Source organism: Dactylosporangium sp. NPDC051087 (assembly GCF_055586325.1).
The window spans coordinates 171,961-229,117 of sequence record NZ_JBVJIJ010000008.1; the positions used below are offsets into that span (position 1 = coordinate 171,961).

General features: G+C 72.7%; 49 protein-coding genes (2 of these 49 running past the window's edge). 15 read left to right on the forward strand and 34 right to left on the reverse strand.

Annotation, left to right across the window (positions count from 1 at the left end; genetic code table 11):
* Positions 1-124, reverse strand: the 5' portion of a protein-coding gene (locus tag ACZ6TV_RS17260; RefSeq protein ID WP_465298164.1) for a peptide deformylase. 371 nt of this gene lie to the left of the window's left edge; only the first 124 of its 495 coding nucleotides appear in the window; it begins with the start codon at positions 122-124; its stop codon lies off the left edge, out of view.
* A gap of 85 nt (positions 125-209) precedes the next feature.
* Here ACZ6TV_RS17260 and ACZ6TV_RS17265 point away from each other — a divergent pair, with 85 nt between their 5' ends.
* Positions 210-2,003, forward strand: coding sequence for a substrate-binding and VWA domain-containing protein (locus tag ACZ6TV_RS17265; protein WP_465298165.1), 1,794 nt, complete (start codon positions 210-212; stop codon positions 2,001-2,003).
* Between the two features lie 27 nt (positions 2,004-2,030).
* On the opposite strand, the gene ACZ6TV_RS17270 is transcribed toward ACZ6TV_RS17265, so the two are convergent.
* The 6 genes from ACZ6TV_RS17270 to ACZ6TV_RS17295 all read right to left on the reverse strand — a co-directional run bounded on the left by ACZ6TV_RS17270 (position 2,031) and on the right by ACZ6TV_RS17295 (position 8,088).
* On the reverse strand, positions 2,031-2,756 hold the full coding sequence (locus ACZ6TV_RS17270; RefSeq protein WP_465298166.1) for a VOC family protein: 726 nt from the start codon (positions 2,754-2,756) through the stop codon (positions 2,031-2,033).
* Between the two features lie 57 nt (positions 2,757-2,813).
* Complete coding sequence (locus ACZ6TV_RS17275) at positions 2,814-3,053, reverse strand: hypothetical protein (protein WP_465298167.1); 240 nt, start codon at positions 3,051-3,053, stop codon at positions 2,814-2,816.
* Between the two features lie 85 nt (positions 3,054-3,138).
* Positions 3,139-3,858, reverse strand: a complete 720-nt coding sequence (locus tag ACZ6TV_RS17280; RefSeq protein WP_465298168.1) for a peptidylprolyl isomerase — start codon at positions 3,856-3,858, stop codon at positions 3,139-3,141.
* A gap of 131 nt (positions 3,859-3,989) precedes the next feature.
* On the reverse strand, positions 3,990-4,382 hold the full coding sequence (locus ACZ6TV_RS17285) for a MerR family transcriptional regulator (RefSeq protein WP_465298169.1): 393 nt from the start codon (positions 4,380-4,382) through the stop codon (positions 3,990-3,992).
* A 38-nt stretch (positions 4,383-4,420) separates the two neighbouring features.
* Entirely contained in the window at positions 4,421-5,911 is a 1,491-nt protein-coding gene (locus tag ACZ6TV_RS17290; protein ID WP_465298170.1) for a SulP family inorganic anion transporter, read from the reverse strand.
* Between the two features lie 704 nt (positions 5,912-6,615).
* Entirely contained in the window at positions 6,616-8,088 is a 1,473-nt protein-coding gene (locus ACZ6TV_RS17295; protein ID WP_465298171.1) for an IucA/IucC family protein, read from the reverse strand.
* A 225-nt stretch (positions 8,089-8,313) separates the two neighbouring features.
* Between ACZ6TV_RS17295 and ACZ6TV_RS17300 the strand changes: the two genes are divergently transcribed.
* The 3 genes from ACZ6TV_RS17300 (at position 8,314) to ACZ6TV_RS17310 (ending at position 10,133) form a co-directional block, all read left to right on the forward strand.
* Positions 8,314-8,649 (forward strand): hypothetical protein, encoded by a 336-nt coding sequence (locus ACZ6TV_RS17300; RefSeq protein WP_465298172.1) that lies wholly within the window; start codon positions 8,314-8,316, stop codon positions 8,647-8,649.
* 257 nt (positions 8,650-8,906) lie between these two features.
* A complete protein-coding gene (locus ACZ6TV_RS17305) occupies positions 8,907-9,680 on the forward strand; it encodes a dihydrodipicolinate synthase family protein (RefSeq protein WP_465298173.1) in 774 nt (257 codons plus the stop codon).
* 96 nt (positions 9,681-9,776) lie between these two features.
* Positions 9,777-10,133, forward strand: coding sequence for a nuclear transport factor 2 family protein (locus ACZ6TV_RS17310; RefSeq protein ID WP_465298174.1), 357 nt, complete (start codon positions 9,777-9,779; stop codon positions 10,131-10,133).
* Between the two features lie 12 nt (positions 10,134-10,145).
* Here ACZ6TV_RS17310 and ACZ6TV_RS17315 read toward each other — a convergent pair whose 3' ends face one another.
* The 5 genes from ACZ6TV_RS17315 to ACZ6TV_RS17335 are packed head-to-tail and all read right to left on the reverse strand — an operon-like array spanning position 10,146 to position 14,743.
* Entirely contained in the window at positions 10,146-10,448 is a 303-nt protein-coding gene (locus ACZ6TV_RS17315; protein ID WP_465298175.1) for a hypothetical protein, read from the reverse strand.
* 4 nt (positions 10,449-10,452) lie between these two features.
* Positions 10,453-12,441 carry an ATP-binding cassette domain-containing protein gene (locus ACZ6TV_RS17320; protein ID WP_465298176.1) on the reverse strand — a complete coding sequence of 663 codons (1,989 nt, stop codon included), beginning with the start codon at positions 12,439-12,441 and terminating at the stop codon, positions 10,453-10,455.
* A 31-nt stretch (positions 12,442-12,472) separates the two neighbouring features.
* Positions 12,473-13,420, reverse strand: a complete 948-nt coding sequence (locus ACZ6TV_RS17325) for an endonuclease/exonuclease/phosphatase family protein (protein ID WP_465298177.1) — start codon at positions 13,418-13,420, stop codon at positions 12,473-12,475.
* 10 nt (positions 13,421-13,430) lie between these two features.
* Positions 13,431-14,600, reverse strand: coding sequence for a winged helix DNA-binding domain-containing protein (locus ACZ6TV_RS17330; RefSeq protein ID WP_465298178.1), 1,170 nt, complete (start codon positions 14,598-14,600; stop codon positions 13,431-13,433).
* A 14-nt stretch (positions 14,601-14,614) separates the two neighbouring features.
* Positions 14,615-14,743 (reverse strand): hypothetical protein, encoded by a 129-nt coding sequence (locus ACZ6TV_RS17335; RefSeq protein WP_465298179.1) that lies wholly within the window; start codon positions 14,741-14,743, stop codon positions 14,615-14,617.
* Between the two features lie 26 nt (positions 14,744-14,769).
* Between ACZ6TV_RS17335 and ACZ6TV_RS17340 the strand changes: the two genes are divergently transcribed.
* The 3 genes from ACZ6TV_RS17340 to ACZ6TV_RS17350 are packed head-to-tail and all read left to right on the forward strand — an operon-like array spanning position 14,770 to position 16,900.
* Positions 14,770-15,411 (forward strand): class I SAM-dependent methyltransferase, encoded by a 642-nt coding sequence (locus ACZ6TV_RS17340; protein ID WP_465298180.1) that lies wholly within the window; start codon positions 14,770-14,772, stop codon positions 15,409-15,411.
* Entirely contained in the window at positions 15,393-16,358 is a 966-nt protein-coding gene (locus ACZ6TV_RS17345; RefSeq protein ID WP_465298181.1) for a tyrosine-type recombinase/integrase, read from the forward strand. The genes ACZ6TV_RS17340 and ACZ6TV_RS17345 overlap by 19 nt, the downstream gene beginning before the upstream one ends.
* Complete coding sequence (locus ACZ6TV_RS17350) at positions 16,355-16,900, forward strand: GNAT family N-acetyltransferase (RefSeq protein ID WP_465298182.1); 546 nt, start codon at positions 16,355-16,357, stop codon at positions 16,898-16,900. The genes ACZ6TV_RS17345 and ACZ6TV_RS17350 overlap by 4 nt, the downstream gene beginning before the upstream one ends.
* On the opposite strand, the gene ACZ6TV_RS17355 is transcribed toward ACZ6TV_RS17350, so the two are convergent.
* Genes ACZ6TV_RS17355 through ACZ6TV_RS17375 form a run of 5 tightly spaced genes read right to left on the reverse strand, consistent with a single transcriptional unit; the run spans position 16,888 to position 24,526 of the window.
* Positions 16,888-18,546 (reverse strand): acyl-CoA dehydrogenase family protein, encoded by a 1,659-nt coding sequence (locus ACZ6TV_RS17355; RefSeq protein WP_465298183.1) that lies wholly within the window; start codon positions 18,544-18,546, stop codon positions 16,888-16,890. The genes ACZ6TV_RS17350 and ACZ6TV_RS17355 overlap by 13 nt on opposite strands.
* Positions 18,547-18,574: 28 nt before the next feature.
* A complete protein-coding gene (locus ACZ6TV_RS17360) occupies positions 18,575-19,309 on the reverse strand; it encodes a thymidine kinase (protein ID WP_465298184.1) in 735 nt (244 codons plus the stop codon).
* 22 nt (positions 19,310-19,331) lie between these two features.
* Positions 19,332-22,337: an AfsR/SARP family transcriptional regulator gene (locus tag ACZ6TV_RS17365; RefSeq protein WP_465298185.1), complete on the reverse strand. Its 3,006-nt coding sequence runs from the start codon at positions 22,335-22,337 to the stop codon at positions 19,332-19,334.
* Between the two features lie 15 nt (positions 22,338-22,352).
* The gene (locus ACZ6TV_RS17370; protein WP_465298186.1) at positions 22,353-23,753 is read right to left on the reverse strand and encodes an MFS transporter; all 1,401 of its coding nucleotides are present in this window, start codon (positions 23,751-23,753) and stop codon (positions 22,353-22,355) included.
* Between the two features lie 11 nt (positions 23,754-23,764).
* A complete protein-coding gene (locus tag ACZ6TV_RS17375; RefSeq protein WP_465298187.1) occupies positions 23,765-24,526 on the reverse strand; it encodes a glycerophosphodiester phosphodiesterase family protein in 762 nt (253 codons plus the stop codon).
* A 137-nt stretch (positions 24,527-24,663) separates the two neighbouring features.
* Between ACZ6TV_RS17375 and ACZ6TV_RS17380 the strand changes: the two genes are divergently transcribed.
* The gene (locus ACZ6TV_RS17380) at positions 24,664-26,238 is read left to right on the forward strand and encodes an Hsp70 family protein (RefSeq protein ID WP_465298188.1); all 1,575 of its coding nucleotides are present in this window, start codon (positions 24,664-24,666) and stop codon (positions 26,236-26,238) included.
* 84 nt (positions 26,239-26,322) lie between these two features.
* Here the strand turns inward: ACZ6TV_RS17380 and ACZ6TV_RS17385 are convergent, their stop codons facing one another.
* From ACZ6TV_RS17385 to ACZ6TV_RS17400, 4 genes are read right to left on the reverse strand one after another with little or no spacing between them, the layout of a single operon-like run.
* Complete coding sequence (locus tag ACZ6TV_RS17385; protein WP_465298189.1) at positions 26,323-27,111, reverse strand: hypothetical protein; 789 nt, start codon at positions 27,109-27,111, stop codon at positions 26,323-26,325.
* A gap of 12 nt (positions 27,112-27,123) precedes the next feature.
* Positions 27,124-29,043 (reverse strand): dynamin family protein, encoded by a 1,920-nt coding sequence (locus ACZ6TV_RS17390; RefSeq protein ID WP_465298190.1) that lies wholly within the window; start codon positions 29,041-29,043, stop codon positions 27,124-27,126.
* Positions 29,040-29,873 (reverse strand): nucleotide exchange factor GrpE, encoded by an 834-nt coding sequence (locus ACZ6TV_RS17395; RefSeq protein ID WP_465298191.1) that lies wholly within the window; start codon positions 29,871-29,873, stop codon positions 29,040-29,042. Before ACZ6TV_RS17395 ends, ACZ6TV_RS17390 begins: the two co-directional genes overlap by 4 nt.
* 25 nt (positions 29,874-29,898) lie before the next feature.
* Positions 29,899-31,410, reverse strand: coding sequence for a dynamin family protein (locus ACZ6TV_RS17400; RefSeq protein WP_465298192.1), 1,512 nt, complete (start codon positions 31,408-31,410; stop codon positions 29,899-29,901).
* Between the two features lie 337 nt (positions 31,411-31,747).
* On the opposite strand from ACZ6TV_RS17400, the gene ACZ6TV_RS17405 reads away from it, so the two are divergent.
* Both ACZ6TV_RS17405 and ACZ6TV_RS17410 read left to right on the forward strand, forming a co-directional pair.
* Positions 31,748-34,204, forward strand: coding sequence for a helix-turn-helix transcriptional regulator (locus ACZ6TV_RS17405; RefSeq protein ID WP_465298193.1), 2,457 nt, complete (start codon positions 31,748-31,750; stop codon positions 34,202-34,204).
* A gap of 106 nt (positions 34,205-34,310) precedes the next feature.
* Positions 34,311-34,862: a helix-turn-helix transcriptional regulator gene (locus ACZ6TV_RS17410; RefSeq protein WP_465298194.1), complete on the forward strand. Its 552-nt coding sequence runs from the start codon at positions 34,311-34,313 to the stop codon at positions 34,860-34,862.
* Between the two features lies 1 nt (position 34,863).
* Here ACZ6TV_RS17410 and ACZ6TV_RS17415 read toward each other — a convergent pair whose 3' ends face one another.
* From ACZ6TV_RS17415 to ACZ6TV_RS17440, 6 genes are all read right to left on the reverse strand, one after another.
* Positions 34,864-36,807, reverse strand: a complete 1,944-nt coding sequence (locus ACZ6TV_RS17415; protein WP_465298195.1) for a putative bifunctional diguanylate cyclase/phosphodiesterase — start codon at positions 36,805-36,807, stop codon at positions 34,864-34,866.
* A 96-nt stretch (positions 36,808-36,903) separates the two neighbouring features.
* Positions 36,904-37,722: a lysophospholipid acyltransferase family protein gene (locus ACZ6TV_RS17420; RefSeq protein WP_465298196.1), complete on the reverse strand. Its 819-nt coding sequence runs from the start codon at positions 37,720-37,722 to the stop codon at positions 36,904-36,906.
* Positions 37,723-37,792: 70 nt separating this feature from the next.
* Complete coding sequence (locus tag ACZ6TV_RS17425) at positions 37,793-39,217, reverse strand: MFS transporter (protein ID WP_465298197.1); 1,425 nt, start codon at positions 39,215-39,217, stop codon at positions 37,793-37,795.
* A gap of 894 nt (positions 39,218-40,111) precedes the next feature.
* Positions 40,112-40,927 (reverse strand): hypothetical protein, encoded by an 816-nt coding sequence (locus ACZ6TV_RS17430; RefSeq protein WP_465298198.1) that lies wholly within the window; start codon positions 40,925-40,927, stop codon positions 40,112-40,114.
* A gap of 95 nt (positions 40,928-41,022) precedes the next feature.
* Entirely contained in the window at positions 41,023-41,424 is a 402-nt protein-coding gene (locus ACZ6TV_RS17435; RefSeq protein WP_465298199.1) for a hypothetical protein, read from the reverse strand.
* Positions 41,421-41,681, reverse strand: coding sequence for a ribbon-helix-helix domain-containing protein (locus tag ACZ6TV_RS17440; RefSeq protein WP_363531208.1), 261 nt, complete (start codon positions 41,679-41,681; stop codon positions 41,421-41,423). The genes ACZ6TV_RS17435 and ACZ6TV_RS17440 overlap by 4 nt, the downstream gene beginning before the upstream one ends.
* A gap of 243 nt (positions 41,682-41,924) precedes the next feature.
* Between ACZ6TV_RS17440 and ACZ6TV_RS17445 the strand changes: the two genes are divergently transcribed.
* Positions 41,925-42,740 carry a transglutaminase-like domain-containing protein gene (locus tag ACZ6TV_RS17445; RefSeq protein WP_465298200.1) on the forward strand — a complete coding sequence of 272 codons (816 nt, stop codon included), beginning with the start codon at positions 41,925-41,927 and terminating at the stop codon, positions 42,738-42,740.
* A 560-nt stretch (positions 42,741-43,300) separates the two neighbouring features.
* Here the strand turns inward: ACZ6TV_RS17445 and ACZ6TV_RS17450 are convergent.
* A complete protein-coding gene (locus tag ACZ6TV_RS17450; protein ID WP_465298201.1) occupies positions 43,301-44,860 on the reverse strand; it encodes an erythromycin esterase family protein in 1,560 nt (519 codons plus the stop codon).
* 61 nt (positions 44,861-44,921) lie between these two features.
* Here ACZ6TV_RS17450 and ACZ6TV_RS17455 point away from each other — a divergent pair, with 61 nt between their 5' ends.
* Positions 44,922-45,629, forward strand: a complete 708-nt coding sequence (locus ACZ6TV_RS17455) for a TioE family transcriptional regulator (protein WP_465298202.1) — start codon at positions 44,922-44,924, stop codon at positions 45,627-45,629.
* Here ACZ6TV_RS17455 and ACZ6TV_RS17460 read toward each other — a convergent pair.
* A complete protein-coding gene (locus tag ACZ6TV_RS17460; protein ID WP_465298203.1) occupies positions 45,602-47,374 on the reverse strand; it encodes a sensor histidine kinase in 1,773 nt (590 codons plus the stop codon). The genes ACZ6TV_RS17455 and ACZ6TV_RS17460 overlap by 28 nt on opposite strands.
* Positions 47,375-47,447: 73 nt before the next feature.
* Here ACZ6TV_RS17460 and ACZ6TV_RS17465 point away from each other — a divergent pair, with 73 nt between their 5' ends.
* On the forward strand, positions 47,448-48,095 hold the full coding sequence (locus tag ACZ6TV_RS17465; protein WP_465298204.1) for a response regulator transcription factor: 648 nt from the start codon (positions 47,448-47,450) through the stop codon (positions 48,093-48,095).
* A gap of 3 nt (positions 48,096-48,098) precedes the next feature.
* Positions 48,099-48,779 carry a class I SAM-dependent methyltransferase gene (locus ACZ6TV_RS17470; protein ID WP_465298205.1) on the forward strand — a complete coding sequence of 227 codons (681 nt, stop codon included), beginning with the start codon at positions 48,099-48,101 and terminating at the stop codon, positions 48,777-48,779.
* Positions 48,780-48,849: 70 nt separating this feature from the next.
* Here ACZ6TV_RS17470 and ACZ6TV_RS17475 read toward each other — a convergent pair whose 3' ends face one another.
* From ACZ6TV_RS17475 to ACZ6TV_RS17495, 5 genes are all read right to left on the reverse strand, one after another.
* Positions 48,850-51,147 (reverse strand): HelD family protein, encoded by a 2,298-nt coding sequence (locus ACZ6TV_RS17475; protein WP_465298206.1) that lies wholly within the window; start codon positions 51,145-51,147, stop codon positions 48,850-48,852.
* A 136-nt stretch (positions 51,148-51,283) separates the two neighbouring features.
* Positions 51,284-52,054: an ABC transporter permease gene (locus ACZ6TV_RS17480; protein WP_465298207.1), complete on the reverse strand. Its 771-nt coding sequence runs from the start codon at positions 52,052-52,054 to the stop codon at positions 51,284-51,286.
* Complete coding sequence (locus ACZ6TV_RS17485; RefSeq protein ID WP_465298208.1) at positions 52,051-52,932, reverse strand: ATP-binding cassette domain-containing protein; 882 nt, start codon at positions 52,930-52,932, stop codon at positions 52,051-52,053. The genes ACZ6TV_RS17480 and ACZ6TV_RS17485 overlap by 4 nt, the downstream gene beginning before the upstream one ends.
* Positions 52,916-54,349: an MFS transporter gene (locus ACZ6TV_RS17490; RefSeq protein ID WP_465298209.1), complete on the reverse strand. Its 1,434-nt coding sequence runs from the start codon at positions 54,347-54,349 to the stop codon at positions 52,916-52,918. The genes ACZ6TV_RS17485 and ACZ6TV_RS17490 overlap by 17 nt, the downstream gene beginning before the upstream one ends.
* A 47-nt stretch (positions 54,350-54,396) precedes the next feature.
* On the reverse strand, positions 54,397-54,867 hold the full coding sequence (locus tag ACZ6TV_RS17495; RefSeq protein WP_465298210.1) for a MarR family winged helix-turn-helix transcriptional regulator: 471 nt from the start codon (positions 54,865-54,867) through the stop codon (positions 54,397-54,399).
* Between the two features lie 95 nt (positions 54,868-54,962).
* Between ACZ6TV_RS17495 and ACZ6TV_RS17500 the strand changes: the two genes are divergently transcribed.
* On the forward strand, positions 54,963-57,157 hold the 5' portion of the coding sequence (locus ACZ6TV_RS17500) for an Hsp70 family protein (RefSeq protein ID WP_465298211.1). The gene runs 190 nt beyond the window's last position; the window shows 2,195 of its 2,385 coding nt (coding positions 1-2,195); the start codon lies at positions 54,963-54,965; its stop codon lies off the right edge, out of view.

The window sequence follows — 57,157 nt, forward strand, 5'->3', positions numbered from 1 at the left end:
CGCCGGTCACGGTGTCCAGCAGGTCGCGGACCAGCGCCCGCAGCTCGGCATCGAACGTGGTCACGGTCTCGCAGGGGGTGCGCAGGACTGGGTCGCCGAGCACGCGGATGGGTCGGATCGTCACACGTCACAGGCTACTTCGGGCCGGAGTGAACGATCGTTGACGAGGGCCTAAACTGTGCCGACTTCCCACCCCCGGAGGCACACCCATGGCCTACCAGGCCGACAGGGCGGACGTGCGGTCACACCGCAAGAGCCCAGCTCAGCGCAGATCACGGCGGCTGTCGTTGATCATCGGCGCGGTCGTCGCCGTGCTCGTCGCCGGCGGCGCCGCCTACGGTGTCACGCGGCTCGTCGCGGCGTCCTGTGACGGCACGATCACCGCGAAGGTCGTCGCGTCGCCGAGCACCGCCCCGCTGCTGCAGTCCCTCGCCAAGTCGTGGACCGACAGCGACCCGACCGTCGCGGGGCGTTGCGCCCGCGTCGACGTCACCGGCCAGGAGACCGCGTCGATGGCGCAGGCCCTCGGCACCGACTGGGACACGAAGGCCGGCTCACCGCCCGACGTGTGGGTGCCGGACTCCACCGCCTGGGTGCGCCGGGCGTCGACCGCGGCGATCGCCGAGCGGATGATGCCGGACCTGCAGCCGATGCTGGCCCGCACCCCGTCGGTCCTCGCGATGCCGAAGCCGATGGCGGAGGCGCTCGGCTGGCCCGGCGGCGAGCTGTCCTGGCAGGACGTCATCAACAAGGTCGCCGCCGACCCGCAGGGCTGGGCGAAGTACGGCAAGGCCGAGTGGGGCAAGTTCAAGTTCGGGATGAGCGACCCGCTGCAGTCGACCGCCGGCCTGCTCGCCCTCATGGCGATCCTCGACGGCAACGACGACGGCGAGGTCACCGCCGACGAGCAGGCCACCCTCGCCAAGCTCAAGCAGGAACGCGCCGTCTACACCGACACCACCGCGCAGCTGCTCACCGACCTCGGCAAGGCCGACAAGCAGGACCAGAACGCGGCGCTGCAGTACATCTCGGCGTTCCCCGCCCTCGAGCAGGACGTCCTGGCCTACAACAAGACGAACCCGAAGGTGCCGCTCGTCGCGGTGTACCCGTCCAACGGCAGCGCCGACGCCGACAACCCGTACCTCATCCTCGACGCGCCCTGGGCCGAGAAGGACAAGCAGGACGTCGCGCGGAGCTTCCTGGCGTACCTGCGCGGCGCCGAGGGCCGCAAGGCGTTCCTCGACGCGGGGTTCCGCGACCCGAACCGCGACGCGGGCGCCGCCCTCACCGGCAACACCGCGTTCAGCGCGAAGATCAAGACCGTGCCGCGGGCGGTGCTGCTGCCCGAGTCGGTGAAACAGTCGATGGACTCGTGGACGGCCCTGACCCGCCCCACCAACGTTCTGCTCGTCCTGGACATCTCCGGCTCCATGGCCGAGCCGGTCCCCGGCACCGGCCGCAACCGCATGCAGCTGGCCAAGGACGCCGCCCGGGAGGCCGTCCAGCTCTTCGACGGTGACGTCGACGCGGGCCTGTGGGTGTTCTCCACCCGGCAGAACGGCCAGCAGGACTACAAGCAGCTCATCCCGATCGGCCGGGTCGCCGACCAGCTCAACGGCAAGCCCCGCCGAGACCAGCTGGTGACCGCCATCGACAAGCTCGCTCCCGTCGGCGACACCGGCCTGTACGACACGGCGGCCGCCGCCCAGCAGGCCGTCGTCGACGCGTACAAACCGGGCGCCACGAACCTCGTCGTCCTGATGACCGACGGCAAGAACGACGACCCGACCGGCGGCCTCACCCTGGACCAGCTGCGTCCCAAGCTGGAGGCGAACGCCACGAGCGACAAGAAGGTCCCGATCGTGACCGTCGGCTACGGCAACGACGCCGACTTCGCGTCGCTGCAGGAGATCTCCCGCGTCAGCGGCGGCACCCTGTACACGTCGAAGACCGCGTTCGACATCAACGAGGTCCTCCTCACCGCCATCTTCGGCAGGGTCTGACCGCTGCCGTTCCCCGCCCCCGGCGCGTCAGGCCCCGGGGGCGAGGACGCAGAACGCGTTGCCCTCGACGTCGGCCAGGACGGTCCACGACACGTCGCCGCCCTGCCCGACGTCCGCGGGTGTCGCGCCGAGCCCCCGCAGCCGCGCGACCTCGGTCGTCTGGTCGCCGCCGCGGTACGGGACCACGTCCAGATGCGCCCGGTGCCGGGTCTGCGCCAGGTGCGGGTGGCGCACGAACCGCAGACACGGCCCTCCCGCGGCGCGCAGCAGGGCGTGGTCGTCGGTGGCCTCCCGCACGGTCCAGTCCAGTGCCTCGCCCCAGAACCGCGCCATGGCCCGCGGGTCGCCGCAGTCGACGACCACCGCGGCGATCGGCCCGGTGTCGTGGTGGCGCTCGTCCGGCTCCGCGACGCAGAACACGTTGCCCTCAGGGTCGGCCAGGACCGTGCCCGGCCCCTCGGCGGGTGTCGCGCCGAGGTCGCGCAGCCGCTCGACCAGTCCCGCCTGGTGAGCCCTGGACGTCGTGGCGAGCTCGAGGTGCGCGCGGCAGCGGACCGTCGCGGGGTCCGGGACGGCGATGACGTCCACGACGACGGGCGCGTCGGCGTCCGTCCAGACGAACCCCGCGGGCGCGGCGCTGGTCGCGCCGTGCCCGCCGGTGGAGGCGACCCAGCCGAGCGCCGCCGCCCAGAACCGGCCCACCGCCACGTCGTCCCGGGCCTTCAGATTCACCTGCACCGGCCGCAACCCCATACCGCCCACCTTAAGCAGGACGCCGGGGGACCGTGCCCGGCTTGAGCGCGCTTCCGGTCAAGGCAGGTCGGTGCCGCCGATGGGCAGGCCGGCCCATTCCATGGGCGTGCCGCCCAGCTCGGCTCGGGCGGCGGTGGCGAATGCGCGCTCTGCAGTGCGGCACCGGTCGACGAACGCTTCCGGGATCCGGCCGGCGACGTGTTCGGCCCGTGCTTCGGCGAGGCTCCGGTTCGCGCTGAGCACCTCCTCGCCGGACACAGCCGTGGCGCGTGACTGGGTGACCAGTCCGATCTGCAACCCCTCGGCAACCGTGCCACGGCCCGCTCCGTCACCCCAGGATGCAGGTCGCGCGCGGACCGTGCAGCGGTCGCCGGCGGGGGTGTCAGTTGTAGGCGAAGGTGACCTGTTGCAGGACGACGCTGATCTTCGGGGTGCCGTCGTTGGGGCCGTAGCCGGGGGTGAGGCCGCCCGCGGCGACCTTGTCGACGATGTCCATGCCTTTGGCGACGATCCCGAGCAGGGTGTAGTCCGCGGGGATCTGCGGGTTGTCGGCGTAGTTGATGAAGAACTGGCTGCCGCTGGTGGCCGGGTCCGTGGTGCGGGCCACGGCGACCGTGTCGCGGAGGTAGCCGGCCTTGGGGCCGAGGTTCTCCTCCACGTACCGGTATGCGGGACCGCCCCTGCCCGTGCCGGACGGGTCGCCGCACTGCAGGACGGACACCCCGCCCGTGGTGAGGCGGTGGCAGGAGGTGCCGTCGAAGAACCGCTTGCCGGCGAGGTACGCGAAGCTCGCCACCGCGCACGGTGCGGCCTTGGCGTCCATGGTGATCTCGATGACGCCGAGGTTGGTGGTCATGGTCATGGTCGCGACGGCGCCGGCGGGGACCGGGGCCGGGGGTGTGCCGACGTCCTTGACGATCGCCTCGCTGCCGGCCGGCCCGGGCAGCCACCGGCACGTACGGTCCGCAGCGGGTGACGTTGATGTGGAGCTCCGTCCAGCGGCCTGCGTCCTGGCCGGCGGCGCACCGGTGCAACCGGCGAGCAACGACATGATCACGGCGATGCGCGGCAGCGCGGCGAGCGTTCGGGTGCGTCGTTGCATGGTGGTCCTTTTCGTGAGACGCGCGGCGTGGCCCGCCGCGGCTCTCCCGATGGTGCGTTCGCCCGCCGTTGTCCGGTCGGCTGCGCCGTCCCGGACAATCAACTCTGGGCAAACCGCAGGAACGCGGGGCGTCACCTTCGTCCGGCGCCGTGGCGGTGGATCTGCTCCTTCATCTGCTCGGCGAAGCCCTCAGCCATGGCGAGTTGCTCGCGCAGCGCCTGGACCCGGTCCTCGGCGGCGGTGTGGAACATGGCAAGGCGTTCCCGCAGGGCGGCCCGGTCGTCGCTGCCGGCGGCCGGGTCGCTGAGGGCATCGAGGACGGTGAGCAGGTCGCGCATCTCGTCGAGGGTGAAGCCGAGCGGCTTCATCCGCTTGATGACGCGCAGCCGGTCGAGGTCGGTTTCGGTGTACAGCCGAAACCGGCCTTCGCTGCGCGCCGACGGCACGACGAGGCCGGCTTCCTCATAGTGACGGATGGTGCGGATGCTCAGTCCCACCCGTTCGGCGGCCTCGCCGATCTGCATGTGCCGTCCCGCCATTCCCACAGTGTGCCCGCCGCGGTTCAGTGGCCGGCGCCCAGCTTGCCGGCGAGGTTCTCGTGGAAGCTGGCGCTGGCCTCGTTCAGGCCGACGATCTCCACCTGCTTGCCGCGGGCGGCGTACTTGGTGGTGATGGCATCCAGGGCGGCGACGGAGGAGGCGTCCCAGATGTGGGCGCCGCTCATGTCGACCACGACGCGGTCGGGGTCGTTCGCGTAGTCGAACTGGTGGACCAGGTCGTTGCTGGAGGCGAAGAACAGCTCGCCGCGTACGTGGTAGGTCCTCGTGCCGCCGCCGCTGGTGGTCTCCGGGGCGACCTCGGTGAAGTGGGCGACCCGGCGGGCGAAGATCACCATGGCCGCGAGGACGCCGAGCACGACGCCGACGGCGAGGTTGTGGGTGCTCAGAGTGCCGGCCACGGTGACCAGCATGACGATGATCTCGCCGGCGGGCATGCGCTTGAGGGTGGCCGGGGCGATGCTGTGCCAGTCGAAGGTGCCGACCGACACGATGATCATGACGGCGACCAGGGCGGCCATCGGGATCAGCGCGACCACGTCGCCGAGGGCGACGACCAGGATCAGCAGAAACACCCCGGCGAGGAAGGTCGACAGGCGGGTGCGGGCACCGGACGCCTTCACGTTGATCATCGTCTGGCCGATCATGGCGCAGCCGCCCATGCCGCCGAAGAAGCCGGTGACGATGTTCGCGACGCCCTGACCCCAGGATTCGCGGGTCTTGTCGGAGCGGGTGTCGGTGACGTCGTCGACCAGCTTGGCGGTCATCAGCGATTCCATCAGGCCGACCAGAGCGATACCGAGCGCGTACGGTGCGATCAGCCGCAGGGTGTCGAGGGTGAACGGCACGTCGGGAATGCCGAAGACGGGCAGGCTGTCGGGCAGGGTGCCCTCGTCGCCGACATTGGGCACGGTGACGTGCGCGATCAGCACGAACGCGGTCAGCAGCACGATCGCGACCAGCGGCGCCGGCACGGCGGTGGTGAGGCGTGGCAGCACGAACATGATCGCCAGGGCGACCCCGACGAGCGGGTAGACCAGCCAGGGGACGTCGATCAGGTGCGGCAGCTGGGCGGTGAAGATCAGGATGGCCAGGGCGTTGACGAAGCCGACCATCACGCTGCGCGGGATGAACCGCATCAGCTTCGCCACGCCCATCAGGGCGAGTGCGACCTGCAGCAGCCCGCCGAGAATCACCGCGGCGACCAGGTGGTCCAGGCCGTGGTTCTTGGCCAGGGGTGCGACGACGAGGGCGATGGCGCCGGTCGCCGCGGAGATCATCGCCGGCCGGCCACCGCAGATCGCGATGGTGACGGCCATCGTGAAGGACGCGAACAGGCCGATCTTCGGGTCGACGCCGGCCAGGATGGAGAACGAGATCGCCTCGGGGATCAGCGCCAGGGCGACGACCAGGCCGGCCAGCACCTCGGTGCGCAGCACCTTCGGCGAGGAGAGCCAGTCCGGCCGCGACCCGCGCCGCACAGCGATTTCCGGCATTACGCGTATTCCTCTCAAAATGCGCGCACGGTGGCGCGCGGATACCCGCCGCATCGCGGCGGGACACGCCATCGATTCCGGTGTCGTCGCGGACAGGGCACGCTCTCCGACTCCCGCCCACCGACCCTACCCTTCCGTAAGGGGAGAGTTGCTGCCGTTCCGCGGTGGCGATGATCACCCTGCCGCTCCCGCAACACCTCCCGGATGCGCCGCAGCGGAGGAGGAAGCCGCCGGCACCCGGCTGCTCGCCGGTGGTTGTCAGCTGTGGACGATGGTCCCGAGCACGGCGTGCGTCCGTCGGCGTGAGGGGGCAGGGCGGCCCGGTGCGTCATCCGCACGGAGAAGCGGGCGTAGACGTGGGCGCGGTCCACCCTGTTGCGGGACAGTGTCGTGGGTGCGCATCCAGGCGACCAGGTCGTGGCGGTCCCGGGCGCGCAGCGGAGAAGGCGTTGCGCGGGCAAGGTGGAAAACCGCGGCGCGGGCCCTCTCCGCGGCTGCCGGCGTGCTGGACCGGCAGGGCGAACCGGTCGGGTTTGCACTCGCCGCCGCCCTTACCCGCCGGAGTCCCGAACTGCTGGCGACTGGGTCACGCAGCGGTTCGAGTCACGCAGCCGTTCGGGGCGTTGGCAGCTCGTTGCCCCGCAACGGCGAGATGCGGTGGCGCCGGCAGTTCTTCGAGGTCGGCGGCGTCGGCGAGTCGGGTGTCAGCGCACGGGGTTGGGGATGTGGCACCACAGGTCCTGGAGGGGGTCGTCGGCGAGGCGCATGGCGGTGGTGGCCTTCAGGGGCCAGGTGTCGGCGAGGCAGGCCTTGCGGTCGTCGGTGTCGGTGACCGTGGCGCGGACGGTCTGGGCCACGACGTCCCACGCCGCCCCCGCGTGCCGGTCGCCGTGGTGCACGGCGAGGGAGTGGACGAGCTCGGTCAGGACGGTGGACAGGGCGGCGGCGAACAGTTTCGTGCGGAGCTCGTCCTCGTCGTCGGTGGGCAGGGCGCCGATCAGCGGCGGTGGTTCGACGCCGGCGTGGACGAGGCGGCGGGCGTGGACGTGCATGCCGCCGAGGTCGCGATACCAGATCGTGGCCGGCCGGCCGTCGCGGAGCTCGACGAGCGTGTTCTGCCCGTGGGCCTCGAGGGCGACGCCGTCGCGGAGCAGGTCGAACAGTGGTGGCAGCAGCAGCCGGACGAGGTGGCCGAAGAAGGTGGGGGTGAGCAGGTCGGGGCGGTGCGGCAGGACGGCGAGCGGCAGCACGACCGCGCCGGGTGGTGGTGCCTGCCGCCAGACGGCGCCGAGGGCGCGTTGCGGGTCGCCGTGGTCGTCCAGGACGGTCGCGGCGGTGGTCTCGCGCAGGACACGCAGGCCGGTGGTGCGGGCGGCGAGGGTGGCGACGAGGTCGGAGGCCAGCGGCCCGTTGTGGACGGCGGCCGCGGAGAGGGTCCGCACGGCGCTGGTCATCTGCACCTCGACGGCGGTCTTGAGGTGCTCGCCGGGGGTGTCGAACGGGGCCAGGGTGCGCAGCGACATGAGCGGCCGGGCCGGCAGGTCGTGTCCTGTGTCGCGGACGAGCCCGGTGGCCAGGGCCCGCTCGAGCTGCCACGGGTGCACGGGCAGCAGCGGCGGCCTCGGCGCCCCGCCGGTGCGCCACCTGCCGGCGGGGACCTCGACGATGCGGAGCCGGACCGTCGGACGGTGCTCCGGCGCATACGCCAGGACGTCGGCGGTGCTCATCCCGATCCTGGTGCGGCAGCACGGATGCAGCGGATGCCCGTCGACGACGGACTGCTCGACCGAGGGAAGATCGTCGTCGCGCGCCGTGGCAGAGCCGGCAGAGCCGGCGGCGAGGCCCAGGGCGAGGTTGGCCACGCTGTTGTCCAGCTCCCGGACCAGCCGGTCGGTGTCCCCCGCGGGGCGCAGCGACTCGATCAGCCGGGCGGGATGGGTGAACCCCTGGCCGTCGGCGACCACTTCGGCGGGCACCGGCCCGTGCATCAGCGGGGGCGGCGAACCGAGACGCTCCGCGGCGACCAGGCGCTCCCGCCACAGGGCCCCCCACAGGCGGCGCATGACGCCGGCGCGGGCCGCGGGAAGCGCCGCGACGTAGGCGTCGGCCAGGTCGGGGCGGTGTCGCCGGAGTGTGTGCATGGTCGTCGTCTCGTCTGGTGCCACCAGCGGTTCCACACTCTAATCCTAGCATCCTAGGACGCCTTGGACGATGTGCCTGACGGCACATTTGAAAACCCCTGTCTACGACAGGGGAGCGCGAGGCCGGACGGACGCGTGGGACCCGCGTCATCCGATCGGCCGGACTTGTCGCTGCGGTCTACGGGCTGCCCGTTCACCTGCGCAAATGCTGTGATGTACGGGAGGATCAGCGTGGAGCACGGACGCTTCGGGAGGCACCACATGGAGATTCGACAGTTGTCGTCGGGCACGCACGCCGCAGTGCAGAACAAGACGACGAACACGCCGGCCGTCGAGCCGGTCGCACCGCCGCCGAAAGGTGGGCTGCCAGGGTCGCAGCAGGTGCTGAGTCAGCTGACACCGGGTGATCGCGCGGCGATCTCCGGGCTCACCGGGTATCACCTGTCCCCGACGGGGGCGGTGACGAACGTCGGCGGAATGCCGCCCTGGTCGTTCATCATGGCGTTCGCCGCGTCGCGCACCGCCGCGCAGCCGGTCGAGGACGCCGAGGCTTCGAAGAGCGTGACCGCCGCCGAGCACGTGGACGTGACGGTGTAGCTGCGGGTGTACGAGCCGGGCGTCGGGCACTGTCGCGGGTGTAGGTGACCTGGTCGACGGTTGGAGACGACGATGCGGTCGAGGGCGCAGTGGGTGGCGCCTGAGTCCGCGGCCCGGCAGAGCACCACCGGGGAGCGCTGATCCCCGCTTGAGACGTGCGCCGCCGACCGTGTTGGTCGGCGGCGCCTCTTTGCGTGTGGGTGGGTGCGCTGGCACGCCGACGGCCTGCGCACCCGGTTCCAGCTTAGGGTTCTGGTATGACTCAGGAGCCGGTTACGTTGTGGCGGGGTGTCGCGGTCGCGTTGGTGACGCTGTTCGCGGAGGACGGTTCGGTGGATCTGGCGGCCACCGCGGCGCATGCCGAGCGGTTGGTGGCGTCGGGTGTGCGGGCGGTGCTGGTCGCGGGGTCGACGGGTGAGGCGGACGCGCTGAGCGACGGTGAGCGGGTGGCGCTGGTGTCGGCGGTGCGTCAGGCGTGTCTGGGGGTGCCGGTGATCGCGGGTGCCGGTGGTGCGTGGTCGGGTCCGGCGGCGGAGCTGACGGCGGCGACGGTGGCGGTGGGTGCGGATGCGGTGCTGGTGGCGCCGCCGCGCCGGCCGGGTGATCTGCGGGTGTTCTACGAGCAGGTGGTGGCGGCGGCGGACGGTCGTCCGGTGCTGGCGTATCACTTTCCGGGGGTGGCGGGTGGTGCGGTGCCGTTGGAGGTGTTGCCGTCGCTGCCGGTGGCGGGGTTGAAGGATTCGACGGGGGATCCGGAGCGGTTGCTGCGGTTGCTGGTGGAGTGGGACGGCGCGGTGTATGTGGGGTCGTCGGCGTTGGTGTCGGCGGCGGGGATGCTGGGTGCGGCTGGGGCGATCCTGGCGGTGGCGAATGTGGCGGCGGAGGATTGTGTGGCGGCGTGGGAGGGTGATGCGGCGGCGCAGTTGCGGTTGGTGGGGCCGCATGTGGCGGCGAAGTCGGCGTTTCCGCATGGGTTGAAGCGGTTGGTGGCGGCGCGGTTCGGCACGTCGGCGGCGGCGCGGATGGGTTAGCGGGTTACGGTCCGGTTTCGGAGTGTAAGATTCTGCGCCGATGTGTTGACCGGGGGTCTTCGGGCGCATTTCGATGGGTGGATGAGTAACCACAGCGTGGTGGTGGAGCGGTCGAAGCTTGTCCTGTCGATGTTGACGGCGGTCGACCGTCGTGACTGGGGTGATCTGGCGGGTCTGGTCACCGATGATGTGGTGTACCACCGGCCGGGTTGTCCGCCGATCGAGGGTGCGGCGGCGTTCGTGGAGTTCTATCGGCGGCGGTGCATCGTGGCGTCGGGCCGGCACTCGGTGGAGCGCTGGGTGGAGGACGACGGTCAGGTGTTCTGCTGGGGCCGGTTCGAGGGTGTGACGCATGCGGGTGTGCCGTTGAATGAGCTGTTCGCGGACTGGTTCGAGGTCCGTGACGGTCGGGTGGCGCGCCGGCGGACGTTCTTCTATCGTCCGGCGATCTAGGCGTTGCTGTGGTCAGGGGCCGGGGGTGTGTTCCCCGGCCTTTGGCTTGGTGGTCGGTGGTGGTCGTGGTTGGTTGACGCCTGTGGGGTCGGCGGTTGGTGGGGTGTCGACGTCCCAGCCGCCGTGGTGCCACATCCAGACGTGGGCGTATCGGTCGATGATGGGTGTGCGGTGCCAGATGCGGACCCATCGTGGGACGCGTTCGAGGCGGGGGCGGATGCCGCCGGGTGGTGTCCAGTTCCAGGCGGGCATGGTGCCGGTGGGTGCGGTCCATCCGCCGGGGGACGGTGTGCCGTGGTGCTCGTTTGTGTCCATGGGGTCAGTGGGTGTCGAGGTCGCGGCGCAGGGCGGTGGCGGTGTGGGAGTCGCCGGTGCGGGTGAGGGTTTCGGGGGTGCCTTGGAAGGTGATGGTGCCGCCGGCGGTGCCGGCTTCGGGGCCGAGGTCGATGATCCAGTCGGCGTGTTTGATGACGTCGAGGTGGTGCTCGATGACGATGACGGTGTTGCCTCGGGTGACGAGCCGGTCGATGATGCGCAGCAGGTGGGTGATGTCGGCCAGGTGGAGGCCGGTGGTGGGTTCGTCCATGACGTAGACGGTGCCGGTGGTGGTGAGGTGGGTGGCGAGTTTGACGCGTTGGCATTCGCCGCCGGAGAGGGTGCTGAGTGGTTGGCCGAGGGTGAGGTAGCTGAGGCCGACGTCGGTGAGGGCTTGTAGTGCGGGTTGGATGTTGGGTTCGGTGAGGAAGGTGGCGGCTTCTTCGGTGGTCATGTCGAGGATGTCGGCGATGGTGCGGCCGCGGAGGTGGTGTTGGAGGACTTCGGGTTTGTAGCGTCGGCCGGCGCAGTCCTGGCAGGTGGTTTTGAGTGGTGCCATGAAGGCGAGGTCGGTGTGGATGGTGCCGAGGCCTTGGCAGGTGGGGCAGGCGCCTTTGGAGTTGGCGCTGAAGAGTGCGGGGTCGGTGTTGTTGGTCTTGGCGAAGAGTGCGCGGATGGGGTCCATGATGCGGGTGTAGGTGGCGGCGGTGGATCGGTTGCTGGTGGCGAGCGGGGTCTGGTCGATGGTGATGGCGGTGGGGTGCTGGGTGAGGAATGCGTGGTTGATGAGGGAGCTTTTGCCTGAGCCTGCGACGCCGGTGATTGCGGTGAGGACGCCGGTGGGGATGTCGACGGTGATGTTTTTGAGGTTGTTGGCGGTGGCGTCGGTGATGGTGAGGTGGCCGGTGGGGGTGCGGACGGTGGTGTTGAGTGGTGGTCGGTGGCGCATGTGCCGGCCGGTGGGGGTGCGGGCGTATGGGAGTGCTTCGAGGGTGCCTTCGTAGACGATTTCGCCGCCGTGGATGCCTGCGCCTGGGCCGAGGTCGATGATGTGGTCGGCGATGTTGATGACGTCGCGGTCGTGTTCGACGACGAGGACGGTGTTGCCTTTGTCGCGGAGGTCGCGGAGGTGGGTGTTGAGGCGGGTGATGTCGTGTGGGTGCAGGCCGGTGCTGGGTTCGTCGAAGATGTAGAGCATGTCGACGAGTGCGCTGCTGAGGTGGCGGACGGTTTTGACGCGTTGGGCCTCGCCGCCGGAGAGGGTGTTGGTGTCGCGGTCGAGGGTGAGGTAGCCGAGGCCGATGTCGATGAGGTGCCGGACGCGGGTGAGGAGGGCGGTGGTGATGGGTGCGGTGGTTTCGTCGGTGAGGAGTCGGAGGACGGCGACGAGTTCGGTGGCTTCCATGGCGGTGAGGTCGGTGATGGCGTAGCCGTCGATGCGGCAGTTGCGGGCTGCTTCGTTGAGGCGGGTGCCGTGGCAGGTGTCGCAGGTGGGTGTGGTGGTGCGGGGTCGTGGGGTTTTGGTGGTTGAGGGGGTGTGGCCGGTGCCGTGGCAGTGGGGGCACATGCCGCGGGGGTCGTTGAAGGAGAGGGTGTTGGCGGGGCCGGGGTGTGGGTGTGCGGCGTGGGAGTAGAGGAGGCGGAGGGTGGCGTTGATGTCGGTGGCGGTGCCGACGGTTGATCGGGGGCCGCCGGTGAGTCGTTTCTGGTCGACGATGACGGCGGCGGAGAGGTTGTGGATGCTGTCGAGGTCGGGTCGTGCGTGGTCGGGGAGGCGGGTGCGGGCGAATGCGGTGAAGGTGTCGTTGAGTTGGCGTTGTGCTTCGGCGGCGATGGTGTCGAGGACGAGGGATGTTTTGCCGGATCCGGAGACGCCGGTGAAGACGGTGATGGCGTGTTTGGGGATGTGGACGGTGATGTTTTTGAGGTTGTTCTGCCTGGCTCCGGTGACGGTGATCCGGTTGGGTCGGGTGTCTGGGGCGAGGTCGAACAAGGTGGTGCTCCTCGGTTGATGTGTCTGGTGGTTATGGGGTGGGGAGGTGGAGTTCGGCGAGGACGGCGCGGTGGTCGCTGCCGGGGATGGTGCGGGTGTGGACTTCGCCGATGCCGATCCGTTGGTCGGCGAGGATGTGGTCGAGGGTGACCCAGGGGACGATCCGTTGCCGGCGCCATCGGCGGAACGGCCAGGTGGGTGCGAGGCCGAGTCCGCGGGTGGCGGCGGCGTCGCGGTAGCCGGTGCGTAGGAGGCGGCGCAGTGGTGCGTGGTCGAGGGTGGCGTTGAAGTCGCCGAGGAGGATCTGTGGGATGGGTCCGCCGGCGTGGGGTTGGTCGGCGAGGTTTTGTGCCCAGCAGGTGACCTGTCGTGGTCGTGGTGCGCAGGGGTGTGCGGATTCGATGCGGACGGGTCCGGCGTCGGGCACGTGCATGGTGGCGGCGGCCTGGAGCATGCCGCAGGGGTGTCGCCGGGTTTGTGCTGGGGTGAGTGGGTGGCGGCTGAACAGGCCTGAGCCGTTTCCTGAGCCGGCGGGGTGTGCGACGCGGTAGGGCAGGAGTCCGTCGATGCCGGCGGTGTCGAGTGCGTGCAGTGCCCGGGTGGTGAGCTCCTGGACGGCGAGGACGTCGATGTCGTCGAGTTTGACGCGCTCGACGAGGGCGGGCATGTCGCCTTGGTCGTAGAGGATGTTGGCGGTCAGGACGCGGAGCCGGGCGCCGCCGGTCGGGGTTTTGGTGGCGAGGAGGCGTGGTGCGATGGTGGCGGTGAGTGCTGCCCAGGCGAGGAGGCAGATGATCCATGGGCCGGTGGCGCCGGCGGTGCCGGCGGCTGCGGCGGCGAGGAGCGCGGTGGGTGCGGCGTATGGGGTGAAGGCGATGAGCTGGACGAGGGGTGAGCCGCGTTCGATGCCGGTGAGCCGGACGGCGGTGTAGACCGCCAGGATCGTTGCTGTGCCCCACCACACCACCGCCGTGACCATGTCGCCGAACCTACCTGGGTGGTGTGACAGTTTCCGCGAGTCGCCGCTCCAGTGGGGTGCGGAACCGTGGGGTGACGCGGACGGTGCCGATCCATGCGGCGAGCTGGTCGGCGGCGGCGCGGATGTCGGCTGCGTCGGCTGCTGTGGTGGTGGTGGGGTCGAGGAGTTCGACGGCGATGTGGCCGGTGGTGGTCTGTGCCCAGCCGCCGGCGACTTTGCCGTTGATCCAGATGGTGGGGCCGGGGTTGCCGGTGCGGTCGAAGAGGGCGGGTGCGTGGGGGCCGAGGTACCAGTCGCGGCCGGCCCAGCCCATCATGGTGGGGTCGAGGGCGGGTAGGAGTGCCACCCAGCGGGGTGGTTCGGGGACGTTGTCGAGGTCGTCGGCGAGGACGAGGCCGGTGGCGCCGCTGTCGAGGGTGACGGTTTCGACGTCGAGGGCGGCGATGGCGGCGCGGGTGTGGGTCGTCGTCCATCCGGTCCACCATTTGAGGTCGTGGATGGTTCCGGGTCCGTATCGGGAGAGCCAGTGGTGGGCGAGGGCGGCGCGGGCCGTGGCGGGGTCGATGGTGGGGAGTGGGCCGGGGAGCCAGCCGTCGAGGGTGTGCCAGGTGTATTGGCTGCTGGTCCAGGTGCCGTTGGGGCGGCCGCGGACGATGCGTCCTTGGGCGGCGAGGAGGAGCAGGACGCGGCTGGTGACGTACTGGTTGCCTTGTGGGAAGACGAGTTCGGTGCGGAGGCGGGGTTCGTCGGCGGCGAGTTGTGCGGCGGTGGCGGATCCGCCGCGGGCGAGGAGGGCGGTGTGGGTGGCGGTTTCGACGTCGGTGAGCCAGTCGGCGTCGCCGGCGCCGCATTGGTGGAGGTGTTTGATCAGGAGGCGGCGTTGTTCGGCGGCGATGGCGGTGGAGGCGGCGGCGTGGATGGTGGGGGCGGTGGTGGTGGGGACGACGAACATGGTGCGGCGCATGCCGAGCATGCGTAGGAGGGTGCGTCGGGTATAGAGGGCGTCGTCGATGCCGGCGTGGGTTCTGGCGTGGGCGGCGAGGTGGACGGTTGCCGCGTCGGTGGCGTGCAGGGCGACGAGGTTTTCGGTGGCGGTCTCGGCGGTGGGGGCGGGTTGGGCGAGGTTGTGCCGCCAGGCGAGTCTGGCCCGGCGTTGGGTGTCGGTGATGTGGACGGTCACCGGGTCGACGATAGTCAGCGGCGCAGTGAGTCGACGTAGAGCGTGATGAGGATCAGCACGACGACCGCCAGGCCGAGGATGATCCAGGTTGTTGCCCCCATGGATTTGACGGTACCGATGTGGGCCCCGGCGGGGCGTCGCACGCGCGGGTGACATAGGGTCCGTGCCGATGTCCACCGCATTCGTCCTGGCGCATACCAGTCTCGCCCCGGTGCCGCTCGTGCCGGAGGTGCGGTTGCGGTTGGCTGATGAGGCGATCGAGTTGTGGCAGGACACGGAGAAGTTCGCGGGTGGGGTGCAGTTGCCGCCGCCGTTCTGGGCGTTCGCGTGGGCGGGTGGTCAGGCGTTGGCGCGGTATGTGCTGGACAATCCGGGCGTGGTGCGTGGGAAGCGGGTCCTGGATGTGGCGGCGGGGTCGGGGTTGGTGGCGATCGCGGCGATGAAGGCGGGCGCGGCGAGGGTCACGGCGGTGGAGATCGATCCGCTGGCGGTGACGGCGATGGTGGTGAATGCGGCGGTGAATGAGGTGGTGGTCGACGCGCGGTTGGAGGATGTCCTGCCGGGCGATGGTGGTGACGCTGATGTGGTGTTGGCGGGGGATGTGTTCTACAGCCGGGAGATGACCGGTCAGGTGTTGGAGTTTCTGGGGCGGGTCGGGGCTCGGGGCGGGTCGTGTCTGGTCGGTGATCCGGGGCGGGCGTATCTGCCGAGGGAGCATCTGGAGCTGGTCGCGGTGTATGACGTGCCGGTGCCGCAGACGTTGGAGGATGCGTCGATGAAGCGGACGACGGTGTGGCGGCCGACCCTGTAAGGCGGGTTCCGGCGGAGGTCGCGGCGGCGGAGGGGGATTTCACCGACGCGTGGCTGAGTAACCGGCGGTTGTCGGCGCATACGCGGGCGGCGTATCGGCGTGATGTGCATCAGTTCCTCGCGTGGTGCGCGGGCCGGGATCTGGATCCGTTGCGGGTGTCGTTTCTGCAGGTGAATGCGTATGCCCGGGATCTGGAGGGCACGGTGGACGCGCGGACGGGGAAGGTGCTGGCGCCGGCGAGTGTGGCGCGGAAGCTGTCGGCGTTGTCGAGTTGGTACGGGTTTCTGCTGCGGTTGCAGGCGATCGCGGTGAATCCGGTGGGTGGCGCGGACCGGCCGAGGGTGGATCGGGATTCGTCGGCGACGGTGGGGTTGACGGGTGGGGAGGTCGACGCGATGTTGGCGGCGGCGGCGGCGCAGTCGGGTCCGAACGCGGCGCGTGATCTGGCGATCCTGGCGTTGCTCGCGGATCTGGGGCTGCGGGTCGGGGAGGTCGTGGCGCTCGACCACGCGGATCTTGGGGTGGAGCGGGGGCATCGGACGGTCCGGTTCGTCGGGAAGGGCGGGAAGCCGCGCCGGCGGGCGTTGACCCCGAACGTGGTCGCGGCGCTGGACGCGTATCTGGGCGGTGGGGCGGGGGGTGCGGGGCCGTTGTTTACGACGTCGACGGGTGGTCGGGTGGACCGGCATGCGGTGTTTCGGCTGGTGCGGCGGTTGGCGCGGGAGGCGGGGGTGCCGGCGTGGGCGCGGTTGTCGCCGCATTCGTTGCGGCATGCGTTCGCGACGTCGGCTCGTGACGAGGGGGTTCCGTTGGAGGATGTGCAGGATGCGATGGGGCATGCTGATCCGCGGACGACCCGCCGGTATGACCGGGACCGGCACAGTCTGGACCGTGATCCGGCGTACATGATCGCGGCGGCGCGGGCGCGGCGGGGAGGTGCGGGGTGATCGGCGGGGTGGTCGTCAGGGAGGCGACGGACGCGGATGTGGACGGGATCGCGGGGTTGCACGCCGACAGTTGGCGGCGGCATTACCGGGGGGCGTACAGTGACGCGTTTCTCGACGGTGATGTGGTCGCGGACCGGCGGGCGGTGTGGCGGTCGAGGTTCGGGGACCGGTCGGGCACCGTGACGCTGGTGGTCGGTGGGCAGGACGAGGATTTGCGGGGTTTTGTGCATGTCCGGTTCGACGACGACCCGCGGTGGGGCAGCCTGGTCGACAATCTGCACGTCGCTGACGGGCACCGCCATCTCGGGATCGGGACGGTGCTGCTGCGCGCCGCCGGCGACGCGGTGCGGGCCGGGGCGGCGGCGCAGCGGCTGTATCTGTGGGTGCTGGAGCAGAACACCGCCGCGCAGCGGTTCTACCGGGCGCGTGGCGGGGTGCTGGTCGGGTCGGAGCGGGTCGGTTCGGCTGGTGGGGTGCCGGGCAGGTTGTGCGGGACGCCGGTGAAGCTGCGGGTGGCGTGGGCGACGGCTCAGATCAGTTGATCGAAGTGGGTGTGCAGGTCCGCTGAGGCGTCCGTGCCGCTGAGCCGGCGTTGCGTCCACAGCGACGCGAGGAGCGCGGGCCGGTCGTCGCCGCGGTCGGCGGCCCAGGTGGCGTGTTCGAGCAGGAGCGCGGCGGTGAGGGTGTTGCCGAGCCGGAGGGCGAGTTCCCGGGCTGCGGCGATGACACGTTCGGAGCGGGGGTCGGCGGCGGCTGCTGCGACGTCGGCGGTGAGGCGGCGGGTCGCCGCGGCGACGGTGTCGGCGACTCCTGGGAGGCGGGACGCTGCGGCGCCGGCGGCGGTTTCGGCGCGGTGCAGCAGCGGGCGGGCGCCGTCGCCGGTGAGGGCGCGGAGCACGTCGATGGACAGGACGTTGGTGGTGCCTTCCCAGATCGGCAGGACCTGCGCGTCGCGGAGCAGTCGGGGGATGCCGGTGTCCTCGACGTAGCCGGCGCCGCCGAACGCTTCGAGGTATTCGCTGGCGGAGGCGACGGCGAGCCGGCCGGTGACGAGTTTGGCGAGGGGCGCGACGATGCGGAGTTCGGCGCTGGTGGGGTCGGCGCCGAGGAGGGTGAAGGCGTGGGCGGCGAGGGCGTAGGCGCCGGCGGCGTCGACGGCGAGCCCGCCGAGGGTCGCGCGGTGCAGCGGGTTGCCGGCGAGGGCACCGCCGGCGATCTGCCGGTTCGTGGCGTAGCTGAGGGCGTGTTCGAGGCCGCGGCGCATGCCGGCGGCGGCCGCGGCGGCGTTGTGGAGGCGGGTGACGACGACGAGGGTCATCATTCTGGCGAGGCCGGGTGTTTCGGGGTCGCCGAGGGGGATGGCGGGGACGTCGTCGAGGCGGACCTCGCCGGTGGGGACGGCGCGGGTGCCGAGTTTGTCTTTCAGGCGGAGGATCTGCAGCCCGTCGGCGGGGCCGGTGCCGGCGGTGGCGTATCGGGGGACGAGGAACGGTGCGAGGTTGCGGCTGCCGGGGCCGGCGCCGTCGGGGCGGGCGAGGGCGACGGCGATCGCGGAGTCGATCGCTGAGCAGAACCATTTGTCGCCGGTCAGGGTCCAGGTGCCGTCGGGGTGGCGGCGGGCGCGGGTGGTGGATCGGGCGATGTCGGAGCCGCCTTGGGTTTCGGTCATCCACTGGCCGCTGGTGACGGCGGTCGACGGGTCGGTGGAGGTGAGCCGGGTGAGCCATGGCGAGCCGGGGTCGGTGGTGGTGAGGAGGGCGGCGGCGCCGTCGGCCATGGCGACGGGGCAGGAGAACGTCGCGGATTCGGGGCCCCACAGGTGGAGCAGGGCGTGCTGGACGACGCGGGTGCCGGCGCCCCAGGTGTGGTGGGCGTCGCTGGTGTACGGGAGTGCGACGACGGCGTGCCGGGCCGCCGACGCCCGCAGGGTCTCCCATCCGGCGGCGACGTCGACGCGTTCGATGCGGGCGCCCCACGGGTCGAACCGGGTGAGGGTCGGTGGGTGCGTTTCGGCGTCGTGGTGGGCGGCGCGGAGCGGGCCGAGGACGTCGGCGGCGAGGTCGGTGAGGCGGGTTTTCGCGGCGGCGTGCCCGGCGGGGCCGAGGAGCCGGTCCAGCCAGCCCTGCAGTTGCCAGTCGCTGGTGTACGGGTCCCGTAGTGCCGGACCGGCCTGCACGAATCGCGTCATCCCCGAAGGTTACCGTCCGGTAATAGGGTTAGACGAGGCGGAGCTGGCCCTCCGCCCGGGCTGCGGGGCCGAGGTCGCCGACGCGGTGGTGGCGGCGGCACAGGACCTGGTAGCGGACGTCGGTCTCCTGCGGGGAGGCGTCGGGGGAGTCGTCGTTGGACGTGTCGCCGATGACGACCTGGTCACCTTCGCGGGCGATGCCGCCGTTGACGACGCGGGCGTTGAGCAGGCCCGGCCGGCCGCACCAGCACAGGACCTCGACCTGGACGCGGGTGACCTCGTCGGCGAGTTCGAACAGCCGCTGCGCCGCCGGGAACAGGCTGGTGCGGAAGTCGGTGGCCAGCCCGAACGCGTACACGTCGACGTCGGAGGTGTCGACGAGGTCGGCGAGCTGTTCGATCTGCGCGACGGTGTAGAAGCTGGCCTCGTCGCAGATGAGGTAGTCGACGCGGATGCCCTGTGACCAGCGTTGCCGGACCAGGGCGCGGATGTCGAGGTCGGCGCCGACGTCGACGGCTTCCTTCCCGAGCCCGATGCGGGTGGAGAGGCGGCCGGGGCCGGCCCGGTCGATGGTGGTCAGGACGAGACCGCGGCGGCCCTGCCTGGCGTGGTTGTAGTCCATCTGCAGGGCGAGGGTCGACTTGCCGCAGTCCATCGGACCGTAGAAGAACTTCAGGGAGCCACCGCGTCGTAGCCGGCTGTCACCGGCGGCGATGCAGGCGGTTGGGTCTTCGTCGTCGAGGGCGGGAACGGAGGACGTCACGGGAAGGCACCCTACTAAAACGCTACGGCGGTGGCAGGGCGGCGAGCGCCGCCCGGACCTCGTGCCGTTCCGGGGTGCCCATCGCCTCGAACAGGTCCAGGGCGGTGGTGAGCCGGTCCCGGGCGAGCCGCGGGTCGGTGGTGCACAGGCCGAGACCCCGGTAGGCGCGGGCCTGCTCGTAGCGGTGCTGGATGCGCATCGCCCGTTCCAGGACCCGGGCGTGGACGAGTTTGCCGTCCTCGAGCCGGCCGAGGGTCCGCAGGGCTTCGCCGTAGGTGTTGCCGGACAGGCACGCGGCGGTCGGGTCGAGGTGCTGCCCGTCGTCGTAGGCGGTGCGGAGCAGTTCCAGGCCCTCCTCGACGTCGCCGAGCGCGACGAGGGACGCGCCGATGCCGGCGCGGGCCTCGATGTCCGCGCCGGGGCCGGCGTCGTCGCCGAGCTGCCGCCGCGCCCACGACAGGATCCGGACCGCCTGCCGGTGCTGGCCGAGACGGGCGCGGGTGGTGCCGAGTTCGACCGCGCCGACAGCGCTGGACCAGGTGATCCGGTTCGCGCGGCCGTACGCGACGATCCGCTGCGCGACGAGGACCGCCTCGTCGAAGCGGCCCAGCGCGCGCAGGAGCCCGGCGAGGGCGGTCCACTGGACGCTGACCTGCCAGCGGTCCTCACCGGCGTGCAGGGACCGTTGCGTCAGGGTGAGCGCCTCATGGAACCGGCCGACGTTGAGGTACACGAACGCGAGGTTCGACTCGGCGCGGACCCCCCACCGTGGGTGGCCGACGAGGCGTTGCAGGTGCGCGGCGGCGGCGTTGAGGTCGCCGCCGCGGGCGAGCGCGGACGCGAGATAGTTGTGGCTCATCGCGGTCAGGTCCGCGTCGCCGAGCGCTTCGGCGGCGGTGAGGGCGCGGCGGTGCAGGTCCAGGGACACGTCGTTCATCGAGTTGCGGAACAGGTACGCCCACAGGGCGCGGGTGAGCAGGACCGTGTACCGGTGCCGGTGCAGCCGGTCGGCGAGGTGCGCGACCCCGACGACGTTGCCCCATTCCAGGTGCAGCCACTGGCGGGAGTCGAGCATGCCGGTGAACACGGGGACGTGCGGGCCGACGGTGGTGAAGTCGACCGGGTCCCGGTCCCGGTTGTTCTCCCACACCTTCGTCGCCGCGGCGGCGGCGTGCAGGTAGAAGTCGAACATGCGGACGGTCGCCGGGTCCCGTTCGGGGTCGGTGCCGGCGAGGTGCGCGGCGTATTCGCGGAGCAGGTCGTGGAACCGGAACCGGCCGGCGACGGGTTCGTTGAGCAGGTGCGCGTCGACGAGCTGCGCGAGGAGGTCGTCGGTGTCGCCGGACGCGTCGAGGGCGGCGGCGACCCGCAGCGACAGTTCCCCGGCGGGGTGGACGCCGAGGAGCCGGAACAGCCGTTGCGCCGGTGGCGGCAGCTGCCGGTAGGACAGTTCGAACGCGGCGTGCGGGGACCGGCCGTCGACGTTGAGGTCGACGGGGGCGGGTTGGGCGCGGCGGAGCCGGTCGGCGAGGTCGGCGACGGTCCACGACGGGCGGTGCGCGAGCCGGGCGGCGGCGAGCCGCAACGCGAGCGGCAGGTATCCGCACAGGTCGGCGACCTGCGCGGTCGCGGCCGGGTCGGCGACGGCGCGGGCCCCGACGACGGCGGTGATCAGCCGGTGGGCCTCGGCGGGGGTGAGCACGTCGAGGGAGACGGGGTGGACGGCGTCGAGGCCGGCGAGGCGGCGGCGGCTGGTGACGATGACGAGGCTCGCCGACGCGCCCGGCAGCAGCGGCAGGACCTGTGTGGGGTCGGCGGCGTTGTCGAGGACGACCAGGACCCGCCGGTCGGCGAGTTCGCTGCGCCACCGGGCGACGCGTTCGTCGGGGTCGGCGGGGATCCGGGCGGGTTCGACGCCGAGGTGGCCGAGGAGCAGGCCGAGCGCGTCGTGGGGTGGCAGCGGCGGCCGGTCGCTGTGGGCGCGGAGGTCCAGGAACAGGCGGCCGTCGGGGTAGCGGCCGGCGACGCGGTGCGCGACGTGGACGGCGAGGCTGGTCTTGCCGACCCCGGCCATCCCGTCGACGCACACGACGACCGGCATCCCCCTAGACCCGGTGTCGCTGCCGGTGTCGCTGCCGGTGGTGGCGGCGACGAGTTCGGCGATCAGGTCGTCGCGGCCGGCGTAGTCGGCGACCTCCCGCGGCAGCGTCCACGGCCGCGGCGGCACCGCCACGGCTGGTGCGGTCGCGGCGATGGCGGCGGCCGGCAGGCCGTTCGGTGGGGTGGACGCGTCCGGGTTCGGTTGCAGCAGGTCGTGGTGCAGCCGCTGCAGCTGGTCGCTGGGCGCGAGACCCAGGTCGTCGTCGAGGGCCCGGGCGAGCCGCCGGTACACGGCCAGCGCGTCAGCGGTCCGGCCGACCCTCGTCAACGCCGTCATCAGCTGCCCCGTGAGCCGCTCCCGCAGCGGGTACTGCTCGACGAGGGCGGTCAGCTGCCCGATCAGCTCCGCGTGCAGGCCGAGGCGCAGCTCGACGTCGACGCAGTCCTCCAGGGCGGCGTCGCGGCGTTCCTCGAACGCGACGGCGTGCGCCTGCACCGCGGGGCTGTCCACACCCGCCAGGGCCGGGCCGCGCCACAGGTCCAGCGCGGCCCGGAACCGTGTCTGGGCCTCCTTCAGGTCCCCGGCCGCGGCGGCGGTACGGGCCGCGGCGACCAGGGCGGTGAACGCGACCGTGTCCAGGTCACCGTCGGCGACGTCGGCGCGGTACCCGGCGGTGTCGGTGCGGATCAGGTCCGGCAGCAGCCGGCGCAGCCGCGACACGCACGTGTGCAGCTGCGCCCGCGCCGTCGCCGGTGCCGCGTCACCCCAGACGGCGTCGACGAGCCGGGCCATGGACACGACCCGGTTCGGGGTGAGCAGCAGCATCGCGAGGAGGACCCGGTCGCGGGCCGCGGGCACCTCGACCTGCCGGCCGTCCGCGCCGACACCGACGTCGACCGCGAGGGGACCCAGCAGCCGGTACCGCACCAGGGGAATCTATCGCTACAGGCGTGCCGGTGGCGTGTTCCCCGCCTGCTCGATCGCCTTGCGCATCGGCACCGCGAGGAGCGCGACGAACCCGACGACGAAGAACACCAGCAGCGAGATGATCGCGACCCGGTACGAGCGGGTCATGTCGTAGGCGAGCCCGAACAGCAGCGGCCCGAGCCAGCTGGTGCCCTTGTCGGAGATCTCGTAGATGCCGAAGTACTCTCCTTCGCGGCCCTTCGGGATCAGCTGCGAGAACAGCGACCTGGACAGTGCCTGGCTGCCGCCGAGGACCAGGCCGATACCGCCGCCGAGCGCGACGAACAGCAGCGGCTCCTTCGCCGGCAGGAAGTACGCGATCACGATGATCACCGTCCACAGGACGAGACTGCCGAGCAGCGTCTTCCACGCCCCGTACCGTTTCGCGAGCCACCCGAGCAGCAGCGCCCCGGCGAACGCGAGGAACTGCACCATGAGGATCGTCGGGACGAGGACGTCGTCGGACAGCAGGAGCTCTTTCGTCCCGTACTGGCTGGCCAGGGCGATCACGGTCTGGATGCCGTCGTTGTAGACGAGGTACGCCACCAGGAAGAACAACGTCAGCGGGTACGCCTTGAGGGAACGCAGGGTGTGCCACAGCTGTTTGAACCCGTCGGTGAGCCGGTTCACGCCGGCGGGCGGCGGGTCCAGCAGCGGCCGGTTCCGCAGCCGGATGAGCGGGATCGTGGTGAACCCGGCCCACCACAGGCCGGCGGACACGATGCTGTACCGGGCGACCTCCCCGGTGGTCATGCCGAGGGAGTCCTTCATGAGGACGGCGGCGACGTTGAGCAGCAGCAGCAGGCCACCGCCGAGGTAGCCGAACGCCCACCCGAAGCTCGACACCCGGTCGCGGTCCTCCTCGGAGGAGATCTGCGGCAGGAACGAGTTGTAGACGACGACGGACGCGCCGAAGGAGATGTTCGCGATCAGGAACAGGACGGCGCCGAGGAGGTACCGGTCGCCGGTGAGGAACAGCATGCCCGCCGTGGCCGCCGCGCCGAGGTACGCGAACAGGGCCAGGAGCTGCTTCTTGCGCGGGGACCGGTCCGCGACCGCGCCGACGACCGGCAGGACGAACACGGTCAGGAACACCGACAGGCTCACCGTGTACGGGAACAGGGCGCCGGGGGCGATGGCGATGCCGAGCGGGTGGATGACGGCGTCGTCGCAGGCGTCGTCGACGCAGCCGGCGGCCTTCTCCGCGATCGACGTCAGGTACGGGCCGAGGAAGACGGTGACGACGGTCGTGGAGAACGCCGAGTTCGCCCAGTCGTAGAAGTACCAGCCGACCCGTTCACGTTTCGTGCTGAGCTGCGACCCTTCGGGTGGGTCGGGGGTCAGCGCGGGCGTCTCTGGTGTCTCGGCAGCGGACACGGCGGCCTCTCCTAGGCGGGGCTGGGCCAGATGCCGCGGCGCTGGTACACGTCGCGGAGCACCTCGATGTGATCGGTCATGATGCCATCAACACCGAGGTCCAGGAAGTGCCCGATCTGGGTGGCGTCGTCGATCGTCCACAGGTGCACCTGCAACCCGAGGCGGTGCGTGTAGTCGATGAACCGGCGCCCGGCGAGGGTGAGCCGCCCGTACCTGGGCGGGATCTGCACGGCGACGACACTGCTCGGGAGTTTCACCGGCCGGCCGGTCAGCGACCCGGCGTACAGGGCGGTCACCTCCCGCATCCCGACGGACGTCGCGACCTGCGGGCCCGCGGCGGCGCGGATGCGGCGCAGCCGGGCGGAGGAGAACGACGCGAGCAGCACCCGGTCCTGCGCGGCGGCACGCCGGACGGCGTCGAGGGTCGGGGTGACCGCCGCGTCGGACTTGCAGTCGATGTTGAACCGGACCTGCGGCCACGCGTCGAGGACCTCGTCGAGGCGGGGTACCGCCGCCGCGCCACCGACCCGCAGGGTCTGCAGGTCGGCCCAGCGCACGTCGCTCATCCGGCCCGGGCGGCCCAGCAGCCGGTGCAGGGTGTCGTCGTGGAAGACGACCGCGACCCCGTCGGCGGTCGCGTGGGTGTCGGTCTCGATGTACCGGTAGCCGAGCTCGACCGCGCGGGCGAACGCCGCTGTCGTGTTCTCGTCACCGTCGGCGGCGCCGCCACGGTGGGCGAAACCGAGCGGTCCTGGCAGGTCAAGATAGGCCACGCCGACAGTATGTCGTGATCTTCTGCTGCGGTTGCGTAACGGCGGGTTACCTGTGGCTGGCGTGAAGCCGACATCGGGCTGTCTCAGGGCTTGCCGGGCGACGCAGGGTGTGGATCGGCACAGGTAGGGTGACGCACATGCGCGTGCTCGGCATCGACTTCGGCACGTCGAACACGGTCGCGATGATCCGGACCCCGGATTCACGGATGCGGCCGCTGCTGTTCGACGGTTCTCCTTTGCTGCCCTCAGCCCTGTACTTCAACACCGACGGGAAGGTCCTCGTCGGCCGGGACGCCGAGCGCAACGCGCGCCTCGACCCGGCCCGGTTCGAGCCGAACCCGAAACGTCGCATCGACGACGGGGAGGTGTTCATCGGTGACCATCCGCTGCCGGTCCCGCGACTGTTCGCGCACGTGCTGTCCCTGGTCAACACCGAGGCCCGGCGGCAGCTCGGCGCGGCCCCCGACGAGGTGCGGCTCACCCACCCCGCCCGGTGGGGTGAGCGGCGCCGGTCGCTGCTCATCGAGGCCACCCGCATCTCCGGTCTCGGCACGCCACGGCTGATCGCCGAGCCGGTCGGCGCCGCGTCGTACTTCACGGCCGTGCTCGGCTCGGCGGTGCCGGTCGGGCGGAGCCTCGCCATCTACGACCTCGGCGGCGGCACGTTCGACGCGACCGTCGTGCGGCGCACCCAGTCCGGGTTCGAGGTCCTCGCCGAGGACGGCCTCGCCGACGTCGGTGGTCTCGACTTCGACCACGCGATCGTCGAGCACCTCGGCAAGGTGTATTCGGAGAGCCACGCGGAGAAGTGGGCGTCGATCGCGAACCCGCCGGACGCGAACGCGCGCCGGCAGCGGCGGCTGCTGTACGAGGACGTCCGCGGCGCGAAGGAGATGCTGTCCAGGACCGCGTCGACCGACATCCACCTGCCGTCGCTGGAGGTCGACGCGCACCTGACGCGGGAAGAGCTCGAGACGCTCGTCAAGCCGTATCTGGAGCGGACCGTGTCGTGCCTGCGGCGGGCGATCGAGTCGGCGCGGCTGCAGCCGAAGGACCTCGTCGGGATCTTCCTCGTCGGTGGTTCGTCGCGGATCCCGCTCGCCGCGCACCTGATCCACACGGAGCTCGGGGTGGCCCCGACGACCCTGGAGCAGCCGGAGACCGTCGTCGTGGAGGGCGCCCTGTGCATCGGCGCGCCGTCGGCGCCGGCCCGCGCGTCGGGGACGCCGCAGACCGTCACCCCACGGCCGATGCAGCAGCCGGTCCAGCAGCAGCGGCCGGTGTCGGCGGTGCCGGTGTCCCCGGCGATGAACCGGCCGCCGATCCAGCCGCCGCCGGTGCAGCAGCGCCCGCCGGTCCAGCTGGTCCGCCAGCAGCCGCCCGTGCAACTGGTCCGCCAGCAGCCACCCGTGCAGCAGCAGCCGCCCGTGCAACTGGTCCGGCAGCAGCCGGTCCAGCAGCCGCCGCCGGTCCAGCTGGTCCGGCAGCAGCCGCCCGTGCAGCAGCCGTACCGTCCGCCGGTGTCGCCGGCGCCGGTGCAGCAGCCTGCCCGGCCGGGTCCGTTCCCGCCGCAGGTGACCCGCCCGGCGCCGCAGCCCGCGCCGCAGCAGGCGGCGGACGAGGGCGAGCGGAACTGGGTCGCCGTCATCATCGTGGTGCTGGTCCTCGTCGCGGTCCTGTTCGTGATCCTGCTGATGACCGCGTTCAACTAGGCACAGCCCCCGGGTTGACCCGGGGGGCATGCGAAAGGCCCGCCACGATGATCGTGGCGGGCCTTTCGCGTGACGGTGGACGGTTTACGTGTGCGGGGCCCAGTAGCCGGCGAGGGAGCTCGTCGCCGGGTCCTCGGAGCTCAGCAGGGTGCTCCACGGGTCCGCGCCGAGCGGCACCTCGACACCGTCGTAGCCGGCGAGGTCCGCGGGGTTCGCCGGGTCCGTGTGCGCCGCCGCCGGGTCGTAGGCGGCGGACAGCGACTGGTCGGTGTGCTCGGGGCCGCCGAGAGCGTCGGCGTCGCTCCACGGGAACCCGTCGACGGGCTCCGGCGGGCCGTCCAGGTGCAGCTCCTCCGGGAACGTCGGCTCGGGCCAGCCGTCGGCGTCGCCGTGCAGGTCCGGGTCGCTGCCGTACGGCTCCGCCCCGGCCTCCACCTCCGTGTCCGTGTCGGTGTGGTCGGTGTGGTCGGCGAGGGGTTCGAAGCCGGCGTGCTGCGCCGGGTCGCCGTCGGCCGGGTCGAACCCGCCCCCGTCCAAGCCGTCATGGCCGCCGTCATGGCCACTGTCGTGGCCGCCGTCGTGGCCGCCGTCGTGGCCGTCGGTGTCATGGACGGACTGGTCGTAGGCCTCCGCGGCGTGTTCGGTGCCGAGCGGCTCCTCCAGGTCGTCACCGCCGGTGTGCGGGTCGCCGCCGAGACCACCGAAGTCGTCGTGCGTGTCGAAGCCGCTGTCACCGCCGTAGGCGTGCCCGTCACCGAACCCCTGACCGAACCCCTGTCCGAAGCCGGGGTCGCCATGGTCACCGCCGAGGTCGGCGGTGTCGCCGGTGTCCGGTTCGTCACCGGACTCGGACCATTCCCAGTGCCCGTCCATGATCCAACCCCCTTACGCTTCGGCCGGTGCGTCGGCCGCGTCCGCGGGTGCGTTCGGCGCCAGCGCCCGTACCCGCACGAGGACCTCGTCAACCTGTTTGATGCGGGCGCGCAGACCTTCCCGTTCGGTGTTCAGCGCGGCCTTGCGCTTCGCCCGCTCCGCCTTGTCCTCCGCGAGGGACTTGTCGATGTTGGCGATGTGCGCGTCGAGCTGCTTCAACCGGCGTTCGATCGCCTCGTCGAGCGCGAGGGTCAGCGCGTACTGCAGGTCCGTGAACCGGTGCATGATCTCGTCGGCGAGCGCGGCGCGGGCCTCACCGAGGACCTCCCGCAGCCACTGCCGGGTCGCGACCTTGTCCGTCATGCTCTTCCGCTTGAAGATCATGTACGCGCCGGCGGCGAGACCGAGACCGATACCGATGACGGGGATGACCAGGCCCGCGCCGGCGACACCGGCGAGACCGATCGCGCCGGCACCGGCCATCGCGCCGCGGCCGGCCATCATCGCCATACCGGCCGACGACATGACGACCATCGCGCCGTCCCCACCACCGCCGTCGCGGCGGGGTTTCGTGCCCAGGGCGTGCCGGAGTTTCGCGTTGAGCTGCCGCAGCACGTGCTGCAGCTCGTTGGGGTGGAACACCTGCGCGAGGACCCGCTCACCGACCTTGCGGAACCGGAACTCCAGGTCGTGCGACAGCCGCACCGACAGCGCGTACAGGGCCTTGTCGACCTCGGCGGGCAGGTCGTTGATGTCGCCGCGGCCGCCCTTGTCGATCTTCTCCATGAACTGTTCCTGCAGCTGCGTCATGTACGAACGCAGCCGGGTGGTGGCCTCCACCCGGGCCCGCTGGGTCTCCGTGGACAGCGCCAGGGACCACTGCCGGGACTCGGTCCGCTTGCGGGTGGCGACCTGCGCGCGTTCTTCCTTGGCGCGTTCGGCGTCCTTCGGGTCCGGGTCGGTCGCCTTCATCCGGTCGCCGAGCTCCTGGTCGACGCGGATGTACTCCGAACGCACCGACCGCAGCACGTTCGCCTGTTGCAGCAGGTGCCCCTTCTTCGCCAGGTCGATGAGGGCGTGCTGCAGCTCCGCGATCCGCGACTCGCGGATCAGCTCACCGGCGGCCTCCTTCGGCAGCGTCATCGCCAGCTCCGCGAGCCGCGCCGACACCGGGAACCACGGCGCGGACCCGAAGCGGGGCGCGTGCGTCTGCAGCTGGCCCTTGTTGTCGGCGAGGATCGTGCGCCAGCCCGGGTACGCGTCGACCTTCGTCAACGCGAACAGCACGAAGTTGACCTTCTTGCTGGCCTCGATGAGGAAGTTCATCTCCGGCTTGGAGAACGGGGAGGACGAGTCGACGACGAACAGCAGCGCCGTCGCCCGTTCCACGGCGTCCATGGCGACCTCGGCGTGCATCGAGTCCAGGCCGCCGGTGCCGGGGGTGTCGGTGAGCGTCAGGTACTGCAGCAGCGGCGCCGAGTGGTGCACCTCGATCCGGCGCGGCGGGCGCATCCCGTCGGGCAGCCGGCCCAGGACGGTGCCCCAGTCCCGCAGGTCGGACAGGTTGATCGGGATCGGGTCCTCACGGCCTGGCACGTACGCGCGGGCGCCGTGCTGCTGGTTGTGCGTGAACTCCAGGTACGACGCGGTCGCGACGGCCGCGTCGACCGGCGACAGGTTCGGCACCCCCATGAGCATGTTCGTGAGGCTGCTCTTCCCGCGTTTCGTCTCCCCGACGACGACGATGCGGGGGCGCTGCACGTCGCGGCGGCGTTCGGTGTCGACGTCCGCCGCCGCGTCCGGGTCGATCTTGCGCAGGTACGCCAGGGACCCGTCGACGCCGGCCTTGAGCAGCTTGCCGAGGGCCGCCTCGGGACTCGGCGGTTTCGGCTTGCCGTTCGCGGGTGGGGCCGCGTTCTCGGTCGAGGTCATCGTGGCTGCTCTCTGCGCGGTTGCGGGCTGGACGTGTGCTGCTGCGCGGGCTGGGCGACGGTCGGGTGGGCGCCGGTCGGGCCGCCCGGGTTACGGGCCGCCTGGTACACGGTGACGATCGGGGCACGCAGCACCCGGCCGTCCCGGTCCAGGTAGCCGGGGACCTCGACGGCGGCGATCGACCCGATCAGCGCCGGGTCCGCGGACGGTGCCGCGCCGCCGGCCTCGTGGTGCGCCGGGTCGAACCGGACCCCGGTCGGCTCCAGGGTCGTGACCCCGGCCTCCGCGAGGGCGGCGCCGAGCCGGTCACCGAGCGCCTTGGACGTGACCCGGTCCCGGACGTAGATCGCGGCCTGCACCAGCGCCCGCCGGTCCTGCTCCGCCGGGCCGGTCCCGTTGCCGCGGGCGGCGACGGGGACCTGGACCTGGCGGGGGCCGCCACGGGTGGACAGCAGCAGGAGCAGCAGCAGGGCCGCGCCGACGAGGAGCGCACCGACGAACGCGGTCGCGGCCGCGGTCACCCCGAACGGTTCCTGCTTCGTGCACGCCGGCGTCGCCGCCTGCACGACGGCAGCGGCGGCGGTGGCCGGCTGCTGCTTCGGCGGCTGCTCGGGGGCGCCGCCGCCACCACCGACGGGGTCGCCGATGCCGACGCCGCCGTTCGCGGTGCTCGGCGCCGCCGCCGGCGCGGTCGTGGCGGTGCTCGCCGCCGGCTGCGCCGGGCAGTCGGGGGCACCGCTGATCAGACCGGTCGCGGCGCCGGTGAGCACGGCGACGATCAGGGCAACAGCCACGGCGACGAGACGCAGGCTGTTGGAGGACGAGAACATTCCCGGCTCCTGGGGGTAGGTGCCTTCAGTTGACACGGGCTTGGCCACGGATACGTTGCGACAGGAGGTAGAAGCCGCGGTGCGCGACGAGCGCGACCCGCGACTGGGACGGGCTGGCACCGGCGACGGCGTAGGCGCGCCAGCGGGTCGCGGCGTCCAACGCGGCCCGGACCATCTGGTCACGGTCGGACCCCTGCAGGTTCAGGATCCAGGCAGGGTCGTTGGACAGGGCGAGGCGGGTCAGTTCGCCTTCCATCTGGTCCGGGAGGTCCACGGCGCCGGTCGTGACGAGCTGCGCCACCTCGAGCAGCCGCAGCCGGTGCGACTCCGGCTGCTGCAGGACCCGTTCGATCGCGTCGCGGAGCAGCTCCCGGTCGTGCGGGCGCTCGGCGTGGCTGGCGATCTTCTCCAGGCTCGACAGGGCCCACCCGGCCTTGATCGCGTCGGTCCGCCACCGGAACGCGTGGTCGAGGGTCTGCCGCAGGCGCGGGAACCCGGACGCCTGGAACAGCATCCGGACGAGCTCACCGGTGGCGAGGTTCGGCTTGTTGACCAGCTGCGCGATCGCGAACGAGATCCCGTACAGGTCGAGCAGGCGCAGCAGCCGCTCCCGCGACTCGCGGGTGATCCCGCACTCACGGGTCGTGAACAGGTCGACGGACGCGAGCAGGACGGTGCGTTCCCCGACGGGCAACGCGGCGAGCTGCCGCAGCGCCTCGCAGTCCGCCGCCGTCAACCGGCCCGCCTCGGTCGTCTCGGCGAGCAGCCCGACGACCGGTACCACGTCCGAGACCACCCGCCGCAGGACCTTCGACTGGTCGGAGGCGAGCGGCGCGACGATCGGCCACGGGTCCTGACCGCCGCCGGCGAGCTTGTCGACCTTGTTGAACAGGCCGAGGGAGTTGATCGGGTTGGACGACAGGCGGGCGGAGATCGACCGGAACGCCTCCAGGGCCTGCACGTCGTCCTCACGCACCGACTGCGTGAACACGTAGATGATCGCCTCGGCGCCGGACAGGGCGCCGGCGGAGTCGGAGTCGAGGTCGTCGTCGATCGGCGCCTCGGAGAACAGGAACCGGCGGGCCTGGTCCGACACGGACGTGTTCGCACTGGACAGGCCGGGCGTGTCGACGACGGTCAGGTCCCGCAGGTGGTCACTGGTCAGGGTCACGTCGACGTAGGCGACGTCGTGACGGGCGACGCCGAGCCGCTGCGGGATCATCCCGGCCTCGTCGAGGGGGAGGCTGACCCGGGCACCGTTGCGTTTGACGACGTCGACCCGGTCGGAGGTGCCGTACCGGAACTGGGTCACGATACGGGTGCACTCACCGACCTCCGTCGGCGCGACCCGCCGGCCGATGAGCGCGTTGACGAGCGTGGACTTGCCGGACTTGAGCCGGCCCGCGATCGCGACCCGCAGCGGCTCGCCGAGCCTGCGGCGCACGTCGACGACCTGCGCCTGGGCGCCGCCGCCGAGCCGGTTGCCGACCTCGGCGCACAGGTCCGCGACCCGGGAACTGAGTGGTCCTGGAGCCACGTCGTCAGCCCCGGACCACGCGCAGGCCGGGACCGGTGCCGCAGCCCGCGTGGCCCGGAAGGTCAGATACGTGCTCCGGGAGACTGATCACCGACTGCGCGAGGCCGATGTGTTCGGCCAGAATGCCGACGTACCCTCGGGGTTCCAAGGGGTGGTCCTCGCTCATTACTCGCTCCCGGGTGGAATCAGACCGTCATGTCACGCACGTACGGCACACACATTACGAATATCCTGCGCGCGCAGGATCCCATGTTCGTGCCACGAATGGAGGCGAGAAGTGCCTGAGGCACCGACTGACGAGCCAGTCGCCGGGACTGGGCCGATTGGCCGGGCGACGGTGGGTGCGGCGGCGTGGCCGCCCGCCGACCTGGTCGCCGCGGCGGTCGACGCCCTGCGTAACCCCGGTCTGGTGGTCATCGCGGGCGCGCCCGGCACGGGCCGCTCCACGGTGCTCAAGCGCCTCGGTGAGACGTTCCGCGGGTCCGTGTTCGCCGGTGGTGCCCTGGCGATGCTGCGTGGTGTGCCCGCTCTGCCGCTGTCGCGGGCGGTGCGGGTGCGACTGCCGTCACATGAGGCGCCGCTGCTCGCCGAGGCCGTCCGGTCCCGGGTCCGTCACGGTCTGCTGCTCCTCGACGACCTGCAGTGGGCGGATCCGCTGACGATCGCCGCGCTCCCGGCGATCGCGGAACACTGTCGGATAGCCGTCACGTTGCGGACCCCGCACCGGCTGCCCGGCGACGCCGAGCAGGTCCTCCGCGCCGCCGCGACCGCGTGGCTGAACGTGCCGGCGATGCCCGCCGACGCCGCCGCGGCGCTCGTGCGGCAGATCGCGCCCGGCGCGACCACGACCGTCGTCGCCGACGTCGTGCGCCGTGCCGGTGGCGTGCCCCTCGCCGTGTCCGCGATCGCGAAGCACGTCGCGCAGGGCGGCACCCCGCTGGACTCCGACAAGGGCCTCGCGTACACGGTCGCCGGCGCCCTCGCCGACCTCAACCGTCCCGCGCGTACCGCGATGGCCGCGCTCGGCCTCCTCGGCCGCCCGGTCACCGCCACCGTCCTCGGTGAGGGCATCGGCGAGCTCACCGCGACCGGTCTGGTCGAGGTCGACGACGCCGGGATCGCCGCGCCGGTGTCGCCGTACACCGCCGAGGTCGCCGCGGGCCTGCTCGAGCCGGCCGAGCGGGTCGCGTTGCACCGCCGGCTCGCCGGGCTCGTCCCGCCCCGTGAGGCGGCCCGGCACCTCGCCGCCGCCGGCGCGTCCGGCGACGCCTACCAGGTCGCGGTCCGCGCCGCCCGGACCGCGGCATCCACCGGCGAACGCGCCGAGCTGCTGCTGCTCGCCTGCGACCTGCCCGGCGTCACCGCGGCCGCCGACGTGCGGCTGGACGCCGCGCGGGCCGCGCTCGCCGCCGGCCGGCCCGGCTCGTGCCTGCGGGTCCTGGACGCCGCCGCCGTCGCCGACCCCGCGATCGGCGCCGTCGGCGCGGTCCTGCGCGGTGAGGCACTGCTGCAGCAGGGCAACGCGGCCGCCGCCGGCGAGGCCGTGAGCACCGTCGGTGACGACGCCGCCGGTGACGTGACCGGCGCCCGTGACCGGGTGCAGCTGCTCGCGACCCTGTCCCGGGACCCCGACGCGGCCCTGACCCGCGCCGAGGAGCTCCTGCGCGTGCACGGGGAGGCACCCGCCCACCCGGGGCTGCGCGCCGCGATCGCCGCCGTCCGCGCCGGCACCCGCCGCCCCGGCTGGGAGTACGGACTGGCGTCCGCGGCGTCCGCGGCGGGGCAGGCCGGTGACGTCCTCGCCGCCCGCTGGTCCGCGTGGCTGCTCGTGGAGACCCTCACCGCCGACGCCCGCCTCACCGAGGCGTCCAACGCCGCCGCCGCGGCCGCCGCCGCGTGCGCGGGGGACCTCGCGTACTCGTGGCAGACCCGGTTCATCGCCGCGCAACTGTGGTGCGACGCGCTGCGCGGCGAGGAGATCGACGAGGTCGTCCGCCGCGCCGGTGACCTCACCGACCGCACCCTGCCGGCCGTCGCCCGCGGGTACGCGGTCGCCGCCGCCAGCCTCGCCGAGGCCGACGGCGGTCTGCTCGCCCCCGCCCGGGCCCGCCTCGAAGCGCTCACCGGCCGCCCGTCCTCGACCGGCCCGGTCCTGGACTGGGTCACCCGCGAGGCCGCCTGGCTCGACGGGCAGCCCGACCGGGCGACCGGCGCCGCCGCGGACCTGTCCGCCCCGCCGCTGGTCGACGGGCTGCGGCGGATCACCGCCAGGTGGGCCGCGTACGACGCCGGGGACAGCGCGTTCGTCGCCGGTGACTCCGGCGACCGGCCCCTCGCCGCCGTCGCCGCCACCCTCGACGCGTGGAAGGCACCGGACCAGTTCGCGTCCGCGGCCGCCGCCTGGCGGGACCTCGCCCGCCGTGAGGAGGTCCGCTGCCTGCTCGCCCAGGGCATCCTCGAAGAGGACGCCGAACGCGCCGTCCCCGCACTGCTGGAGGCCGAACGCCTCGCCGAGGAGGCAGGGCTCGTCGTGCTGCTGGGCCGGACCCGGCGGGCGCTGCGCCGCCACGCGATCCGCCGCGACACCCGCGGCCGCCGCGCCGGCGACGACCTCACCGACCGGGAACGCGACGTGCTGCGGCTCGTCGCCAACGGCGAACCGACCCGCCGCATCGCCGGTCAGCTCGGCATCTCCCGGGAAACCGTCGAAACGCACATCCGTTCCGGCATGCGGAAGCTCGGCGCCCGCACCCGCACCGAAGCCGCCGCACTGGCTATCGAGGAGCTTGGATGAGTAACGGTGTGGTCTTGTGCGTGAGGGCCTGCGCACCGCATCGTTGGCGGATGACACCCGCTGCACCGACCCGGCCCACCGGCCGTGACACCGGTCTGGGCCGCTGATGGCGGGCGACCCCGCACTCGCACCCCGCTACGTCGTCGCGTCCGGCGGCGACGCCACCAGCGTGCTGCGCCGCCTCGCCCGGGCCGGCTGGAGCACCAGGGAAGGGTTCGCGCTCACCGACCAGGCCTGGGACGTCTCCGACGCGCGCCTCGCCCTGTACGGACGCGTCGCCGAGGCCGACACCGCCGAGCTCGCGCTGCTCGCCGCCGCCCGCGGCGCCGGGATCGTCGCCATCTGCGACGCCGGCGGCGACATCGGCCGGGCGCTGCTCGCCGACCTCGCCCGGATCGGTCCCGTCACCACCGACCCCGACGCGGAACTCGGCACCGCCCCCGAGCCGGACAGCGGCGGCCCGACCCTCGCCCCCGAGCAACGCGCCCTGCTCGAACGCCTCGCCGGCGGCGAGACGATCGCCGCCGCGGCCGCCGCGGAGTTCCTGTCGCTGCGCACCGCGAACCGGCGCATCGCCGAGGCCCGCGAGGCCCTCGGCGTCCGCACCACCCGCGAAGCGGTCCTCGCCTACCTGCGCATCAAACGCGAAGGCGGCTGACCTACCCGTTCCGGCCGGCGGGGACGGGACGCAGCCACCGCTGCACCTGCTCCGCCGGCTCCGGCCGCGCGTAGTGGTACCCCTGCGCGATGTCACACCCGAGCCGCCGCAACGCCGCGACCTGCCCCGCGTGCTCCACCCCCTCCGCGACGACCGTCATCCCCAGGTTGTGCCCCAGGTCCACGGCCGAACGGACCAGGACCGCGTCATCGTCGTCGGCGCCGGACAGGTTCACCACGAACGAACGGTCGACCTTCAGCTCGTCGACGGGCAGCTGCCGCAGGTACGCCATCGACGAGTAACCCGTGCCGTAGTCGTCGATCGACAGCCGCACCCCGAGCCGGTGCAGCCCGTGCAGCGTCGCCGTGGCCAGGGCCGGGTTCGCCATCACCGCGCTCTCCGTCACCTCCAGCCGCAGCAGCTCCGCCGGCAGCCGATGCTCGGCCAGCAGCCCCTCGACACGGTCCCGCAGCGTCGGGTCCGTCAGGCACCGCGGCGACAGGTTCACCGCCACCGGCACGTCCATCCCCGCCGCCCGCCACACCGCCGCCTGCGCCACCGCCCGCCCCAGCACGTGCGTCGTCAGCAGGTTGATCAGGCCGGTGTTCTCCGCCATCGGCACGAACTCCGCCGGTGCGAGAAGCCCACGCGTCGGATGATGCCACCGTACGAGCGCCTCGACGCCGCACAACGCACCGGAGGCCAGGGTCACCTTCGGCTGGTAGTACAGCACCAGCTCCGCGGCCTCCGCCAACGCCCGGCGCAGGTCACCGAGCAGCAGCAACCTGGACGGCGGCGCGGCCGTCGTCGCCGGCTCGTACACCACGGCACCGTTCTTCGTGTCCTTCGCCGCGTACATGGCGACGTCCGCCGCCCGCAGCAGCTCCTCCGCCGTCTGCTCGGGCTCCCGCACCGCGATGCCGATGCTCGCCTCCACGTCGACGGTCACGTCCCGCAACGCGAAACTCTGATGCAGCCGCTCCTGCAACCGCCCCGCCAGACCCCTCGCCCGCACGACGTCGGCGCCCGGCAGCAGCACCGCGAACTCGTCACCGGACAACCGCGCGACCGTGTCCCCGGCCCGCACCTCACCCGTCAACCGCGCCGCGACCTGCACCAGCAGCTCATCACCGTAATGGTGGCCCAGCGTGTCGTTGACCTCCTTGAACCGGTCCAGGTCCAGCAGCAGCACCGTCAGCACCGCGTCCCGCGCCGCGAGCGCCGCCTCGAGCCGCTCCGTGTACAGCGTCCGGTTCGGCAACCCCGTCAACGCGTCGTGCCGGGCCGCGTGCTCGTGCCGGTCGGCCTGCGCCATCATCGTGTTCTGGTACCGCACCACGACCAGCCCCAGCCCGACGAGCAGTACCGCACCCACCGCCACCGACACCAGCAACGCACCGAACACGAGCCCCTCGACCCGGCGCAGCTCCTCGATCGCCGCGTCCGCCCGGCCGGCGTGCAGGTCCGCCGCCGCCTGGATCTCCGCGCTCAACTGGTAGAAGAGCCGGTCGACGTCGTTGTTGTTGATCCGCGCCGCCTCCGCCAGTTCCCCGGTGTCGACGGCCGCGAACACCCGCAGGACCGCATACCCGTACTCGTCGTGCACCCGCCGCAGCCGCGACGCCAGGTCCCGGTCCGCCGGCCCGCCCCGCGCCTCCACGTCCTTCAACGCCGCGTGCAACGCCGCCCCGGCCATCGCATGCCTGGCCCGGACCGCGTCACCCCGGTCCAGGCGGTACTTGCGTTCGAGGGACTCCTCCTCGGCGATCGCCTTGTTCGTCCGCGCGTACGCATCCGACAACGCCGTCGCCTCGGCCACCGTCTCCGCCGCGTGCCGGGTCCTGCCGACCCCGGCGACACTCATCACGGCCACGGACAGCAGCACCACGATGACCCCGCCGACGGACAGCCGCCACCACCTGCGGGTGCGCGACGACGAGTTCATCCGGAGCCCCCTCGTGCCGACCGACCTGTCCGAGTCCCTGTCGGCCGGGCGGCGGGGGAGCGGAGCGGTTCCGGGGGAGCGGTCCGGGTGCGGCCCTCAGCGTGCCGGCCGGTGCCGCCGCTGCGTCGACAGGGGCCGGACCGGGTCCACGTACCGCGGCAGCCGCGGCTCCGCCACCCGCAGACCGGCCAGGTCGGCGGTGATCGCGTCGATGATCCGGTCCGTGGCACGCTGCGCCGCACCCGGCGTGTCCGGGTCCAGGTCCGACAGGTCGACCGGCCGGCCGAAATGCACCCGCACCACCGGGCGGCGCAGCAGCGACCGGCCCAACGTCCGCACCGTCGGCCCGAACCCGCCCCACGCCGCGACCTCGTGCGCGCCCCACTGCGCGACCGGCACCACCGGCACCCCGGTCCGCAACGCGATCCGCGCCATCCCCGTCTTCCCACGCTCCGGCCACATCCCCGGATCGAGCGTGATCCTGCCCTCCGGATACCCCAGCACGTGCGACCCGACGGCGAGCGCGTCGGCGACCACGTCGACGGCCGCCCCCACGTCCGCCTGCCGCCGGTTGATCCTGATGTGCCCCGCCGCCCGCATCACCGCCCCGACCACCGGCGCCCGGAACAGGCCACCGGTCGCCATCAGCCGCGGCGCCAGCCGCGCCACCCGGCACGCCGCGCTGATCGCCACCGGGTCGAACGGCCCGATGTGGTTCGCCGCGAAGATCACCGCCCCGTGCCGCAGCCCGGCCGGCACGTCACCGGTCACCCGCAACCGCGCCACCGGCCGCACGACCTCCCGCGCGACGACGAGCAGGAACCGCCACGTCCGCGGCGCCCGCCACCCCCGCTGATCCGCCGCCGCGGGATCCGCCGCCGCGGGATCCGCCGCGCGCCGCTCCACGTCCGTCATACCCCGCCACCGTCACGTCCTGGCAATGCAACCCAGGAACCGTAACGCCACGCGGCCCAGACGCAAATGCCTACGCCTTCGGCACCGTCCCCGCTCTCGGCAGCAGCACCGCCAGGACCAGCCCGGCGACCGCCACCACGACCAGCACCGCCAGCGACAGCGCATACGGGCGGCCACCCGCCGCCGACACGATCATCGACCCCGCCAGCGCCGTGCCCAGCGACGAACCCAGATTCGACGCGGCACGCGACAACCCCGACACGTCACTCTGATCCCGGTCCGGGAACGACGACTGGACCACGTTCACCGACGCGGTCAGCATCACGCCCAGCCCCAACCCGGCCAGCAACAGCCCAGGCGCGGTCCACCACACCCCGGCGCCGGTCGGGGCGAGCCCGAGCAGCAGCACCATCCCGGCGACCGTCACGACGAACCCCGCGATCACCAGGGTCCGCTGCGCGTGCCGGCGCGCGAACCGGCCCGCCGCCGCCGACGCGATCAGGATGCCGACCGTCGCCGGGGTGAGCACCAGCCCCGTCCGCACGGCGTCGTAGCCGAGCGCGTCCTGCAGGTACACCGCCGTGACGAAGAACATGCCCTGCATGACCAGCCACTGCAGCGCCTGCGTGCCCATGCCCAGGTTCGCCGTCCGGTCCGCGAACAGCCGCAGATGCAGCAACGGCTCCCGCCCGGCCCGCTCCGCCCGCCGCAAATGCCACCCGAACCCGGCGAGCGTCGCCACGCCCAGCGCGAGCACCGGCCACACCGGCGACACACCACCCTCGGCGATCAGCACGTGCCCGGCGACGGTGAAGTCGGTGCGGGCGGCACCCCACCCGTACGACGACGACAGCAGCACACCGGACACCACCAGCAGCAGCCCCACCGCCGACAGCACCGCCCCCGTCACGTCGAACCGCGGCGCCGGCCCGGTCCGCGGATGGTCCGGGAACCGGCGGACCAGCACGACGATCCACCCGATGACGAGGACCTGCAGCAGGAACGACGCCCGCCAGCTGGCCAGGCTCGTGATGACCCCACCGATCAGCGGCCCGGTCGCCGCGCCCAGCGCACCGGCGCCGCTGACCACCCCGAACGCCTTCGCCCTGCTCGTCACATCCGGCGACAGCACCGTCACCAGGATGTAGATCGGCGGGATCATCAACGCCGACCCGACACCCTCCAGCAGCGCGTTACCGACGATCATCACCCCGAGGCCCGGCGCGACCGCGGCGAGGAGCGCGCCTGTGCCGTACAGCAGCAGCCCCGCCACCAGGCACCGCTTGCGCCCCCACACGTCGGTGAGCTTGCTCCCGGGAATCATCAACGCCGCCATCGTCAACGTGAACAGCGTGATCGTCGCCTGCACCCCGAACACACTCGTGCCCAGATCCCGCGCCATCGGCGTGATGGCGACGTTCATCGCCGTGCCGGCGTAGCTGCAGATGAACTGGGCGAGGGCGAGCGGCAGGATCATCGCCCGGGGAGTCGGCACCCGCCGATCCTCGACCGCCTGGACGGCCCGTCACACCATCCGCGGGGGATGACGCCACGGACCGCCGGCCCGTGATGACGGCTTTGGGTGACGGCGGGGGAGAGGTGCCGTCATCGCCTGAACGCGTGATGCGACCGGCTCGGCTACCTCGGGGACGCCCGCGCGGTCCCTTCCCCGGGAGCCGCCGACTCCGTCTCGCCGCGCCGGCACACGTCGACCTTTGCCCATGCTGGTCACGGTCGCGGGGGATCGGCGGCAGCCATGCGCTGCTCCGGAACCGGCGTCACGCCCTGATCTCCTGCTCGGCCGGACCGAACCTGACCTGACCCTGACCTGTCGGGGCCGAACCTCACCGAACCTGGCCGGACTGAACCGGCACGCGAATCGGCGGCTGAACCGGCGGCCCCGCGATCCTGCACCGGCTCGCCGACGGCACGCAACGCTCGCCCGTCCCGCAGCCATCCCGCCCGGTCACCGGAATAGTCGGGCGCAGCCACTGCCGGACCGCCGTGCAGGCCCGCCGTCGAGGATGTCGAGGTGGATCGCGACCACCGGTCTCGGCGAGGGACGGCAGGACCTGCCCGAGCCGAGTCCGTGCGGGGGCGGGGAGACGCCCACGTCGTTCGCCCGACGCGGACCCACGTGGCGTAGCCGCGTCCCGCTTCGCCCCTCGCCTCTCCCTGCCCGGCCCGCCTCGAAGCGCTCATCGGCCGCCAGTCCACGACCGGCCGGTCCTGGACTGGGTCACCCGCGAGGCCGCCTGGCTCGACAGGCAGCCCGACCGGGCGACCGGCGCCGCGGACCTGTCCGCCCTGCCGGTCCCGCCAGGCTCCTCCGATACGGCCCTTTCGGCGCGAGCCCGGAACCTGGCGGGACCGACGGCGACCGCTCGGACTACTCGGCCTCGCGGAGCTCGGCCAGCCGTGCCTCTATCTCCGCCAGCTCCGCCCGCAGCCGCTCGGCCTGCGACTCGGCCTCCGCGCGGGCGGCGGACACGATCTCCTCGACCGCTTCGTGGACGCCCGGCACGTCGAGCATCCCGACCATCTTCAGCGCCTCGCTGGCCTTGATGACATACGGCTTGGCCAGGGACTTCGTGCCCTGGTTGGCGGCGACGGTCCACTCGCCGTCGGCATATGCCAGGGTCACGGTCAGCCCGGCCGGCGCCTTCGGCTTCGCCGCCGCCTTCTTCGCCGGGGTCGCCCGCGGTGCCGGCACCCCCGGCTCACGCGCCGGCTCCTTGTCCTTGGCGGACTCCTTCACGTCGTCCTTCGCCCCCGCAGCCGACGACCCGGCCGACGACGTGTCGGTCGCGTCGGACGGCGCGGGGGACCCGGCCGGTGCGTCCGCGGCGGGCTCGGTGCCGGCGGGAGCGGCGTCGGTGGGCTGCTCGACGGTGGACGGCGCGGCCACGGGGGTCTCCTCACGGGGTGCTGGAACGATCGGGGTGCGACGCGCCGGCGCCGCCTTCGGAGCGATCTTCAGGTCGGCGGGGGAGAAGGGCAGCTCGTCCCGGCCGAACCGGACGACCACCCACTCCTCGGACAATTCGGGGTCGGTCAGCTGCACGACCTGCCCCAGCTGCCCGGCGATCTGGCCGGCAGCCTCCGTGAACACGACCTTCGGCTTCCGGCCGGCCGCGAGGGTGTCCCGGATCTGCTCCAGCTCCACCGTCGACAAGCCTCCGGCCGCGGTCCGCGCGGCTGCCATCGCACCCTCCTCTATCGAACATGTGTACGGGAACGTTCTACCAGTCGGGTCTGACATTTTCGAACGCGACACACCGTACGACAATGATCAAGGATTCAGGGCAGCTCGTCGATCTCCGCATACGGGTCGAGGGTCCGCAGCACGTCCGGCCGGTCGGTGACGATGGCCCAACCGGGTCGGGCCTGCGCACGGCGTACCACATGAGCGGCGGCGACCAGGGCCGGACCGCCGTCACCGGAGAGCAGCACACCGCTGTCCACGGCGTCCGCGGCGGTCAGGTCGTCCACGACCACCACCGGCAGGCTCAGCAGCACCTTGAGCACGTCATAGTCTTTCGGGGACGTCTGCGCCCATGCCTCGGCGAGCGCCGCCGCCGGCACCGCGAGGACGACACCCTGGTCCACCGCGTGCCACACGATCGCGGAACTGTACGGCTTCCCGGCCACGAACCCCAGAATCGCGGAGCTGTCCAGGATGCGGCCGCCGACCGCGGTCACGACACCGGCCCGGCTGGCGCCACCCCCAGCACCTCACGCGCCCAGGCGTGGTGCTCCGGATCCATGCGCACCCCGCGCCGCGCATACAGCTCGTTGAGCGCCAGCAGCGCGCGGTCCCGGGCCAGCCGCCCGCGGACCGCCTCGGCGACATACGCCGACACCGACTCCGCGCCGCCGGCGTCCACGAACCGCCGCACCGCGGCGGCCTCATCGGCGGGCATCGTCACCGTGACCCGCTCCTTGCGCACTTCACGCATACGTACACGGTAGCGGCCGCATACGCTGATCACCTAGCGTCGCGTCACCCGTGCGAGGGACATTCCTGCCCACCTGCGCCGATGTGGCACGCCTGTCCGGTTATTGGTCACCGTCCGTGACGCGTGTCTTCACCGGGAGGTGCCGCGTTCTTCCCGGAGCGCTGCCGGTAGATGTTCGATAATTGACATTATGTCAACCTGTCGAGGCGGGAAGTGTCGTACCCGGGCGGTAGCGTCTCGGGCATGACGGGGATCGACTACAGCACTCCTGGACCACTCACCGACCTCACCACCGTGCCCGCCCCGGCCCTCGCCGGTGTGCCGTCCGACGCCGAGGGCATCTGCGGGCTCGCGCACACCCTCGTCGTGCACCGGAACGAGACCGGCGGCCTCGCGCTGCCGCCCGAGCGGTTCGACGACGTTCAGGTGCGGCCCGCGGACGAGATCGTCGCGGCGATCCTGCGCCTGGACGCCGCGCCGCTGCACGTGCCCCGGCCGCCCGGGCGGCGGGTCGTCGGGACGTGCCGGGACTTCGTGGTGCTGACGGTGGCGCTGCTGCGGCTGCGCGGGATCCCGGCGCGGGCCAGGGCCGGGTTCGCCTCGTATTTCGCCGCCGGGCTCGGCCTGGACCACTGGGCCGTGGAGCACCTCAGCGGCGGCCGGTGGGTCCGCACCGACCCGCAGGTCATCGGCGGCACCGTCCTGCCACGTCCCGAGGACCTCACCGACGGCCTGTTCCTGACCGGCGGCGAGGCGTGGACGGCGTGGCGGGAGGGCTACGCGGACGCGAAACGGTTCGGGGTGTCCGGCACCGAGAACTTCGGTCCGGCCGAGATCCAGGGCAACGCGGTGCGTGACCTGGCCGCGCTCAACAAGGTGGAGATGCTGCCGTGGGACGAGTGGGGTCGGATGGACGCCGCGTACAAGGGCGAGACCGGCACCGACTATGACGACCTGATGGACCGCGTCGCGTCGGTGACCGCCGGTGACGACACGGTGGCGGTCACCGACCTGTATGCGGACGAGCGGCTGCGAGTGCCGGATGTGCTGATCCGGTAGACGCGGCGGGCGGATCGGCGCCAGGCGGCCAGACGTATGTGGTGGATGCCGGTCCTGGCGCGTTACCGCTCGGCGCCTGTTGCTCTCCCCTGGGCCGGACCCGGCTGGTCGTCCTCATGGTGTTCGCTGCTTCATGGTGTTCGCAGCTCCGCGCGCAGCGACCCGGCCGCCTGCCCGACGGTCCGTTCCACCGCAGGCCGGAACCTGCTCTGCGTGCATGGCGCCGACGCCGAGGACCGCGCCGCGCCGAGGAGGACGAAGCCATACGTGACGACGGAGATCTATGATCCGCGCCGCAGTGTTGCCGTGCACCGCCGCGCAATCGGTTGAGGGAGCTGACGCGCGGCGGTTGCAGGCGACGATTCGGGCGGCTGACGTTTGCCGTCGCGGTGTGGGCGGGCCACGGTGACCGGCGGGCGACCGGCACAGTAGCTCCTCCCGCCGTGTGCCCGCCGCGCCGTGCCGCGTGGTTCGCCGTTTCGTTGTGCCGTCGGCGCTCCGTGTTTTCGCTGTCGGTTGGACGCTCCGTCAGTGGCTCTGCCGGGCGAGGTCGGTAGGGCCTACTCCCCTGGTGCGGCGGGTGGGCTGTCCTTGATGAAGACGACGCCGTCGTAGTTGGGCAGGTGTGCGGGGTCGAGCGGGGCGTAGCCGAACCATGCGGACGTGCGGGCGGTGGGTGGCGTGCCGCCGAACGCCTCGAGGAGGGCCCGGGGGTCGGCGACGCAGCGGTCGCCGGGCTGGGCGTACAGGTGGCCTTCGACAGTGTCGGCGGGTGGGGTGTCGACGCCGTGGTGGCGGATGGTGCCGAGGGCGGTGAACAGGAACGCGTAGCCGCTCGGGGCGGGCTGTGTGACCCGGTCACGGGCGGCTTCGGCCCGGGCCCCTCCGCGGTGGTCGGCAGGTCCGCTGACTGCGGCGTTCTCGGGCGCCTGCCCGTCCTGCTCGCGGGCCGCGCCGGGGATTGCCACGTCGTCCAACGAGGTCGCGTGTCCGGCAGGGGCGACCGGGGACCGCTGCTCGACCCGGCTGCGGGCGGTGCCGGGGGTGGCCGCGTCGCCCGGCGGCGTCTCGTTGCTCGCCGGGGCGCTGGCCGCGGCGTTCGGGGACGGCTGCTCGACCCGGTTGTGGGCGGCGCCGGGCGCGGCAGTGTCGTCTGCGGTGTGGTGGGCGGCGGGGCTGGTCCGGTTGGTGGTGGCGCCGAGGTGGGCCTCGGTGAGGGCGCCGGTGCTCCACCAGGTCAGGTGGTGGTCGCCGAGCCGCATGCTGGACCGGTCGCGTTGCAGGTGGGCGTTGTGGGCGTGGACGAGGGCGGGGCCGTGTTCGGTGAGGGCGAGGAGGTTCCCGGCGAGGATCGCGCCGCGGAGGGCGACGAGGTGGGTGAGGCGGGCGGGTGTCGGGTCGGCCATCCAGTGGTGGTAGCGGAGCAGGCCGGTGGCGGTGCGGGCGTAGAGGCGGGCCAGGTCCCACCGTCCGGCGGCGACGAGTGTCGGGGCGTGGGCGTCGAGGAGAGCGGCGAGGTCGTCGCAGAGCAGGCGGAGCCGGGCGGCGTCGGGGGTGCGGCCGATGGACTGGGTGGGGTCCATGATGGCGGCCTGGTCCGTCCAGCGGGTGTCGTTGCCGAGGAGGTCGGCGAGTTCGGTGCTGGTGCAGGGCAGCAGGTCCGTGGGGACGGTCTCGGCGAGCAGGGTGTGCAGCGTCGTGACGGCTTCGTGGGGGGCGGCGGGGCCGGTGGTCAGCTCCAGCGGGCCGTCGAGGCCGGCGAAGCGGATCTGGTCCGGCAGTGGCCTGCCGGTGTTGTGGGCGCGCATCCAGGCGACCAGGTCGCGGTTGGGTGCGGCGGTCCCCCAGCCGTGGCTGAAGCCTGCCGCGACGACGTCGTCGAGGGTGCCGGGGCCGCCGGTGACGTAGTCGTCGATGGTGAGGGCCTTGAGGCAGTCGCTTTCGACGGCGATGGTGCGGAACGGTGCCGGGTACGGGGAGGTTTCGACGAGCTGGCGGAAGAGGTCGTTGCGGACCTCGAGGAGGACGTCCTCGCCGTGGGTGGGTTCGCCGAGGGCCAGGACGAGCGGCTGGGCGGGCAGGAGGCGGTGGACGGCGGCGGCGTCGACGGGGTAGGTCATTGCTTCAACGGTATCGTTGAACCTTCCGTTGAAGGTCCGGCGTGGTTGTGGCGGGTGCAGGGTGGCGAAAGCTTCAAACAGGTGGAGACCCGTCGACCTGGCGCGGGCGCATGGGTTGTCGGCGCAGGCGGTGCGTAACTATGAGGCGGCCGGCATCCTGCCCGGGGCGGCGCGGACGCAGAGCGGGTATCGGGTGTATACGGCGGTGCACGCGGCGGCGCTCGACGCGTTCCTGGCGCTGGTGGCCGGGCACGGGCATCAGGCGGCGGCGGCGATCATGCAGGCGGTGACCCGGGATGCGGTCGGGGACGCGTTGCGGCTCGTCGGTGAGGGGCATGTGCAGCTGGTCGAGGACCGGCGGACGTTGCTGGCGGTCGAGGCGGCGACGGCGGAGTTGCGGCCGGTGGTGCAGGGGCGTGGGGACACGTTCGTCGGGCCGTTGTCGCGCCGGCTGGGGGTGCGGCCGGCGACGTTGCGCAAGTGGGAGCGGGCGGGTGTGGTGCGGCCGGGCCGGGATCCGCGGACGGGATATCGGGTGTACGGCGCCGCCGACGTCCGGGACGCGTTGCTGGCGCAGCAGTTGCGGCGGGGCGGGTATCTGCTGGAGCAGATCGCGGCGGTGATCGCGCAGGTCCGGTCGGCGGGTGGGATCGCCGGGCTGGAGGCGATGCTGGGTGACTGGCGGGCCAGGCTGGACGGGCGGAGCCGGGCGATGCTCGCGGGTGCGGCGGCGCTGCACGCCTATCTGTCCCTGTTGGAGGGCCCGTGAGCCGGCAACGGCAGCACGGCGGTGATCGTCGTTCCGGTGCCGGGGGTGCTGGTGACGGTGAGGTGGCCGCCGGCGGCCGCGACCCGGTCGGCGATGCCGCGCAGGCCGCTCCCCCGCCGGTCGTCGGCGCCGCCCGGGCCGTTGTCGGCGACGGCGACCGTGAGGCGCCCGCCGGGCACGGCAAAGGCGGGCGTGGAGGTGAGTGTGATGGTGGCGTGGGCGTGCGGGGCGTGGCGGGTGATGTTCTGCAGCGCCTCGGCGATGACGAAGAACGCCGTGGTCTCGACGGTGGGGTCCGGGCGGGTGGGGATGTCGGCGGTGAGGGTGGTGGGGACGGGGACGCGGTCCAGGAGGGTCTGCACGGCGACGACGAGGCCGCGTTCGGTGAGCAGGGCGGGGCGCAGGCCGCGGGCGAGGTCGCGCAGTTCGGCGAGTGAGTGCCGTAGCTGGTCGGTGGCGTCGTCGAGGATCGCGGCGGCGGGGCTGGTGTCCTCGACGGTGGCGCGGGCGGACTGCAGGGCCATGCCGAGGCCGATGAGCCGCTGCCGGGCGCCGTCGTGCAGGTCGCGTTCGAGGCGGCGGCGTTCCTCGTCGCCGGCGCGGACGAGGCGTTCCCGGGATGCGTTGACCTCGGCGAGCTGGGCGCGGATCTGGGCGGTGAGCCGGGCGTTGGTGAGGGTGAGCCGGGCGGCGGCGACCGCGGCGTCGAACAGTTGCGGGTCCTCGGCGCGGGTGGCGGGGTCGTGCAGGAGCAGGACGCCGTCGCCGAGTTCGGTCCGCGCTGCGAAGGCCGTGCCGTCGGCGTCGGTGCCGACGGCGATGCGGATGCGGGGGTCGCCGAGGACGGTGGCGAGGCCCGGCTCGAGTTCGTCGATCGGGGCGGACTGCAGGTGCAGCAGCAGGGCGGTGACGTCGGCGCGGGCGAGCCGGGACGCGAGCAGGCCGACGATCATGGCGACGGGCACCCAGAAGACGGTGAAGTGGTCGATCCAGTACAGCGTCCAGCGCACCGTCCGGTTGCCGGTTCCCGAGGCCTCGGTCGCCAGGCGTAGCAGGAGCACGAGGATCGGGCCGCCGGCCGCCCAGAGCACGGGTGCGTTGGCGCGTCTGCGGGCGGCGGGCATCCGGTGGTACCGGCGGATCAGCAGCCCCAGTAGTGCGGCGGCGAGGACGGCGGAGACGGCCTGCTCCCCCGTCTGGAAGCCGGCCGAGACGGTGGTGGAGGGGTGCAGCAGCAGCGGGTTGCCGGGGCAGCCGCCGGGGGCGCAGCTGCTGTCGAGGCCCGGTGCCGGGGTGACGAGGATGTATCCGACGCGCAGCAGCGGGGGCAGGAGCAGGGCCCGCATGAAGGCGCGTTCCCAGCCGGTCTCGGGGCGGCCGTCGGGGTACGTGAGCAGCGCCCACCCGAACAGGGCCCGGCTGACGGTGATGGACAGGTAGGACCAGACGAGCAGTGCGCCGCTGGTGTGCAGGCCGAGGCCGCTGCTGAGGCTGAGCAGGGCCCACAGGACGAGGACGGCGCCGACGCGGCTGTCGGGGCGGCGGGCCCATGCGGCGAGGCCGCCGGCGGCGACGACGGTCCGGCCGATGGTGATGACGGTGAGGCCGGCGACGGTGCCGGGCCGGTTGTCGGCGCCGTACACGCCGAGCTGGAACGCGACCGGTTGCGCGGCGGCGAGCGCGACGGTGCCGGCGGCTCCGGCGATCCAGCCGGCCCGTGCCCAGGGGGTCAGCAGCCGGAGCATGCCACAGAACGTAGTCATCGGATCGCCGGGTGCGCATCGCCGGATCGGTCAGCGCGGATGGCATCCTGTGGCGGTGAGCCTGCGTGTGGTCATCGCCGACGACTCGGTCATCATCCGTGCGGGGCTGGCCCGGCTGCTGGAGGCCGGTGGGGAGCTGCGGGTCGTGGGCGAGGCCGGGGACGCGGACGGGTTGTGCCGGCTGGTGGCGGCGGAGGGCCCGGACGTGGCGGTGGTGGACATCCGGATGCCGCCGACGCACACCGATGAGGGGATCCGGGCGGCGGGCCGGATCCGGCGGGAGTACCCGGCGACCGCGGTGCTGGTGCTGTCGCAGCATGTGGAGGTGGCGTATGCGATGGAGCTGCTCGACGAGGGCCGCACCCATGTCGGGTACCTGCTGAAGGACCGGGTCCTGGATCCGCTGGTCCTGCGGGACGCGGTGCGGCGGGTCCGCGAGGGTGAGGTCGTCGTGGACGGTGGTCTCGTCGACATGCTGCTCAACGGGCCGGTCGGGCTGCAGGTGCTGTCCAGGCGGGAGCGGGAGGTCCTGGCGTTGATGGCGGAGGGGCTCACCGACCGTGGTATCGCGGAGCGGTTGACGTTGTCGGTGAAGACGGTCGGTGCGCACATCCAGCGGATCTTCGACCGGCTCGCGATCCCCGACGCGCCGCATGACAATCGTCGGGTGCGTGCCGTGCTGTCGTACCTGCGGGCGGGGTGACCGGTGGATGATCTTCAGGCGTTGCTGGACGGGCAGCTCAGGTACTACCGGGCGCGGGCACCGGAGTACGACGAGGTGTACGCGGAGCGGTCGTTCCGGTCCCTGACCGGTCTGGTCGACGAGCTGCCGGTCGGCGGTGACGTCCTCGAGCTCGCGTGCGGCACCGGGCAGTGGACGGCCCGGCTGGCCCGCCTGGCGCGGTCGGGGGCCCTGCGGAGCCTGACCGCGGTCGACGGCGCTCCGGAGATGCTCGGCATCGCCCGCGGCCGCCTGGCGGCCGAAGGGCTCACGGCCACCTTCGAGCAGGCCGACCTGTTCACGTGGCGGCCTGCCAGGCGGTACGACACGGTGTTCTTCGCGTTCTGGCTGTCGCACGTGCCGCCGGCGAGGTTCGCGGCGTTCTGGGCCATGGTCGCCGACGCGGTGGCCGGCGGCGGGCGGGTGGTGTTCGTGGACACCGACGCCGGGGAGCGGGCGAGCGAGCGGGCGGCGCCGGGTGGGCGGGACACGGTCCTGCGCAGGCTGCGCGACGGCAGCGAGCACGAGGTCGTGAAACTCTTCCATGACGCCGCCGGGCTCGCCGCGGAGCTGGCGAAACTGGGGTGGACCGCACAGGTGGACCCCACCGGCGACGGGTTCATCAGGGGGGTTGCTACGCTCACGGACAGGTCGGCACGGGACTAGGCACCCTGCGCCGGCGCCGGTTCGGTGAGCGTGCTGGAGTCCGACCCAACACGCTCCCACCGCAAATTCCTCACATCCCGAGCGTCCCCAGCACCGCGTGCAGGGAGTCGGGCAACGTTCCCGGGTGCAGGACGCCGAGCCGCTGCGTGGCCCGGGTCAGCGCCACGTAGAGGTCGTTGGCGCCGCGCGGGGACTCCTCCACGATCCGCTCCGGGTCCACGACGATGACCCCGTCGAACTCGAGCCCTTTGCACTGCTTGACGGTGAGCACGACGACCTTCGCCGCCAGCTCCGGCTCGTCGCCGACGGCCGCGTCGGGCAGGACCTTGAGCACCGCCGGGACCAGGTCCGCGAACGACCCGGCGGGCAGGATGACGCCGAGCCGCCCGTCGCCGGCTTCCAGGGCCTCCGCGGTCGCGGCGTCGGCGAGCGCTTCGGGCATCCGGGAGGCGGCGACGCCGCGGAACCACGGGTCGACGCCGGCGGCGCGGACGGAGCGGGGTGGCTCCAGGTCGGGGTCGATGCCGGCGAGGACCCCGGCGGCGACCGCCATGATCTCCGTCGGGGTGCGGTAGTTGACGGTCAGCTCCCGCAGCCGCCAGCGGCCCGGCACGTACGGGTCGAGCGCGGACGCCCACGACGCGGCGCCGCCGAGGTCGCCGGTCTGCGCGACGTCGCCGACGACGGTCATGGAGCGGGACGGGCAGCGGCGCATCAGCAGCCGCCACGCCATCGGTGACAGCTCCTGCGCCTCGTCAACGATGACGTGCCCGAACGCCCATTTGCGGTCGGCGGCGGCGCGTTCGGCCGGGGTGAGCGCGGAGCTCTCGTCCTGCCGTTCGGCGAGCCGGTCGGCTTCGAGGAGGTCGGTGACGGACAGCAGCTCCGGGTCGTCCTCGTCCTCGACGTCGATGGACCGGGACCCGAACGCGATCTCCAGGGCACCCTCGGCGTAGGCGATCTGCCGTTTGCGTTGCCGTTCGGCGATGATCTCGCGGATCGTCTCGTCCTCGCCGAGCAGCTCCGCGGCCTCGTCGAGCAGCGGCACGTCGGCCGGGGTCCACCCGGACCGCGCGGACCGCTGCAGCTGCGGGGGCGCGCCGGCCGCGGTCAGCCGGCGCTCGGAGGCGAACAGCCCGGCGACGAGCTGCTGCGGGGTGAGGATCGGCCACAGCCAGTCCAGGGCGCCGAGAACCTCGGCCTCGCCGCGCAGCTCCCGGCGGATCTCGGCGAGGTCGGCCTCGTCGAGGATCTGCGGGTCGCCGGGGGCGTCGTCGCCGCCGAGGGGGTCGTCGGCGTACGGGTCGATGCCGATCGTGTCCGCGACCAGCAGCGACAACGCGTGGATGATCTCGGTGTCGAAGACGGGCCGGGCGAGGTTGTGCAGTTTCCCGGACCGGCGGGCCCGGTCGCGGGCGTCGGCGATCACCTCAGGGTCGAGCATGACGGCGGCGCCGTCGAGGATGTCGAGGTGGATCGCGACCGCCTCGTCGGGGACCCGTTGCCGGTCCTGGACGGCGGCGGCGAGGACGTCGACCATCTCCGCGCGGCCCTTGATCTCGGCGATGGCGGCGGGTTCGTCGGTGTGCGCGACGATGCCGGGGAACAGGTCGCCGAGGGTGCCGAGCAGGACGCCGGTCTCGGCGAGGGACGGCAGGACCTGCCCGATGTAGCGCAGGAACGTCGGGTTCGGGCCGACGATGAGCACGACCCGCGACGACAGCATCTGCCGGTGGGTGTACAGCAGGTACGCGGCGCGGTGCAGGGCGACGGCGGTCTTGCCGGTGCCGGGACCGCCCTGCACGACGAGGACCCCGCCGAGGTCGGCGCGGATCACGTGGTCCTGCTCGGCCTGGATGGTCTCGACGATGTCCTTCATCCGGCCGGTCCTCGACGCGTTCAGCGCCGAGAGCAGGGCGGCCTCCCCGGCGACGCCGTCGTGTGCGCCGCGGCCGGTGTGGTGGGCCTCGTCGAGGTCGAGGACCTCGTCGTCGATGCCGGTGACGGTGCGCCGTTCGGTGCGGATGTGGCGGCGCCGCCGCACCCCCTCGGGTGCGGCGGCGGTGGCCAGGTAGAAGGGGCGCGATGCCGGTGCCCGCCAGTCGATGAGCAGCGGCTCGTAGTCGTTGTCCTCGTCGAAGATGCCGATCCGGCCGATGTACCGGATCTCGTCGCCGTCCTCGAAGTCGAGCCGGCCGAAGCACAGGCCGTTCTCCACGGCGCTGTACTGGCCGAGCCGCTCGGTGTACAGCGCGGTGGCCGAGTCGCGGTGGGACCGGTCGGCTGGGGTGCCGCCGGTCTGCAGCAGCGCTCGTTGCAGTTGCCCGGAGGCGTCCTCCCGCAGCGTGTCGAGGTGCCCGTACAGCATCGTGAGATGCGCTTGCTCAGTTGCGAGCTCGGATGCGTCGGATGCGTTTGACAACCCGTCTCCAGTCGGCTAACATTTGGATCAGTCAGGCGCCCGAGGGCGCCTTTTTTGATGCCCGAACGCTCTACTGTACCGCTTAGCGGGACAGTCGGCGGTACTGCCGGATCGACAGTGGCACGAACACGGCCGTGAGCACCGCCGGCCACAGCAGGGCGGGCCACAGGTCGCCGCCGCCGGGGTTGCCGAAGAGGGCGCGGGTCGCGTCCGCGGTCGCGGACAACGGGTTCCAGTGTGACAGCGCGCCGAGCCAGGCGGGCATGTCCTGGGGTGAGGCGAGTGCGCTGGAGAGGAACGCGACCGGCCACACGAGGATCTGCACGGCGACGAGCAGCTGCGGGTTGCCGCTGAGCAGTCCGAGGTAGATGCCGAGCCACAGGACCGCGAACCGCAGCCACAGCAGCAGCCCGACGGCGGTGAGCGCCGCGGCGGGCCCCTCGTGGAAGCGCCACCCGACGGCGAGCCCGCAGCCGAGCATGACCAGCAGCCCGAGCGCGGAGGTGAGCAGGTCGGCGACGGCGCGGCCGGTGACCTGCGCCGACGGGGCCATCGGCAGGGACCGGAACCGGTCGGTGACGCCGCGGCCGGTGTCGGTGGCGATCGCGGCGAACGTCGACTCGACCCCGAACAGCATCGTCATCGCGAACATGCCCGGCAGCAGGTATTCGCGGTAGTCGCCGCCGCCGGCGACGCTCATCCCGCCGCCGAGGACGAAGCCGAACATCAGGACCAGCAGCACGGGGAAGAGCAGCATGACGACGATCTGCGCGGGTTGCCGGGCGAGGTGCTCGAGCTCCCGCCGCGTCATGACCCATCCGTCGTGCAGTGCCCATTTCACGGCATGGTTCATGCGGTCACCAGTTTCAGGAAGGCCTCGTCGAGGGTGGGGCGGCGCGTCGTGATGTCCGCGACGCCCGGCAGCGACGCGGCGAGGGTGAGCGCGGCGAGACGGTCGTAGACGGGGACGCTGATCCGGTTGCCGTCGACGAGGACCGGGCCGAGCACGGCGAGGCGGGTCGCGGCGTCGGCCGGGTCGCCGGTGGTCAGCACCTCGAGCCGGTCGGCGCCCTTGAGCGAGGCGGGGGTGCCGTCGGCGATGACCCGGCCCTGGTCGATGACGCAGATCCGGTCGGCGAGCTGGTCGGCCTCGTCGAGATACTGGGTGGTGAGCAGGACCGTGGTGCCGGCCGCGACGAGCCGGCGGACGGCGGCCCACACCTCGGCGCGGCCGTGCGGGTCGAGGCCGGTGGTCGGCTCGTCGAGGAACAGCACCTTCGGGGTGAGGATCATCCCGGCGGCGAGGTCCAGCCGGCGGCGCATCCCGCCGGAGAACTGCTTCGCGGGCTTCTCCCCCACGCCGGCGAGCCCGAACTGCTCGAGCAGCTCGTCCGCGCGGCGCCGGGAGGCGGGGAGGCCGAGGTGGCTGAGCCGGCCGAACATCACCAGGTTCTGCCGGGCGCTGAGCAGCTCGTCGACGGCGGCGTGCTGGCCGACGAGCCCGATCGCCGCCCGGACCTGGTGCGGGTGCCGGGTGACGTCGTGCCCGGCGACGGTCGCGGTGCCGCCGTCGAGCCTGACGAGGGTGGCGAGGATGCGGACGAGGGTGGTCTTGCCGGCGCCGTTGGGGCCCAGCAGCCCGTGGACGGTGCCGGCCTCGACGGTCAGGTCGAGCCCGTCGAGGGCCGCCTTCCCGCCGTACTGCTTGCGGATGTCACGCGCAACAATCACACTCTACAGTGTAGAGAGTTTCTGCCGGAGCTGCCACCCCGCCCTTCTCCGGTGCCGTGGGCGAGCGCAGGACCAGGGCCGCGACCGCGATCGACACCAGCAGCAGCGCCGCACCGATCGTGAACGCCAGCCGGTATCCGGCCGTCAGCGCGGCGGCCTCCGGGACGCCCGCGGCGAGCCGGGCGCCGGTGCGCTGCGCCGCGACCGTCGACAGGGCCGCGACGCCGAGCGCCATGCCGACCTGCTGCGTCGTGTTGAACAACCCCGAGGCCAGGCCCGCGTCGTCGGGACGGGCGCCGGACATGCCCAGGCCCGTGATCGCCGGCAGCGCCAGGCCACCGCCCGCGATGAGCAGCATCACCGGCAGCAGGTCCGGCACGAACCGCGCGTCGACCGGCAGCCGGGTCAGCCAGCCCAACGCCAGTACCAGCAACGCCAGCCCGGCGATGAGTGTGACCCGCTCACCGAACCGCGCGATGACCCGCGCCGACACGACCAGTGACACGACCGCGATCGACAGCGCCGCCGGCAGCATCGCCAGCCCGGTCTGCAGCGCGGTGTAGTGCAGGACGCGCTGCATGTACAGGGCGACCAGGATCTGGAAGGAGAACATCGCGCCGATCATCAGCACCTGCAGGACGTTGGCGCCCGCGACCTGCCGGGACCGCAGGACGCGCAGCGGCATCAGCGGGGTCCGCGCGGTGGCCTGCCGGGCGGCGAACCCCGCGAGCAGCAGCACCGCCGCGACCGCGGTGACCGCGCGCCAGGCGGGCTGCACCACCGCGGCGATGCCCGCCATCAGCCCGGCCGTGACGAGGAACGCGCCGAGCACGTCCGCGCCGGCCCGCGCCCCGAGACCGCGGTCCACCGGGACGAACCGCATGCCGGCCAGCGCGGCGACGCCGATCGGCAGGTTGATCAGGAAGATCCAGTGCCAGCTGAGCAGGTCGGTGAGGACACCGCCGAGGACCTGGCCGATGGAGGCGCCCGCCGCGCCGGTGAACGCGAACACCCCGAACGCCTTCGCGCGCGCGGCGGGCTCCGGGTACAGCGTGACGACGATCCCGAGGCTGACCGCGCTGGCCATGGCGCTGCCGGCACCCTGCAGGAAGCGGGCCGCGATGAGCATCCCCGGGCCGGTGGCGAGCCCGGCGAGGACGGACGCGGCGACGAAGACGACGGTGCCGGCGATGAGGACGCGGCGCCGGCCGAGCAGGTCGCCGAGCCGGCCGGACAGCAGCAGCAGGCTGCCGAACGCGATGAGGTACGCGTTGACGACCCACGTCAGCCCGGACGGGGTGAGGCCGAGGTCGGCCTGCATGACGGGCATCGCGACGGTGACGATGCTGCCGTCCAGGACGGTCATGAGCATGCCGGTGGCGAGGACGGCGAGCGCCGCCCCACGGTTCGAGGTCATGACCCGACCGTAGCAGATCGTCTGCTACGGAACCATATGCAAGAGACCTACTGTCGGGCCCGGCGCACCCCGGACGCCTCCGACGGGGTGGCCAGATGCCCCCCGGTGAGCCGGCCCAGCGCCCTGACCAGGACCTCGCGCTCCTCGCCCGGCAGCGAGTCCAGCGCCGCGGCGTGCACACCGTCGGCGATCCGCTGGGACCGGGCCGCGACCTCCGCACCGGCCGGGGTCACCGCGATGATCCTGGCCCGCCGGTCCGTGCTCGACGGGCGGCGCTCCGCATATCCCGCCTTCTCCAGGGCGTCGACGGTCACCACCATCGTCGTCTTGTCCATGCCGCCGATCTCGGCGAGCTGGATCTGGGTGCGCTCCGCGCCGAGGGCATGCACGAGCACGCAGTGCATCCGCGGCGTCAGCCCGATCTCGGCGAGCGCCGCGGCCATCTGCGTGCGCAGGACATGACTGGTGTGGTCGAGCAGAAACGAGAGGTCAGGCTCGACCCGTGGCGGAGCGGTCATGCATACGAGCGTAGCCAATGCGACCCGCAGCGGATGATCTGTCAGCAAACCGTCTGCGACGTCCCTACCCGCCGGTGCGGGCATACAGTGCGCGGGTGATCGCAGCGCGGTACCGCCTCGGCATCGACTTCGGCACCTCGAACACCGTCGCCGTCATCCACGAGGCGGACGGGCGCACCCGGCCGGTGCTGTTCGACGGGTTCCCGCTGCTGCCGTCGTGCGTGTGCGTCGCCCTCGACGGGCAGAGCCTCCTCGTCGGCCGCGAGGCGACGCACGCCGCCCGCGTCCACCCCGAACGCTACGAGCCGCACCCCAAACGCCGTATCGACGACGGCACCGTCCTGCTCGGCGACCAGGAGTACGCCACCGCCGACCTCATCGCCGCCGTCCTCACCCAGGTCAGGACCGAGACGATCCGCACCATGGGCGGCGACCCCGGCACCGTCGTGCTCACCTACCCCGCCGCGTGGGGCCCGCGCCGCCGCTCCGTGCTCCTCGACGCGGCCCGCCGCGCCGGCCTCGGCGCCCCGCAGCTCGTCCCCGAGCCGGTCGCCGCCGCCGCGTTCTTCGTCGCCGCGACCGGCGCCGCCGTCCCCGTCGGCAGCCGCGTCGTCGTCTACGACTTCGGCGCCGGCACCTTCGACGCGTCCGTCGTCACCCGCACCGGCACCGGCTGGGAGGTCATCGCCAGCGAAGGCCTCGACGACGCCGGCGGCCTCGACGTCGACAACGCGATCGTCGAATACCTCGGCACCGTCCTCGGCACCGCCCACCCCGACGCGATGCGCCGCCTCACCGGGCCGCAGACCGTCGCCGACCGCCGCGCCCACCGCAACCTGTGGCAGGACGTCCGCACCGCGAAGGAGATCCTGTCCCGGTCCGCGTCCACGTACATCCACGTCCCGCTCGTCGAACAGGACGCGCCGCTGGGCCGGGAGCAGCTGGAACGGCTCGCCCGCCCGGTCGTGGAGCGGACCGTCGCCCTGACCCGCCGCGTGTACGCCGCCGCCGACCCGGCCCGCCCTCTCGCCGGGCTGTTCCTCGTCGGCGGCTCCAGCCGCATGCCCCTCGTCGCGACCCTGCTGCACCAGGCCACCGGCGTCGCCCCGACCGTCCTGGAACAACCCGAACTCGTCGTCGCCGAAGGCAGCGCCAGGCCCCTCGCCACGACCGGAGCCCGGCCCGCTGCCGACGCGGCGGAGGTACGCGAATCCGCCGCCGGCCCGCTCTGGCCGTCAGCCGGACCCTCGCTCAGCAGCCCGCCGAGCGGCGCGCCCGCCCACCCGCCCCGTCCCACGTCCGCGACGCCGCCGGCCGTGTCCCCGGCCGTGTCCCCGGCCGTCCTTCACCAGCCGGGCCCGGTTCCAGCCGCCGGGCGGGTCTACGGCACTGCGGCCCCGGCGCCGCCCTCCGGCGGTGCGGACGCGTCCTCAGGTGCTTCAGCCGGCGCGGCGTTCTCGATCCCGCCGGTCTCCGGCCGGCCCGCCGCGAGCAGCCCACCGCCCAGCGCCGGCTGGGGCGTCTCCGGCCCGCCCGTCTCGGGCCCGCCGGACGCCGCCCGGCCGACCTCTACCCCACCCGACCAGTCCTGGCCCGACGACGCCCCCGCCTGGCCGGTGTCCCCCGCCGCGCCCGCCCACAACCCGGCCGGCCCGGTGAGCCCCGCCGCGTCCGCCTCGTTCGGCACCGGTGCGCCACCCGCATCCACCACCGACGCCGCGACCACCACCGCACCGCCGCCCGGCGCCGTCCGCCGGACCCTCGTCACGGGCGCGGTCCTGCTCGGCGCGCTGCTGCTGTTCGCCTTCCTCGGCCGCAAGGCCAACGAAGGCGAGTGGGGCCTGCCGTTCGACTTCACCGCCTGGCACTCCTGGATCGGCGAGGCCCGCACCTACCTGTACCCGGGGTTCGCGCTGTGGCTCGCCTACCTGTTCGCCGCCCCGGCGAGCCGCACGATCCCACGAGCCGTCGCCTATGGCGTGCTGCTCATCCCCACCGCGGCCCTGATGTCCGCGACGGCGACCGTCATCGGGTACGGCATCGGCACCACCGGCATCTTCGTCCTGCTCATCCTCACGCTCGTCGCCGCGGTCGTGCTGCTCGCCGCCCGCCGCCGCCGCGACGGCACCGAGGTGCACCCGGTCTTCGGCCGGGCCGACGCGGGTGGACTCCTGCTCGGCGGGCTCATCATGGTCCTCGCCGCGGTCACCGAGTACCGCTACCAGATCGAGTCCTTCGCCGACGGCTCGCTCGAGCTCGGCGCCGCCCTGCAGTCGATCACCGACGCCCC

Excerpts from the sequence above, each read along its gene's own strand:
- ACZ6TV_RS17380 (WP_465298188.1), top strand. The coding sequence starts at position 24,664 with ATGCGCGTGCTCGGCATCGACTTCGGCACGTCGAACACGGTCGCGATG.
- ACZ6TV_RS17410 (WP_465298194.1), top strand. The coding sequence starts at position 34,311 with ATGGCGGGCGACCCCGCACTCGCACCCCGCTACGTCGTCGCGTCCGGC.
- ACZ6TV_RS17490 (WP_465298209.1), bottom strand. The coding sequence starts at position 54,349 with ATGACCTCGAACCGTGGGGCGGCGCTCGCCGTCCTCGCCACCGGCATG.
- ACZ6TV_RS17450 (WP_465298201.1), bottom strand. The coding sequence starts at position 44,860 with ATGACCTACCCCGTCGACGCCGCCGCCGTCCACCGCCTCCTGCCCGCC.
- ACZ6TV_RS17415 (WP_465298195.1), bottom strand. The coding sequence starts at position 36,807 with ATGAACTCGTCGTCGCGCACCCGCAGGTGGTGGCGGCTGTCCGTCGGC.
- ACZ6TV_RS17430 (WP_465298198.1), bottom strand. The coding sequence starts at position 40,927 with ATGGCAGCCGCGCGGACCGCGGCCGGAGGCTTGTCGACGGTGGAGCTG.
- ACZ6TV_RS17480 (WP_465298207.1), bottom strand. The coding sequence starts at position 52,054 with ATGAACCATGCCGTGAAATGGGCACTGCACGACGGATGGGTCATGACG.
- ACZ6TV_RS17325 (WP_465298177.1), bottom strand. The coding sequence starts at position 13,420 with ATGGTCACGGCGGTGGTGTGGTGGGGCACAGCAACGATCCTGGCGGTC.
- ACZ6TV_RS17495 (WP_465298210.1), bottom strand. The coding sequence starts at position 54,867 with ATGACCGCTCCGCCACGGGTCGAGCCTGACCTCTCGTTTCTGCTCGAC.
- ACZ6TV_RS17395 (WP_465298191.1), bottom strand. The coding sequence starts at position 29,873 with ATGTTCTCGTCCTCCAACAGCCTGCGTCTCGTCGCCGTGGCTGTTGCC.
- ACZ6TV_RS17305 (WP_465298173.1), top strand. The coding sequence starts at position 8,907 with ATGACTCAGGAGCCGGTTACGTTGTGGCGGGGTGTCGCGGTCGCGTTG.
- ACZ6TV_RS17280 (WP_465298168.1), bottom strand. The coding sequence starts at position 3,858 with ATGCAACGACGCACCCGAACGCTCGCCGCGCTGCCGCGCATCGCCGTG.
- ACZ6TV_RS17265 (WP_465298165.1), top strand. The coding sequence starts at position 210 with ATGGCCTACCAGGCCGACAGGGCGGACGTGCGGTCACACCGCAAGAGC.
- ACZ6TV_RS17385 (WP_465298189.1), bottom strand. The coding sequence starts at position 27,111 with ATGGACGGGCACTGGGAATGGTCCGAGTCCGGTGACGAACCGGACACC.
- ACZ6TV_RS17270 (WP_465298166.1), bottom strand. The coding sequence starts at position 2,756 with ATGGGGTTGCGGCCGGTGCAGGTGAATCTGAAGGCCCGGGACGACGTG.
- ACZ6TV_RS17390 (WP_465298190.1), bottom strand. The coding sequence starts at position 29,043 with ATGACCTCGACCGAGAACGCGGCCCCACCCGCGAACGGCAAGCCGAAA.
- ACZ6TV_RS17315 (WP_465298175.1), bottom strand. The coding sequence starts at position 10,448 with ATGGACACAAACGAGCACCACGGCACACCGTCCCCCGGCGGATGGACC.
- ACZ6TV_RS17355 (WP_465298183.1), bottom strand. The coding sequence starts at position 18,546 with ATGACGCGATTCGTGCAGGCCGGTCCGGCACTACGGGACCCGTACACC.
- ACZ6TV_RS17290 (WP_465298170.1), bottom strand. The coding sequence starts at position 5,911 with ATGCCGGAAATCGCTGTGCGGCGCGGGTCGCGGCCGGACTGGCTCTCC.
- ACZ6TV_RS17340 (WP_465298180.1), top strand. The coding sequence starts at position 14,770 with ATGTCCACCGCATTCGTCCTGGCGCATACCAGTCTCGCCCCGGTGCCG.
- ACZ6TV_RS17475 (WP_465298206.1), bottom strand. The coding sequence starts at position 51,147 with ATGCTGTACGGGCACCTCGACACGCTGCGGGAGGACGCCTCCGGGCAA.
- ACZ6TV_RS17460 (WP_465298203.1), bottom strand. The coding sequence starts at position 47,374 with ATGCTCCGGCTGCTGACCCCCTGGGCACGGGCCGGCTGGATCGCCGGA.
- ACZ6TV_RS17440 (WP_363531208.1), bottom strand. The coding sequence starts at position 41,681 with ATGCGTGAAGTGCGCAAGGAGCGGGTCACGGTGACGATGCCCGCCGAT.
- ACZ6TV_RS17445 (WP_465298200.1), top strand. The coding sequence starts at position 41,925 with ATGACGGGGATCGACTACAGCACTCCTGGACCACTCACCGACCTCACC.
- ACZ6TV_RS17300 (WP_465298172.1), top strand. The coding sequence starts at position 8,314 with ATGGAGATTCGACAGTTGTCGTCGGGCACGCACGCCGCAGTGCAGAAC.
- ACZ6TV_RS17420 (WP_465298196.1), bottom strand. The coding sequence starts at position 37,722 with ATGACGGACGTGGAGCGGCGCGCGGCGGATCCCGCGGCGGCGGATCCC.
- ACZ6TV_RS17285 (WP_465298169.1), bottom strand. The coding sequence starts at position 4,382 with ATGCAGATCGGCGAGGCCGCCGAACGGGTGGGACTGAGCATCCGCACC.